Source organism: Caloramator sp. mosi_1 (genome assembly GCF_028622835.1).
Classification (GTDB): domain Bacteria; phylum Bacillota; class Clostridia; order Clostridiales; family Caloramatoraceae; genus Thermobrachium.
Genome location: NZ_CP117677.1, coordinates 227,236 through 284,906 on the forward strand (window position 1 = coordinate 227,236; position 57,671 = coordinate 284,906).

Annotated in this window: 52 protein-coding genes, 22 pseudogenes and 2 riboswitches (1 of these 76 running past the window's edge); of the genes and pseudogenes, 6 read left to right on the plus strand and 68 right to left on the minus strand. The window is 33.1% G+C overall.

The features are described from left to right. The 14 genes and pseudogenes from PL321_RS01620 to PL321_RS01685 form a co-directional block, all read right to left on the minus strand. A protein-coding gene (locus PL321_RS01620) for an ABC transporter ATP-binding protein (RefSeq protein ID WP_273963239.1) crosses the window boundary here: on the minus strand, nt 1–484 show its beginning. It extends 494 nt beyond the left edge of the window; only the first 484 of its 978 coding nucleotides appear in the window; its start codon is at nt 482–484; its stop codon lies beyond the left edge, outside the window. A 27-nt stretch (nt 485–511) separates the two neighbouring features. After that, nucleotides 512–1,327, minus strand: coding sequence for an ABC transporter permease (locus tag PL321_RS01625; RefSeq protein WP_273963240.1), 816 nt, complete (start codon nt 1,325–1,327; stop codon nt 512–514). A 105-nt stretch (nt 1,328–1,432) separates the two neighbouring features. Continuing rightward, nucleotides 1,433–2,357 (minus strand): annotated as a pseudogene (nikB, locus tag PL321_RS01630) (nickel ABC transporter permease). 132 nt (nt 2,358–2,489) lie between these two features. After that, nucleotides 2,490–4,016, minus strand: coding sequence for a glutathione ABC transporter substrate-binding protein (locus PL321_RS01635; protein WP_273963241.1), 1,527 nt, complete (start codon nt 4,014–4,016; stop codon nt 2,490–2,492). 549 nt (nt 4,017–4,565) lie between these two features. After that, on the minus strand, nt 4,566–6,008 hold the full coding sequence (gene gatB, locus PL321_RS01640) for an Asp-tRNA(Asn)/Glu-tRNA(Gln) amidotransferase subunit GatB (protein ID WP_337960919.1): 1,443 nt from the start codon (nt 6,006–6,008) through the stop codon (nt 4,566–4,568). Next, nucleotides 6,008–7,464 (minus strand): annotated as a pseudogene (gatA, locus tag PL321_RS01645) (Asp-tRNA(Asn)/Glu-tRNA(Gln) amidotransferase subunit GatA). Before gatA ends, gatB begins: the two are co-directional and overlap by 1 nt. 5 nt (nt 7,465–7,469) lie before the next feature. Continuing rightward, entirely contained in the window at nt 7,470–7,757 is a 288-nt protein-coding gene (gatC, locus tag PL321_RS01650; protein WP_273963243.1) for an Asp-tRNA(Asn)/Glu-tRNA(Gln) amidotransferase subunit GatC, read from the minus strand. Between the two features lie 279 nt (nt 7,758–8,036). Beyond that, nucleotides 8,037–10,028 (minus strand): annotated as a pseudogene (gene ligA / locus PL321_RS01655) (NAD-dependent DNA ligase LigA). Continuing rightward, nucleotides 10,016–12,240 (minus strand): annotated as a pseudogene (gene pcrA / locus PL321_RS01660) (DNA helicase PcrA). Before pcrA ends, ligA begins: the two co-directional pseudogenes overlap by 13 nt. A 101-nt stretch (nt 12,241–12,341) precedes the next feature. Next, nucleotides 12,342–12,640: pseudogene (locus PL321_RS01665) on the minus strand (YerC/YecD family TrpR-related protein). 32 nt (nt 12,641–12,672) lie between these two features. Next, nucleotides 12,673–13,429 (minus strand): annotated as a pseudogene (locus PL321_RS01670) (pseudouridine synthase). Between the two features lies 1 nt (nt 13,430). Next, nucleotides 13,431–13,862 carry a hypothetical protein gene (locus tag PL321_RS01675; protein ID WP_273963244.1) on the minus strand — a complete coding sequence of 144 codons (432 nt, stop codon included), beginning with the start codon at nt 13,860–13,862 and terminating at the stop codon, nt 13,431–13,433. 326 nt (nt 13,863–14,188) lie between these two features. Next, the gene (locus PL321_RS01680) at nt 14,189–14,800 is read right to left on the minus strand and encodes a patatin-like phospholipase family protein (RefSeq protein WP_337961028.1); all 612 of its coding nucleotides are present in this window, start codon (nt 14,798–14,800) and stop codon (nt 14,189–14,191) included. 156 nt (nt 14,801–14,956) lie between these two features. Beyond that, complete coding sequence (locus tag PL321_RS01685; protein ID WP_273963245.1) at nt 14,957–15,388, minus strand: lytic transglycosylase domain-containing protein; 432 nt, start codon at nt 15,386–15,388, stop codon at nt 14,957–14,959. A gap of 152 nt (nt 15,389–15,540) precedes the next feature. On the opposite strand from PL321_RS01685, the gene PL321_RS01690 reads away from it, so the two are divergent. After that, a complete protein-coding gene (locus tag PL321_RS01690) occupies nt 15,541–15,726 on the plus strand; it encodes a hypothetical protein (protein ID WP_273963246.1) in 186 nt (61 codons plus the stop codon). Nucleotides 15,727–15,761: 35 nt separating this feature from the next. Here PL321_RS01690 and PL321_RS01695 read toward each other — a convergent pair. The 4 genes and pseudogenes from PL321_RS01695 to PL321_RS01710 form a co-directional block, all read right to left on the minus strand. Then, a pseudogene (locus PL321_RS01695) lies at nt 15,762–16,921 on the minus strand (CD0519/CD1768 family membrane protein). 135 nt (nt 16,922–17,056) lie between these two features. Then, nucleotides 17,057–17,353 (minus strand): hypothetical protein, encoded by a 297-nt coding sequence (locus tag PL321_RS01700; RefSeq protein WP_273963247.1) that lies wholly within the window; start codon nt 17,351–17,353, stop codon nt 17,057–17,059. A gap of 20 nt (nt 17,354–17,373) precedes the next feature. Beyond that, nucleotides 17,374–17,682 (minus strand): CPBP family intramembrane glutamic endopeptidase, encoded by a 309-nt coding sequence (locus PL321_RS01705; protein ID WP_273963248.1) that lies wholly within the window; start codon nt 17,680–17,682, stop codon nt 17,374–17,376. A 17-nt stretch (nt 17,683–17,699) separates the two neighbouring features. Then, a complete protein-coding gene (locus PL321_RS01710; RefSeq protein WP_273963249.1) occupies nt 17,700–18,005 on the minus strand; it encodes a hypothetical protein in 306 nt (101 codons plus the stop codon). A 424-nt stretch (nt 18,006–18,429) separates the two neighbouring features. Here PL321_RS01710 and PL321_RS01715 point away from each other — a divergent pair, with 424 nt between their 5' ends. Both PL321_RS01715 and PL321_RS01720 read left to right on the plus strand, forming a co-directional pair. After that, a complete protein-coding gene (locus PL321_RS01715; protein ID WP_273963250.1) occupies nt 18,430–19,236 on the plus strand; it encodes an alpha-amylase family glycosyl hydrolase in 807 nt (268 codons plus the stop codon). Then, entirely contained in the window at nt 19,233–19,562 is a 330-nt protein-coding gene (locus PL321_RS01720) for an alpha-glucosidase C-terminal domain-containing protein (RefSeq protein ID WP_443110718.1), read from the plus strand. The genes PL321_RS01715 and PL321_RS01720 overlap by 4 nt, the downstream gene beginning before the upstream one ends. Nucleotides 19,563–19,622: 60 nt before the next feature. Here PL321_RS01720 and purD read toward each other — a convergent pair. The 26 genes and pseudogenes from purD to PL321_RS01845 all read right to left on the minus strand — a co-directional run bounded on the left by purD (nt 19,623) and on the right by PL321_RS01845 (nt 37,887). Next, nucleotides 19,623–20,862: pseudogene (gene purD, locus PL321_RS01725) on the minus strand (phosphoribosylamine--glycine ligase). A gap of 9 nt (nt 20,863–20,871) precedes the next feature. After that, nucleotides 20,872–22,365 (minus strand): annotated as a pseudogene (gene purH / locus PL321_RS01730) (bifunctional phosphoribosylaminoimidazolecarboxamide formyltransferase/IMP cyclohydrolase). A 15-nt stretch (nt 22,366–22,380) separates the two neighbouring features. Further along, a pseudogene (gene purN, locus PL321_RS01735) lies at nt 22,381–22,930 on the minus strand (phosphoribosylglycinamide formyltransferase); the annotation flags it as partial. After that, nucleotides 22,918–23,386, minus strand: a pseudogene (locus PL321_RS20720) (AIR synthase-related protein). The pseudogenes PL321_RS20720 and purN, both read right to left, overlap by 13 nt. Beyond that, a pseudogene (locus PL321_RS20725) lies at nt 23,377–23,906 on the minus strand (phosphoribosylformylglycinamidine cyclo-ligase). The pseudogenes PL321_RS20720 and PL321_RS20725 overlap by 10 nt, the downstream one beginning before the upstream one ends. Nucleotide 23,907: 1 nt before the next feature. Then, nucleotides 23,908–25,328, minus strand: a pseudogene (purF, locus tag PL321_RS01745) (amidophosphoribosyltransferase). A 133-nt stretch (nt 25,329–25,461) separates the two neighbouring features. Continuing rightward, entirely contained in the window at nt 25,462–26,457 is a 996-nt protein-coding gene (locus tag PL321_RS01750; RefSeq protein ID WP_273963251.1) for an AIR synthase related protein, read from the minus strand. Between the two features lie 10 nt (nt 26,458–26,467). Then, entirely contained in the window at nt 26,468–27,265 is a 798-nt protein-coding gene (locus PL321_RS01755; protein ID WP_337961029.1) for an AIR synthase-related protein, read from the minus strand. Continuing rightward, nucleotides 27,262–27,480, minus strand: a complete 219-nt coding sequence (locus PL321_RS01760; RefSeq protein WP_273963252.1) for a hypothetical protein — start codon at nt 27,478–27,480, stop codon at nt 27,262–27,264. The genes PL321_RS01755 and PL321_RS01760 overlap by 4 nt, the downstream gene beginning before the upstream one ends. Beyond that, on the minus strand, nt 27,473–27,601 hold the full coding sequence (locus PL321_RS01765) for a hypothetical protein (RefSeq protein ID WP_273963253.1): 129 nt from the start codon (nt 27,599–27,601) through the stop codon (nt 27,473–27,475). Before PL321_RS01765 ends, PL321_RS01760 begins: the two co-directional genes overlap by 8 nt. Continuing rightward, a complete protein-coding gene (locus PL321_RS01770) occupies nt 27,592–27,822 on the minus strand; it encodes an AIR carboxylase family protein (RefSeq protein ID WP_273963254.1) in 231 nt (76 codons plus the stop codon). The genes PL321_RS01765 and PL321_RS01770 overlap by 10 nt, the downstream gene beginning before the upstream one ends. Then, nucleotides 27,794–27,964: an AIR carboxylase family protein gene (locus PL321_RS01775; protein ID WP_273963255.1), complete on the minus strand. Its 171-nt coding sequence runs from the start codon at nt 27,962–27,964 to the stop codon at nt 27,794–27,796. The genes PL321_RS01770 and PL321_RS01775 overlap by 29 nt, the downstream gene beginning before the upstream one ends. A gap of 1 nt (nt 27,965) precedes the next feature. Then, nucleotides 27,966–28,415 (minus strand): ATP-grasp domain-containing protein, encoded by a 450-nt coding sequence (locus tag PL321_RS01780; RefSeq protein WP_337961030.1) that lies wholly within the window; start codon nt 28,413–28,415, stop codon nt 27,966–27,968. A gap of 156 nt (nt 28,416–28,571) precedes the next feature. Continuing rightward, on the minus strand, nt 28,572–28,679 hold the full coding sequence (locus PL321_RS01785) for an ATP-grasp domain-containing protein (protein ID WP_273963256.1): 108 nt from the start codon (nt 28,677–28,679) through the stop codon (nt 28,572–28,574). Nucleotides 28,680–28,789: 110 nt separating this feature from the next. Continuing rightward, nucleotides 28,790–29,074: an NAD(P)-dependent oxidoreductase gene (locus tag PL321_RS01790; RefSeq protein WP_273963257.1), complete on the minus strand. Its 285-nt coding sequence runs from the start codon at nt 29,072–29,074 to the stop codon at nt 28,790–28,792. A gap of 96 nt (nt 29,075–29,170) precedes the next feature. Continuing rightward, on the minus strand, nt 29,171–29,737 hold the full coding sequence (gene purQ / locus PL321_RS01795) for a phosphoribosylformylglycinamidine synthase subunit PurQ (protein WP_337960921.1): 567 nt from the start codon (nt 29,735–29,737) through the stop codon (nt 29,171–29,173). Then, nucleotides 29,734–29,982, minus strand: a complete 249-nt coding sequence (gene purS, locus PL321_RS01800) for a phosphoribosylformylglycinamidine synthase subunit PurS (protein ID WP_273963258.1) — start codon at nt 29,980–29,982, stop codon at nt 29,734–29,736. Before purS ends, purQ begins: the two co-directional genes overlap by 4 nt. After that, a pseudogene (gene purC, locus PL321_RS01805) lies at nt 29,979–30,617 on the minus strand (phosphoribosylaminoimidazolesuccinocarboxamide synthase). Before purC ends, purS begins: the two are co-directional and overlap by 4 nt. A gap of 126 nt (nt 30,618–30,743) precedes the next feature. Continuing rightward, nucleotides 30,744–32,168: an NCS2 family permease gene (locus tag PL321_RS01810; RefSeq protein WP_273963259.1), complete on the minus strand. Its 1,425-nt coding sequence runs from the start codon at nt 32,166–32,168 to the stop codon at nt 30,744–30,746. Between the two features lie 76 nt (nt 32,169–32,244). Next, nucleotides 32,245–32,346: riboswitch (purine riboswitch) on the minus strand. 266 nt (nt 32,347–32,612) lie between these two features. Next, nucleotides 32,613–34,468: pseudogene (locus PL321_RS01815) on the minus strand (ABC transporter ATP-binding protein). Between the two features lie 194 nt (nt 34,469–34,662). Next, nucleotides 34,663–34,905 (minus strand): hypothetical protein, encoded by a 243-nt coding sequence (locus tag PL321_RS01820; protein ID WP_273963260.1) that lies wholly within the window; start codon nt 34,903–34,905, stop codon nt 34,663–34,665. Next, the gene (locus PL321_RS01825; RefSeq protein ID WP_273963261.1) at nt 34,881–35,060 is read right to left on the minus strand and encodes a hypothetical protein; all 180 of its coding nucleotides are present in this window, start codon (nt 35,058–35,060) and stop codon (nt 34,881–34,883) included. The genes PL321_RS01820 and PL321_RS01825 overlap by 25 nt, the downstream gene beginning before the upstream one ends. Next, nucleotides 35,057–35,503 (minus strand): hypothetical protein, encoded by a 447-nt coding sequence (locus tag PL321_RS01830; protein WP_273963262.1) that lies wholly within the window; start codon nt 35,501–35,503, stop codon nt 35,057–35,059. The genes PL321_RS01825 and PL321_RS01830 overlap by 4 nt, the downstream gene beginning before the upstream one ends. A gap of 17 nt (nt 35,504–35,520) precedes the next feature. Then, nucleotides 35,521–35,904 (minus strand): hypothetical protein, encoded by a 384-nt coding sequence (locus PL321_RS01835; RefSeq protein ID WP_273963263.1) that lies wholly within the window; start codon nt 35,902–35,904, stop codon nt 35,521–35,523. Beyond that, entirely contained in the window at nt 35,901–37,628 is a 1,728-nt protein-coding gene (locus PL321_RS01840; RefSeq protein WP_273963264.1) for an ABC transporter ATP-binding protein, read from the minus strand. Before PL321_RS01840 ends, PL321_RS01835 begins: the two co-directional genes overlap by 4 nt. Before the next feature lie 22 nt (nt 37,629–37,650). Next, on the minus strand, nt 37,651–37,887 hold the full coding sequence (locus PL321_RS01845) for a MarR family winged helix-turn-helix transcriptional regulator (RefSeq protein ID WP_273963265.1): 237 nt from the start codon (nt 37,885–37,887) through the stop codon (nt 37,651–37,653). Nucleotides 37,888–38,443: 556 nt separating this feature from the next. Here PL321_RS01845 and istA point away from each other — a divergent pair. From istA to PL321_RS01870, 3 genes and pseudogenes are all read left to right on the plus strand, one after another. Next, nucleotides 38,444–40,018, plus strand: a pseudogene (gene istA / locus PL321_RS20730) (IS21 family transposase). A 14-nt stretch (nt 40,019–40,032) separates the two neighbouring features. After that, nucleotides 40,033–40,302 (plus strand): hypothetical protein, encoded by a 270-nt coding sequence (locus tag PL321_RS01865; RefSeq protein WP_273962148.1) that lies wholly within the window; start codon nt 40,033–40,035, stop codon nt 40,300–40,302. 55 nt (nt 40,303–40,357) lie between these two features. Next, nucleotides 40,358–40,828 carry an ATP-binding protein gene (locus tag PL321_RS01870; RefSeq protein ID WP_273964339.1) on the plus strand — a complete coding sequence of 157 codons (471 nt, stop codon included), beginning with the start codon at nt 40,358–40,360 and terminating at the stop codon, nt 40,826–40,828. Between the two features lie 6 nt (nt 40,829–40,834). On the opposite strand, the gene PL321_RS01875 is transcribed toward PL321_RS01870, so the two are convergent. The 24 genes and pseudogenes from PL321_RS01875 to PL321_RS01980 all read right to left on the minus strand — a co-directional run bounded on the left by PL321_RS01875 (nt 40,835) and on the right by PL321_RS01980 (nt 57,652). Beyond that, nucleotides 40,835–41,269, minus strand: coding sequence for a hypothetical protein (locus PL321_RS01875; protein ID WP_273963268.1), 435 nt, complete (start codon nt 41,267–41,269; stop codon nt 40,835–40,837). A 29-nt stretch (nt 41,270–41,298) separates the two neighbouring features. Continuing rightward, entirely contained in the window at nt 41,299–41,562 is a 264-nt protein-coding gene (locus tag PL321_RS01880; protein WP_273963269.1) for a hypothetical protein, read from the minus strand. A gap of 246 nt (nt 41,563–41,808) precedes the next feature. Continuing rightward, on the minus strand, nt 41,809–42,036 hold the full coding sequence (locus tag PL321_RS19385) for a hypothetical protein (RefSeq protein WP_337961031.1): 228 nt from the start codon (nt 42,034–42,036) through the stop codon (nt 41,809–41,811). An 11-nt stretch (nt 42,037–42,047) separates the two neighbouring features. Next, nucleotides 42,048–42,266 carry a hypothetical protein gene (locus PL321_RS19390; RefSeq protein WP_337960922.1) on the minus strand — a complete coding sequence of 73 codons (219 nt, stop codon included), beginning with the start codon at nt 42,264–42,266 and terminating at the stop codon, nt 42,048–42,050. Further along, nucleotides 42,245–42,433, minus strand: coding sequence for a hypothetical protein (locus PL321_RS19395; RefSeq protein WP_337960923.1), 189 nt, complete (start codon nt 42,431–42,433; stop codon nt 42,245–42,247). The genes PL321_RS19390 and PL321_RS19395 overlap by 22 nt, the downstream gene beginning before the upstream one ends. Then, a complete protein-coding gene (locus tag PL321_RS19400; protein WP_337960924.1) occupies nt 42,396–42,878 on the minus strand; it encodes an LD-carboxypeptidase in 483 nt (160 codons plus the stop codon). The genes PL321_RS19395 and PL321_RS19400 overlap by 38 nt, the downstream gene beginning before the upstream one ends. Before the next feature lie 138 nt (nt 42,879–43,016). Further along, nucleotides 43,017–44,547 (minus strand): annotated as a pseudogene (guaA, locus tag PL321_RS01890) (glutamine-hydrolyzing GMP synthase). Nucleotides 44,548–44,556: 9 nt separating this feature from the next. Further along, nucleotides 44,557–46,009: pseudogene (gene guaB, locus PL321_RS01895) on the minus strand (IMP dehydrogenase). 88 nt (nt 46,010–46,097) lie between these two features. Then, a riboswitch (purine riboswitch) is annotated at nt 46,098–46,197 on the minus strand. A gap of 151 nt (nt 46,198–46,348) precedes the next feature. Continuing rightward, nucleotides 46,349–46,906, minus strand: a complete 558-nt coding sequence (locus PL321_RS01900; protein ID WP_273963270.1) for a Uma2 family endonuclease — start codon at nt 46,904–46,906, stop codon at nt 46,349–46,351. 292 nt (nt 46,907–47,198) lie between these two features. Next, a pseudogene (gene tnpB, locus PL321_RS01905) lies at nt 47,199–48,265 on the minus strand (IS200/IS605 family element RNA-guided endonuclease TnpB). Between the two features lie 52 nt (nt 48,266–48,317). Further along, nucleotides 48,318–48,419, minus strand: a pseudogene (locus PL321_RS01910) (IS200/IS605 family transposase); the annotation flags it as partial. Nucleotides 48,420–48,648: 229 nt separating this feature from the next. Beyond that, nucleotides 48,649–48,876, minus strand: a complete 228-nt coding sequence (locus tag PL321_RS01915) for a hypothetical protein (RefSeq protein ID WP_273963271.1) — start codon at nt 48,874–48,876, stop codon at nt 48,649–48,651. Continuing rightward, entirely contained in the window at nt 48,822–49,082 is a 261-nt protein-coding gene (locus PL321_RS01920) for a hypothetical protein (RefSeq protein ID WP_273963272.1), read from the minus strand. Before PL321_RS01920 ends, PL321_RS01915 begins: the two co-directional genes overlap by 55 nt. 2 nt (nt 49,083–49,084) lie before the next feature. Beyond that, on the minus strand, nt 49,085–49,411 hold the full coding sequence (locus PL321_RS01925; RefSeq protein ID WP_273963273.1) for a hypothetical protein: 327 nt from the start codon (nt 49,409–49,411) through the stop codon (nt 49,085–49,087). After that, nucleotides 49,390–49,818, minus strand: coding sequence for a hypothetical protein (locus PL321_RS01930; protein ID WP_273963274.1), 429 nt, complete (start codon nt 49,816–49,818; stop codon nt 49,390–49,392). The genes PL321_RS01925 and PL321_RS01930 overlap by 22 nt, the downstream gene beginning before the upstream one ends. A 155-nt stretch (nt 49,819–49,973) precedes the next feature. Then, a pseudogene (locus PL321_RS01935) lies at nt 49,974–50,596 on the minus strand (DUF975 family protein). A 548-nt stretch (nt 50,597–51,144) separates the two neighbouring features. Continuing rightward, nucleotides 51,145–52,566, minus strand: a complete 1,422-nt coding sequence (locus PL321_RS01940; RefSeq protein WP_273963275.1) for a cell division FtsA domain-containing protein — start codon at nt 52,564–52,566, stop codon at nt 51,145–51,147. A 148-nt stretch (nt 52,567–52,714) separates the two neighbouring features. Beyond that, nucleotides 52,715–52,840: a hypothetical protein gene (locus PL321_RS01945; RefSeq protein ID WP_273963277.1), complete on the minus strand. Its 126-nt coding sequence runs from the start codon at nt 52,838–52,840 to the stop codon at nt 52,715–52,717. Between the two features lie 379 nt (nt 52,841–53,219). Further along, nucleotides 53,220–53,885 carry a hypothetical protein gene (locus tag PL321_RS01950; protein WP_273963278.1) on the minus strand — a complete coding sequence of 222 codons (666 nt, stop codon included), beginning with the start codon at nt 53,883–53,885 and terminating at the stop codon, nt 53,220–53,222. Nucleotides 53,886–54,302: 417 nt separating this feature from the next. Next, nucleotides 54,303–54,821 carry a type II secretion system F family protein gene (locus PL321_RS01960; RefSeq protein ID WP_273963279.1) on the minus strand — a complete coding sequence of 173 codons (519 nt, stop codon included), beginning with the start codon at nt 54,819–54,821 and terminating at the stop codon, nt 54,303–54,305. Nucleotides 54,822–55,227: 406 nt separating this feature from the next. Continuing rightward, nucleotides 55,228–55,683, minus strand: a complete 456-nt coding sequence (locus PL321_RS01965) for a type II secretion system F family protein (RefSeq protein WP_337961032.1) — start codon at nt 55,681–55,683, stop codon at nt 55,228–55,230. Continuing rightward, nucleotides 55,656–56,162 carry a type II secretion system F family protein gene (locus PL321_RS01970; protein WP_273963280.1) on the minus strand — a complete coding sequence of 169 codons (507 nt, stop codon included), beginning with the start codon at nt 56,160–56,162 and terminating at the stop codon, nt 55,656–55,658. The genes PL321_RS01965 and PL321_RS01970 overlap by 28 nt, the downstream gene beginning before the upstream one ends. Before the next feature lie 16 nt (nt 56,163–56,178). Beyond that, nucleotides 56,179–57,502 (minus strand): annotated as a pseudogene (locus tag PL321_RS01975) (CpaF family protein). A gap of 15 nt (nt 57,503–57,517) precedes the next feature. Then, complete coding sequence (locus PL321_RS01980) at nt 57,518–57,652, minus strand: hypothetical protein (protein WP_273963281.1); 135 nt, start codon at nt 57,650–57,652, stop codon at nt 57,518–57,520. Nucleotides 57,653–57,671 lie beyond the last annotated feature (19 nt).

Below are 57,671 nucleotides of genomic sequence, written 5' to 3' on the forward strand. Positions count from 1 at the left end.
TTTGCTTCATACCACCTGAAAATTGATGTGGATAATCTGTATGTCTTGCACCAGGAATACCAACCAATTCTAACATCTTCTTAGCCTTTTCAATTGCCTCTTCATTACTTAATCCTTCGTGTATTTGTATAACTTCTGCAAGCTGTTCTCCTACTGTCATTACTGGATTTAGTGAAGTCATTGGGTCTTGGAAAATCATTGATATTTTATTTCCTCTAATCTTTCTCATTTCACCCTCAGGTAGCTTTAATAAATCATTACCTTCAAAATTTATTTCACCACTTAATATTTTACCTGGAGGATTTGGAACTAATCTCATAATTCCAAGTGCAGTAGTTGTTTTGCCTGCTCCCGTTTCTCCAACTAATCCTAAGGTCTCTCCCTTATTAAGCTCAATATCTATACCATTAACCGCCTTAACAACTCCATCATCAGTTATATAGTGAATTGTTAAATTTTTTATATCAAGAAGTTTTTCCTTCATATCTTACACTCCCTTCAGGTCCAATTTTTATTGCTTAAGCTTTGGATCAAGTGCATCTCTTAAACCATCCCCAAGTAGGTTTAGTGCTAAAATAGTTATCATAATAACAAGTCCAGGGAATGTTGTAACGTGCCAAGCATCTCTAAGGTAAGCTCTTCCACCTGCAAGCATTGATCCCCACTCTGGTGCTGGTGGTTGTATACCTAATCCTATAAAGCTAAGACCAGCCGTTGATAAAATTGCACCTGCAACCCCTAATGTGCCTTGAACTATAACAGGTGCTAAAGCATTTGGAATGATATGTCTTGTAATTATTATAAAATCATTAGCACCAATTGCTCTTGCAGCCTCAATAAACTCTTGATCTTTTATTGAAAGTACTGATGCTATAACTATTCTTGCATAGGATGGAACAGATGCAATCCCAATTGCAAGCATCAAGTTAAATAAGCTTGAACCTAAAGCTGAAACTATTGCTATTGCAAGTAATATACTTGGAACAGCAAGAAGTATATCCATAAATCTCATTATAAAGTTGTCCACTTTTCCCCCATAGTAAGCCGCTACTGCACCAAGTGAACCACCAATTAATATAGAAATACCAACTGCGACAATACCAACCTTTAGTGATACTCTTGCACCGTGTATTATTCTTGCAAAAATATCTCTACCAAATTCATCAGTTCCTAACCAGTGCTCTGCACTTGGTCCCTTCAATCTCATAGCAAGGTTTTGTTTAATCGCAACTTCTTCATAAGGTGCTATTACATCAGCAAATATAGCAAGTAAAATTAAAATAAGTAAAATACCTAATCCAGCCATAGCCATTTTATTTTTAGCCATTCTTCTTGCCACTTCTGCCCAAATACTTCTCTTTTTGTTTTCTTTACTTCAGCTGTTTGCATCTCAACTACGTTTGCCATTTTTAAGCCTCCTTTCACAAGTAGCTTACTTGTATTGTGATTTTATTCTTGGATCAACATATGCATAGAGTATATCAACTGCTAAATTTACAATACTAAATGTAACAGCAATAAAAACTACTGTAGCTTGAACCATTGGAGTATCCTTTTGCTTTATAGCATCAACAAGTAAACGTCCTATTCCCGGCCAAGAAAAAACTGTTTCTGTTAATACAGCACCACCTAAAAGAGCACCAAATTGTAAACCAACAACAGTTATAATTGGAATAAGTGCATTTTTAATGCGTGTTGTAAAATAACCTTCTTTTCTTCAACACCTTTTGCTCTTGCTGTTCTTATATAATCTTGTCTAATAACTTCAAGCATTGATGAACGAGTCATTCTTGCAATAACTGCAGCGGTACTTGTCCCAAGTGTTAATGCTGGTAGGACAAAGTGCTTGAAGCTGCCGTATCCCCTGATGGAAGCCATCCTAAAGTAACTGAGAATAAAAGTATAAACATTAAACCTTGCCAGAAGTTTGGCATAGAAACACCAAGAAGTGCCAAAATCATACTTACGCTATCAAATAGAGAGTATTGCTTAGTAGCAGAAATTATACCTACAGGAATACCTATTAATACTGCAAGCAAAACACCTACTGAAGCTAATTGCAATGTAGCTGGAAATCTTGCAAAAATTTCAGTAAACACTTCTCTTTTAGTTGTATATGATCTACCAAAATTACCCATTGCAGCATTTTTTATAAACCTACCATATTGAACTAAAAATGGATCATTTAATCCCATTTGTTCTCTTAGAGCTTTTACTGCAGATTCTGGAGCACTTTCACCTAATATCATTTGTGCTGGATCGCCAGGGGTCATATACATAATTGAGAATACAATAAAGGTTACCCCTAATATTACAGGGATAAGCATTAACAATCTACGTGTTATATATTTTCGCATATTTATCCTCCTTTGCTATAAAGTTAAGGTGCCAAAAAGGTTTTTATTTCTCAATAATAGAATATTTTTACTTATTGTTTAACAAACTAAAGTGAGACCAGATGGTCCCACTTTATAACTATATTATTTTAATTAATAGCTGATGTTATATAGCCTGTGGTGTCCAGCTGGATGTAGTCTGAAACCTTTTATAGCCTTTTGCATACCAACGTTTTGAGTTTGATAGTATAGATTTGCAACCGGTGCTTCATCTACAACTATTTCTTGTATTTCGTGATATAATTTTTCTCTTTCATTGCTATCGCTTGTAGCCTTTGCCTTATCTAATAGTTCATCAACCTTTGCATTTGCAAAGAAGGATCTATTTCCAGCACCACCCTTTTGTGAGCTGTGATATAGTGCATATAAACCATAGTCAGCGTCACCAGTTACAGTAACCCAACCTAAAATGAACATATCGTGTTCTCCTCTTCCTGTTCTATCAAGATAGCTACCCCATTCTAATGTTTCAATCTTTACATCAATACCAATTTCTTTTAATTGTGCTTGAACTATTTGTGCTATTTGTACTCTAACTGGGTTATCATTTGTCCAAATTGTTGTCTTAAATCCATTTTCTAATCCTGCTTGCTTTAAAAGTTCCTTTGCCTTTTCTTTATTATATTCATATGGCTTTATATTTGGATTGTGTCCAAATACCTTTGGCCCTATTGGTGCACCAGCCTTTTGTGCAGCACCATTTAGAACAGCTGTTATTATATCATCTCTATTTATTGCATAGTTAATAGCTTGTCTAACTTCTTTCTTGTTAAATGGTTCTTTGTTTGTGTTAAATCCAATGTATGCAACTGATAGTGATGGTTCTTCTACTAATGTTAGTTTATCATTATTCTTTACTCTTTCTTTATCTACTGGTTCAATATCGTATGCTATATCTATTTCACCAGTTTCAAGTCCTATTGTTCTTGTTGAACCTTCTGCAACGTTTCTGAATGTAATTTTCTTTATCTTTGGAGCTCCTTCAAAATATTCATTGAAGGCCTCAAGTTCAATCTTGTCACCTGACTGCCAAGCAACAAACTTAAATGGACCTGTTCCTACAGGTTTTTGACCATAATTTTCACCTGCTTCTTTAACCGCCTTTTCATTTAAGATTGATGCTGCAGTATGTGATAAATGAGCAAGAATTGGTGCAAATGGTTCCTTAAGAGTTATAACAACCTTATAATCTTCAGGAGCATCTACAGAAGCTATTGCTTCAACAATATGATTAACCTTGTCAGAAGCTAACATTCTTTCTAAAGTAAACTTAACATCACTGGCCTTTAATTCTTCACCATTATGGAACTTAACCCCTTTTCTTAAATTAAACACCCAAGTTTTTTCATCCTTTTGTTCCCAAGATTCAGCAAGTCCTGGTTGGATTTGCATATCTTCATTCATTACAACAAGTGTGTTATAAATTTGTTTCATTACTCTTGATGATGGCTGGTCATTTGTTGCGTGTGGATCTAACGATTTTGCATCAGCACCTTGTGCAACAATAATTGAATCTTTTCCGCCTTCTGCTGTATTTCCTCCTTTGCCACATCCAGTTAGGACAAAAACAAAGGAAAGCATTAGGGCTAAAACAGTTAAAAGTTTCTTGTTCTTTAACATTTTTTCTCCTCCCTTTAATATAGATTATTTAAATTTGGCCAGTGAATATTTTTTCTTACCTTATGTAATTAACTAAATTTTTAATTTAAATTTAAAATTCAGTTAATTCTGTATATTCTTATGATAAATAAAAGGTTATGAAATATCAATACTTTTTTATGTCAAATATTAAGTTGATGCATAATTCCTTGCAGATACTTGTTTTTGTGATTAGTTATTTTTTTAACTTGTTTTAATTAATTTGTAAATTTTACATTTTTGTAAATTTAATATAATTTTTTAATTAATATTCTTAAATTTAATTAATTATTAAACATTTCGTTACATTTTCTTGAATTATTCTTATCATTTTTACTTGATTTTTGCATTTTTTATTCTTTCTACTTCATTTTTTATACAATTAATGAATAATTTTATTTATTTCATATGTCATATATTGTAATATATTGAATAATTGTATCTAAATGTTAACTTAACAAATTGTCGAATATTAATACAAATAATAACCTGATTTTTTATAAAAAGGAGCACACAATGTGTGCTCTTAAATTATCTTTTCTTTAATTCTTCCTCAACCAACTTATTAACAAGCTGTGGATTTGCCTTACCCTTTGATGCCTTCATTACCTGACCTACAACAAATCCCATAGCCTTTGTCTTACCATTCTTATAATCCTCAACAGATTGAGGATTTTCATCAAGAACCTTATTTACTATCTCCCTTATTGCATTTTCATCGGAAATTTGAACCATTCCCTTTTCCTTAACTATCTTTTCAGGATCATCCCCTGTTTCAAACATATCCTTAAATACCTTCTTTGCTATTGTTCCTGTTATAGTTCCATTGTTAATTAGCTCAATAAGCTTTGCAAGATGCTTAGGTTCAACTTTTATTTCTTCAATACTCATTTCTCTATCATTTAATGTTCTTAATACTTCACCCATAATCCAATTACTTGCATCCTTCGGTGAAGCACCTTCTTTAACTGTCAGTTCAAAGAAGGCTGCCAGTGCCTTTGATGATGTAAGTATTGATGCGTCATATTCTGGTAACCCATATTCATTTATATACCTTGCTCTCTTTTTATCAGGAAGCTCTGGAAGTGTATCTTTAACCTTTTGTATCCATTCATCATCAACAACTAAATAAACCATATCTGGTTCTGGGAAGTATCTATAGTCGTGGGCCTCCTCTTTACTCCTCATAACTATAGTTTCTCCCTTTGCCTCATCCCACCTTCTTGTTTCCTGTACTATTTTTTCTCCTCTTTCTATTGCCTCTATCTGTCTTTTTATTTCATACTCTATAGCCTTTTCAACCGCCTTAAAGGAATTCATATTCTTAATTTCTGTCTTTACTCCAAATTCAGTAGAACCCTTAGGTCTTACTGAAACATTAGCATCACATCTTAGGGAGCCTTCCTCCATCTTACAGTCAGATACTTCTGTATATTGCAATATTGCCTTTAAATTTTCTAAGTACATCTTTGCCTCTTGAGCACTTCTCATATCTGGCTTTGAAACAATCTCAATAAGTGGTACTCCAGATCGGTTAAAATCAACGTAGGTTCCGTCTTCTCTATGTAATGCTTTTCCTGCATCCTCTTCTATATGTATTCTTTGAATTCCAATTCTCTTTACACCTTCGTCTGTTACTATTTCAACATATCCATTTTTACAAAGAGGAGTCTCATCCTGCGTTATTTGATAATTCTTAGGGCAGTCTGGATAAAAATAATTTTTTCTTGCCATATATGTTTCCTTGTTAATTTCACAATTTAAAGCAAGACCTGCCTTCATTGCATAAGTTACAACCTCTTTATTTAAAACAGGTAGGGCACCTGGAAGTCCCATACATACAGGACAACAGTGGGTATTTTGTTCTCCTCCAAATTCTGTTGTACAGCCACAGTAAATCTTTGTTTTTGTTGAAAGTTCGGCGTGAACTTCAAGTCCGATTATTGCTTCAAACTCCATTTTTACACCTCCCATTAAATGTTAGGTCTAACCTTTGAAAATTCTGTTTCTCTTTCAAAGGCGTGGCCTACCTTTATTAATGTTCCCTCATCAAAATAATTTCCAATAAGCTGCATACCAACTGGTAGACCTCCAACAAAACCTGCTGGAATTGAAATTGCTGGAACTCCTGCAATATTTATTGGAACTGTGTATATATCTGATAAATACATTTCAAGTGGATTGTTGGACTTCTCCCCTATCTTGAAGGCAACAGTTGGTGATGTTGGAGTAAGTATTACATCAACATCTTCAAAGGCCTTTTTATATTCATTTATAATTAATGTTCTAACCTTTAGTGCCTTTTTATAATATGCATCATAATAACCAGCAGAAAGTGCATATGTACCAAGCATAATTCTTCTTTTACTTCATCTCCAAATCCTTGGCTTCTTGATTTAACATAAAGATCTACAACATCTTCAAACTCATCTGCCCTATATCCATATCTTATACCGTCAAATCTTGCAAGGTTTGAACTTGCCTCTGAACTTGCAAGAATGTAGTAAACTGCAAGAGCGTATTTTGACATTGGAAGGCTTATTTCTTTAATTTCAGCTCCAAGCTTTTTATAAACTTCTATTGCGTTTTCTATTTGTTTTCTTACATTTTCATTTAACCCTTCTGCAAAGTATTCCTTTGGAATACCTATCTTTAGTCCCTTTATATCTTGATTTAAGTATTTTGTATAGTCTTCTGCCTCTCTTTTTGCACTTGTTGAATCCATTTCATCATAACCTGCAATTGCCTTAAGAACGTGAGCACAATCCTCAACATCCTTTGTAAAAGGTCCTATTTGATCAAGGGATGATGCAAAGGCAACAAGACCATATCTTGATATTCTTCCGTAGGTTGGTTTTAAACCTACAACTCCACATAAGGATGCAGGCTGTCTTATAGAACCACCTGTATCAGAACCTAATGTATAATAGGCTTCGCCTGCTGCAACTGCTGCTGCAGAACCACCCGATGAACCACCAGGAACCCTTTCTAAATCATAAGGATTTCTTACCTTTTTAAAGGCTGAGTTTTCTGAAGAAGAACCCATAGCAAACTCATCCATATTAAGCTTTCCTAATATAACAGCGTCATTTCGCTTTAAAAGCTTTGTAACGTGAGCATCATAGGGTGCTATGAAATTTTCAAGCATCCTTGAAGCACAGGTAGTCTTAAGTCCTTCAACACAGATATTATCCTTTATAGCCATTGGGATACCTGCAAGGAAAGATACATCTTCTCCCCTCTTTATCTTTTCATCTACTTCCTTGGCTTTATTTACTGCACCTTCTTCATCAACTTGAAGAAAGGCACCAACTTTATCATCTACCTTGCTGATTCTATCTAAAGCATTCTTTGTAAGCTCAACACAGCTTACCTCTCCTTTATTAATAAGTTCTCTTATCTCGTGAAGTGTTTTAGTATGCACCTTTATCCCTCCTATTCAATAACCTTTGGAACTTTAACAAATCCATCTTGAGAATCTGGTGCGTTCTTAAGTAGAGAATCTCTATTAAAGGAATCCTTAACTACATCCTCCCTTAATGCATTTTCTACTCTGTAGGCACCAATGCTGATTTCAACATCGTCTGTATCAACCTCTTTTAGCATTTCAACATAGTTTAAAATACCATTTAAATCCTCTGTAAACTTTTGTTTTTGTTCTTCTGTAAATTCAAGTCTTGCAAGCTTTGCAACATACTCTACATCACGAACAGTAACTGACATATAAACACCTTCCCTTCTTAATAAATTCCTAAAATCAAGAAAATTAATAGTATAAAAGCTAATACAAAGCTTATACAAAAATTATTTTTGTATAGCATACATCCCTGTTAAACTTACAATTTATTCCCCATAAAACAAGAGACAAAGTTAGGGAAATCTCAAGGGGTACAAAAGTTGAAAACTCACTTATATACACTATACCAAAGGAAACAATAATGGTAAATATTGAAATTATACTGGTAACAATAAAACTGACCCACATTATATAATCTAAAAATTTCATATCAATTCACCTTCATTTAACATTCTTTCAAAATCGTCCTCAGATATTATCTTTACTCCCAATTCCTTTGCTTTTTTAGCTTACTTCCTGCATCTTCCCCACATAATAAATAATTTGTCTTTTTAGATACACTCGAGGATACCTTACCTCCAAACTTTTCAATTAGTTCACTTGCCTCATTTCTTGTATATTTTGAAAGTGTTCCTGTTAAAACAAAGGTAAGACCATTAAATAAGTCGGACTTTTGTCCCTCGTCCTTTGAAGTAAAGTTTACATTTGCTGCTCTTAGCTTTTCTATAAGAGCTCTATTATGCTCTTCCCTAAAGAAGGCCTCTATACTTTTTGCCATTTTGTCTCCAACCTCTTCAACTTGAACTAATTGCTCATAGGTTGCCTTAATTAGTGCATCTATACTCTTAAACTCTTTTGCAAGATTCTTTGCAGTTTTACTTCCTACGTATCGTATTCCAAGTGCAAATATCAATTTGTCTATATCATTTTGCTTTGAGTTCTCTATTGCCTTAAGTAGATTTTCAGTTGACTTTTTACCCATTCTTTCAAGCTTAACAACATCATCAAACTGCAAATAATAAAGGTCTGCTGCATCTTTTATAAGTCCATTATCTATTAGCAGTGCAACAATCTGAGGCCCAAGTCCTTCAATGTTCATCGCATCCCTTGAAGCAAAATGAATAATACTTCTTTTATTTGTGCAGGACAAGACATATTTGTACACCTAAGTGCAACTTCTCCTTCTTCCCTAACAACATCTCCACCACATTCTGGGCATTTTGATGGCATTTTAAACTCTACTTCGTCTCCATCTCTATCCTCAAAAACAACCTCTACAACCTCAGGTATTATATCTCCTGCCTTTTGAATTATTACACTGTCCCCAATCTTAATATCCTTTTGTCTAATATAGTCTTCATTATGTAAAGTAGCCCTTGATACTGTTGAACCCGCTATTCTAACTGGCTCTAAAATTGCAGTTGGAGTTATCGCACCTGTTCTACCTACTTGAACAATTATATCAACAAGCTTTGTTTTCTTTTTCTCTGCAGGATACTTGTATGCAACTGCCCATCTTGGTGCCTTTGCTGTCTGACCTAATTTCTCTCTATCCTTTAAGTCATTTACTTTTATAACAATTCCATCAATGTCAAAGGGCAGTTCACCTCTTGTTTCTCCAAGCTCCTTTATAACTTCTATTACCTCATCAACATTTTTACAAATAATTCTTTTGGACTTACCTTGAACCCTAACTCCTTTAAAAATTCAAGAGCTTCTGAGTGTTTTTCAAATTCTTTTCCTTCTATTCTCTGTATGTTAAATATAAATATATCCAGTTTTCTTTCTGCTGTGACCTTTGAATCAAGCTGTCTTATTGAACCTGCAGCTGCATTTCTTGGATTTGCAAACAATGGTTCCTCCAACTCTTCCCTCTGTGCATTGAGTTTTAAAAATGCATCCCTCGGCATATAAATTTCTCCTCTTACCTCAAGTACATTTGGGTAATCTATCTTTAGAGGAACACTCTTTATTGTTCTAACATTCGCCGTAACATCCTCACCAACAACACCATCACCACGAGTTGCAGCAGTTTTTAGTTGACCATTTTCATAGCTTAAACAGACAGATAGTCCATCTATTTTAAGTTCAACTACATACTCTACCTCAGAAATCTCACTTCTTACCCTTCTATCCCAGTCCTTTAATTCTTCAAAACTAAAAACATCCTGAAGGCTAAGCATAGGTACACTGTGTCTTACCTCCTTAAACTCCTTTAAAGGAGCTCCACCAACCCTTTGGGTTGGGGAATTTTCATCAAAGTATTCAGGATGCTGTTTTTCTAACTTCTCCAATTCCTTCATAAGCTTATCATATTCTGCATCAGAAATCTCAGGGTCATCTAAAACATAGTATCTGTGATTATGATATTCAATTAACCTTCTTAATTCCTCTATTCTTTTCTTTACATCCTCCATAAAATCACCTCATTATATTTTTCAAGGGGTGCAGTAGATGCAAGTAAGCTTTTAACTCCAGCTTTATCAAATTCAACAGTAATCATTTTATCAGCCGCTATTTCCTTAACTGCTACAACCTTTCCAACACCAAATATTTTATGTTTAACAAGCATTCCAACATCATAGTTTGAAGGCTTATTTAAAGTAGGCTTTTGAATAACTGGTGTTGTATTTATTTTGTTTACTGTAGATATTGTCTTGCTTGGTGTCCTGTAATCATCATAGCTGTAAACTCTATTAAAACTCATTCGCTTTGGAGATATATCATCTATTAAGTGCTCTGGTATCTCCTCAATAAAACTTGATACACTATTAAACATTGTCCTTCCATACATCATCCTTTGCTGTGCACAGGTTAAATAAAGCTTCTTTTTAGCTCTTGTTATTCCAACGTAGCATAGTCTTCTTTCCTCTTCAAGCTCATCCTCATCTTCCTTTGCTGAAAAGTGTGGGAATATTCCCTCCTCCATTGCAGCTATAAATACAACATTAAATTCAAGTCCCTTTGCAGTATGAAGAGTCATTAACGTTACAGCATCTGCATTTTCAATTTGGTCTTGGTCTGATACCAGTGCAATTCTTTCTAAAAACGCTGCTAAGCTTTTATCTTCATTTTGTTCTTCAAATTCCACAGCTGCTGATTTAAATTCGTTTAAGTTTTCTATCCTATCTTGACTCTCCTTTGTATTATCCTCTATAAGTTCCTTTATATAACCTGTTGTATCAAGTATTTCTGATATAAGATTAGATACTGTCATTCTTTCTTTACTTATCATAAAGTAATTCATCTGGCTTATAAACTTCTCTATTGCATTGGCAGCACGTTTAGTAATTCCATCTATTCTATCTATCTCAAGAAGGGCTGAATATAAGCTTATATCCCTGCTATTTGCGTATTCCTTTACCTTATCAATAGTTGCCTGTCCTATACCCCTTCTTGGCACATTTATGATTCTCTCAAGGCTTATATTATCTAAAGGATTGTTTATAACTCTAAGGTATGCTAATATATCCCTTATTTCTTTTCTGTCATAGAACTTCAGTCCTCCTACAACCCTATAGGGTATAGATGACGTAACAAAGGCTTCTTCTAAAATACGTGACATTGCGTTTGTTCTGTATAATATAGCAAAATCTGATAGGCTATGCCCCTCTGCAATTAGCCTTTTTATTTCTTTTACAATAAATAAAGCTTCATCTTCACCATTTTCTGCTTTATAAAATCTTATGTTTTCACCTAATTCATTTTGAGTCCAAAGCCTTTTTGCTTTCTTTTTCATTGTTTTGAATTACATAGTTTGCAGCATCCAGTATCTTTTTGTGCATCTGTAGTTTTGCTCAAGTTTAATTATTTTTACATCAGGATAATCCTTTTCAAAATCTAATATGTTTCTTATATCAGCTCGCCTCCAACTGTAAATGCACTGGTCATCATCCCCTACGACGCAAAGGTTTCTGTGCTCTTTTGCAAGTATGTTTACAAATTCATATTGAGCCCTATTTGTATCCTGATATTCATCAACTAAAATATATCTAAACTTCCTTCTATAATAACTTAAAACGTCTTGATTCTCCTTAAACAGTTTAACTGTAAGCATTATTATATCATCAAAATCAAGGGCATTACTCTTTTTAGCTTTCTTTGATACATTCTATATATGTTTGCAAGGTTTCTGGTTTTAAAATCCATACCATATCTACCATAGTAGGTTTCTGCATCCATAAGTTCATCCTTTAAAGAACCTATTTTAGATAAAACATCCTTTGGAGGCATCACCTTTTCATCTATATTAAGCTCACTTAAGCATTCCTTTATTACCTTTTCTTGATCCTGTGTATCATATATAACAAAGTCCCTGTTATATCCTAACTTTTCTATATCCTGTCTTAAGATTCTAACACAGGCTGAATGGAAGGTACTTATCCATATATTCCTTGCCTCATCGCCTACAATTTGAATTATTCTCTCCTTCATCTCCTGTGCAGCCTTATTTGTAAATGTTATTGCCAATATGTTGCCTGGATATACTCCCTTCTCAATTAAATTTGCTATCCTATATGTTAAAACCCTCGTTTTACCACTACCTGCACCTGCAAGTATTAAAAGAGGTCCCTCTAAAGTTTCAACAGCCTCTCTCTGCTCCTTGTTTAAAACACTTAAATCCAACATACCTCTTTATTCCTCCTAATAAGACTTCAATATTATAGATTATACCATTATTTTTAAATTGCTTCCACTTAACATAAATAAAGGGCAGCATTTGCTACCCTCTATTTTTGCTTCATCTTTTCAAACACAATTTTATAGCCATCTTGTCCATAATTTAAGCTTCTGTTTACCCTACTTATAGTTGCTGTGCTTGCCCCAGTTGTCTCTGCTATATCTATATATGTTTTTCTTTCAAGAAGCATTTTAGCAACCTGAAGCCTTTGTGCCATTGCCTGAAGCTCATTTATTGTACAAAGGTCTTCAAAAATCTATAACACTCCTCAAGGGTCTCAAGGTTTAAAATTGCACTAAATAGATAGTCCATCTCTTCACTTTTTAATTTTGATGTATATTCCCTCACACATATCACCTCGTATACTTTATTAAACTAAATTATACCATAAAAAAGAGGGAAAATCTCCCTCTACTTTTTACTGCATTATACAAAAGTTCAACCTCAGCCTCTGTAAGTTCTCTGCTTTCACCAAGTTCTAAGCTTTCATCTAATTTAAGGGGACCCATTTCAATTCTTTTTAAATATATTACCTTTTTCCAACCGCTTCAAACATTCTTTTTACTTGATGATATTTCCCTCATATATAACAAGTTCTATTTCTGATATTTCATCGGATTTTAATATTGTAAGTTCAGCTGGCATAGTTTTATAGCCATCATCTAAAACTACACCTTTTTTAAACTTTTCAACATCATCATCTGTAACTACACCCTGAACCCTTGCGTAATATTTTTAGGAACGTGTCGTTTTGGTGATAGCAGTAGATGATTTAATTCGCCGTCATTTGTTAATATCAAAAGTCCCTCCGTATCTTTGTCTAACCTCCCAACTGGACTTGGCATAAATATTCTAAACTCATCTGGAAGTATATCTACAACAGTTCTCATCATAATCATCCTCTGTTGCACTAATTACCCCTTGAGGCTTGTTTAACATAACATAGATATATTTTTTATACTGAAGAATTTCTCCATCCACCTCAATTACGTCCTTCTCAGGGTCAATATGCATTGAAAAATCCTTAACTAATTTTCCATTTACTGATACGACTCCAGACCTAACTAATAATTTAACCTCTTTTCTTGTTCCATAACCCATATTTGCAAGAATCTTATCCAATCTCTCTTTAGACATTTTAAACCTCCACGCCTTTTCTTTGAAGTATTAGTGATATAAAGAGGTTTGCCACAACAACCTTAGGCATAAAAACAGAGAGCAGCCTTCTAAATCTTTTTATATCGTCATTTTGCTTCATACCTGGATAGAAGGAAAGTAAAAACTTTGCCTCCATAAAAACCTTCTTCATTTCTCTGTCAAATTCTATTTCATTTCTACTTAATATTAACTTTTTAAGCCCTGAAATATACTCATTAAAATCACTGCTTGTCTTTATTTCATTATAGGTATTATATATTGTGTCTATAAGTTCATCTAACTCATATATTCTTTTTCTATTAATTCCAAGCTGTTCTGCTGTTATTTCCGCCATAGCTAATATTACACTATCTGCTGTAAAATTGGAAGGGGTATATTGCTGAATAACCCTTAAAATTTTGTCTATTATCATTTTATTGTTTTTATTTGTCCTTCCCCATTCAAGTCCTAAAAATCTATACAGGTTTTTAAAATCTTCAGTATCTAGTTTTCCAATATAGCTACTTCCTATTCCTTCATTATTATTATTTTTTATATAATATTTATAACCTACAACCTTTTTAAAGGCCTTTAGTGTATCTAAATATCCAATCTCTATGTTACTTTTTGATTTTTCGCTATCAAAATTAAGAGTCCTGCCTAAATCCTCTGAATTTTTAATTTTAATTATATTGCAATCCTTATATTTAACTCTTTGTGTTATCCCTATTCCCGAAACATCAACTACAATTATATCCTTTATACCTTTTTTCTCATCATAGAAACAGGAATATTGTTGTATACTCCTCCATCGATGAACTTTTTATTATCTATTTCGTGGGGTTTAAAAGCTGGAAAACAGGCACTGGCAAGTAAATAATCCTTTAACTTCCCATAGGGTATTTCATCTTTAAATACTTCAACAGGTTTTAAATCAGACAAAGAAAAAGTAACAAGCCCAAAGTCAACATCTGAACTTCTTATTTTATCTTCATCAACAACCTCATCTATTAACATTTTAAGGGGTGTTACGTCTAATCCTCCTGACTTTATCGCTGCCTTAATGTTTTTTATTTTATTTGTTATTTTATTTTCACCCTCTTGGGACGTTGCTATCTCTCCTTCTAATCTAATAACCGTATCCATAGTAATACTTGTCCATATTTCAAGTGCCCTTTCAAACTCATTCTGCACAATCAATGCTCCATTTAAAGCCCCAACCGAAGTTCCACAAACAGCACATATCGGAATATTAAGCTCCCTTAGTGCCTTCCAAACTCCAATTTCATATCCCCTTTGGCACCTCCACCACCTAAAACCAAACCATAAGCCATATAACCACCCCTTATAGTTTCTTGTATTGTTCGTAATTTTTTAGCACCTTATTTACATAGTTTCTTGTTTCTGCTGGCATCTTGCTTATCTCTTCTACTGTATCTACTTCTAACCTTTTCATTCTACCTATTCCACCATTATAGGCAGCAAGGGCTAATGCCTTATTTCCTGAAAAGCTATTTAAAAGGTTTCTTAGATATCTTGTTCCCCTTCAAGATTTTCTAATGCATCATAAGGATTAACCCCTAAAGATTTTGCAGTGCTTGGCATAAGCTGCATAAGTCCTATTGCTCCTGCCCTTGAAACTGCATTTTGATTAAATCCCGACTCCTGCTTTATAACTGCCTTTATAAGTTCTTCTTCTACTCCATATTTTCTTGATACTTCCTTTATAGCCTCCTCTAAATCCTTTGGAGCATCCTTAATTGTATTTTTTATACTATTTAAAACATCAGTTGAATTTCCATTGTTATTTTTATAAGGTTGTCCATTTAAAAGACTTTGAGAATCTATCATTTTATCTAATATAGCACCAAACAACATTCCTGTCTGTTCATTATTTGAAGCATACGCATTTTGCAATAAATATACAGCCAGCATTTGTACTATTTGTTCGGTCTTCAATGCTATCACTCCTTTGTAAATATTATATCATATTATTTTGAGTTAATATAAAAATATTTTTACATTTTTATGTATATTTTTCCTTTTTCTTAATGCATAGATTAATGATATTATCCTAATAATAATATAAAAATACATTTAGAGGTGATATAATGAAGATCGAATCAAACGGTAAATATCCTATAATTGAACATACAAATAATGCACTACTTTGGCCTGAAACAATAAAGGGAGGAATTGATTTAGTTGACACATATGAAATATCCTCTGTTCCAAAGGACCCAGACACTCCTATGGAAAACATTGACGTTTTAAGAAATAAGGGTATATTACCATAAAAAATAACCACTTGGATTAATCCAAGTGGTTATTTTTACACAAATATCATAACAAGTAAATGTGCCACTATACCTGCAACAAGACCACCTATTGTATGGGAAAGAATAGCTTTATTTGTAAGCTGTCTACTTTCTAATGCATCCATCATAGCAACGTGAGTTGAAAGATATCCACTCCAGCACATCCCCATAGCAGTAAATACGGCTATTTCATTAGCTCCAATAAGTCCCTGTTGTAAAAACTTTGGAACAAGACCTATTGCAGCACCAACAGCACCAAGTGCTGTTATTGGAAAGGCTATTGCCTCTGGAGACTTAAATCCTAAAAGTGGCTTTAATATGAAATTTATTTTACTTCCAAGCCAAGGAAGTACAGGCACACCTTCATAGGCAGCACCGGTATAAACTCCTACCTTTGGTGCATTGGTTAGCATCATTACAAGAGTACATATAACAATAACACCAGGTATAATAGATAATCCCATTTCAACACCAGTTTTACCACCATCTAATATTGCCTCAAGACCTCTTTGAAATAAACTTCCACTTCTTATCTCCCTATATTGGGTTAAATCTACTCCCTCTTCTCCTTCATATGCCATCTTTTCAGTTCCATACTCCTTTTAGTAAAATACATCATTATTCTAACGCTTACAATACTTCCAACTACAGCACCTATGTTTCCTATTAATGCTGGTAAAAGAAACTTTCACCCTTTGGTGCTTGGGCTATCATAAAGGTTGTAACTATAAGCCCCATTCCAAAGGCTGTACCTAAATTAGTTAAGGCAGGTATTTGATATTTTTTAAAATATCTTGTAAACCCCTTATCCTTAGCTAAAGTAATTATCGCTGGGTTATCTGAAAGATAAGTAGTTATAACTCCAATGCTTGCAGCCCCTGGCATATCATAAAGAGGCTTCATTAAAGGCGACAAAATCTTGTTAATTAACGCTACAACTCCAAACTCAGTTAAAAGTGCTCCAAAGGCACCAGCTAATACTGCTATTGCCATAATAAAAAGACTGTGTTGAGCAATAGGTCGTGAGCTGTTTTCATCATCGTACTAAACATATTAGCAAGTCCCATTACTCTTGCTAAAAAGTAAAACAAACTGCTAAAATTCCAAGAAAGATAAAAGCTTCTGCATTGATTGCTTTAACATACTTCTTTTGCACAATATCACTCCTTGCCATCAGTATTTTGTTACCCCCTAAGTTTACAGAATTATTTTAACATATACCTTAGTGTTTTAGTAGTAGTATTTTATATATTACAAACTCTTCATAATTCTACATTTTACATAAAAAGGTGCTTAAACTTAAGCACCTTTAATTTTCATTAACCTCAATATTGACTGCAGATATATTTTCACCTACATTAGTAGCTTCTCCCTTTACAAACCTATACACAAACAAAAACCCTAATATAATTACAATTGTACTAAGTATCCCTGCCTCTGGTCCAAAGGCTCCACCTGTTATAAAATTATCCTTCAAATTAGAAACTTTGATTATTCCATTTGGACTTTGGCCACTTACTGGAAGCCCAAAAACATTATCTTGAAAATAGTTCCAAGTTAGATGGTACCCTATTGCCATCATAAGATTATTTGTTTTTAAAGTCATATACGCAAATAATGCTCCTACTAAAAAATATTAAAAATACCAAACCAACGTAAATTTGGATTAAATACGTGAAGAAGTGCAAATATTAGTGATGACACAACAACAGCAAACTTTTCTGAATTAAACTCCTTAAGTGCGTATAGGCAATAGCCTCTGCTAAACAATTCTTCATTAAGTGCAACAAAAGTAAATATAATAAGTCCTGTAAAGGTGTAGGTTGAGAAGTTTAAACCCTTTTCTATAGTAACATTCCCTGTTATGCTAAATACAGCAAATATAAAGGTCATTGAAACAGCACCTAATAATAATCCTATTAACAAGTCCTTCATACTACGTCTATTAAACTTTAATCCAATATCCCTAAATTTCTTTTATCAATAGCATTAACTATAATAAATACTGCTAAAATTACTGCAATCATCGAAGATACTTTAATAATAAAGCTCATTACAGGGTTTTCTGTTATGAATAAAACAACTTGATCCCTTACTAATTCTCTCCCTTCAAGTGCAGTTTTAAAACCTAATACAGCTCCTCCTATCATTCCTAAAAAGGCACTAAAAATAGTTTGAAAAATTAAACTTAATAAAAGGACTAATGCAATCCTCCATCCAGATCTTATTTTTCCCGTATCATTCTTAAATACTCTCATATATACACTCTCCTTTTTGTTATTTATTGCTAATTCTATATTATTTTCTTATTTTAGTCAAAAAAATTAGTTTAATAAATTTTAAAAATTAGTTTAATTAAAAATCTTAATAAATTTAATTAATAAATTATTGCCCTGTCTTGTTACTCTATGGTAAACTATTTTAAGAAAATTATGTAAAAGGGGAACAAAATGAAAAAGTATATCGCAATAATATTAATCATCATAATAGCTGTTTTAAATCTTGTTGGATGTAATTTTAAATCCAGTAAAACAGAAACAAAAAAGAACTTATAAGGAGACCGGAATGGGTTGAAAATTCAGTAATTTATGAAGTAAATGTTAGACAATATACAAAGGAAGGAAACTTTAAAGCCTTTAGAGAACATCTTCCAAGACTTAAGGAAATGGGTGTTGACGTTTTATGGTTTATGCCTATATATCCTATTTCAGAAAAAATAGAAAGGGTACCTTAGGCTCCTACTACTCAATAAAGGATTATAAGGCAGTAAACCCTGAGTTTGGTACAATTGAAGAGTTCAAAGAATTAGTTGATGAGTGCCACAAAATGGGATTTAAAGTTATATTAGACTGGGTAGCAAACCATACAGGTTGGGATCACGTTTGGATTAAAAACAAAGATTGGTATTTAACTGATAGTAATGGAAACATTGTTCATCCGCCTGGAACAGACTGGACAGATGTTGCACAGCTAAATTATAAAAATCAAGATATGAGAAATGCAATGATTGATGCAATGGTATTTTGGGTAAAAGAGGTTGGTGTTGATGGATATAGATGCGACGTTGCAGGAAGAGTTCCTGTTGATTTTTGGGAAAAAGCAAGGGAAGAACTTGAAAAGATAAAGCCTGTATATATGCTTGCAGAGGATGAAGGAAACAGAGAATACTTAAGTAAAGCCTTCAACAGCAACTACAACTGGAGGCTTATGCACCTTATGGAGAGTATTGCAAATGGAAAATCTGATGCCTTTGGGATAAAAAGATATTATGAAAACTTTGATAGACTTTATCCAAATTCAAGTTACCCAATGAACTTTATCACAAATCACGATGAAAACTCTTGGAGTGGAACTGAATTTGAAAGATTAAAGGATGCTGTTGATGTAATGTCAGTATTAACCTTTACACTTCCTGGAATACCACTTATATATTCGGGACAAGAGGCTGCGTTAAATAAGCGACTTGAGTTTTTGAGAAGGACGAAATAGATTGGGGAAACTTTCCTAAACAGGACTTTTACAAAGGCTTAATAAGGTTAAAGAAGGAAAACAAAGCCCTATTCAATGGTGAGCACGGAGGAAATATTAAATTTATTAATGTAAAAAATGATAATGTTCTTGTCTTCTTGCGTGAAAAGGAAGATAATAGAGTCTTAGTTTTTGCAAACCTTTCAGATAAGGAGGTTAATTTAGAAGTACCTCTTGACGGATATGCAGGAAAATACAAAGACTTCTATAGTAATGAGACAGTAAAGTTAATGAAAAATCAAACAGTTAAGCTTTCTGCTTGGGGTTATGTGATATATGTAAAATAGGGGTAAAAATCGAAACGTCCTAAGAAGAATTGAAAACAATTCTTCTTAGGGCATTTTATGTTATATATCTCTTCTATAATGAATTCCATCAAATCTTATCTTTTTATTTCTCTATATACCTTATCCCTTGCTGCTTCAAGGGTATCTCCAACGGCTGTGAGCGATAAAACTCTTCCGCCATTTGTGTAAAACTTTCCATTACTAAGTTTAACACCTGAAATATATAAATCAACATCTTTTAAACCTTCAAGCCCAGATATTTCATCACCTAATACAGGTGATAGGGGATATCCTTTGCTTGCTAAGACAACATTACAAGAAGCACCATCTATCCACTCTAGCTTACATTCATCTAATCTGCCCTCAAGCGTCTTTAACATAATATCAACCAAATCACTCCTTAAAAGAGGCAAAATTGCCTGTGCTTCGGGATCCCCAAACCTTACATTATATTCAAGAAGGTATGGGCCCTCCTTTGTAATCATTATCCCAAAATATATGAAACCTTTATAATCTAAGTTTTCTTGCTGAATACCCCATAGTGTTTTATCCATTATCTCAACTTTAAATTTTTCAAAGACATCTTCAGTTACAAATCTATTTGGTGCAATAACGCCCATTCCACCTGTATTTGGGCCTTCATCATTATCCATTAACCTTTTGTGGTCCTTTGCTGAAACAAAGGGTTTTATGCTTTTTCCATCAGTTATACAAATAATAGAAGCCTCAACTCCCTCAAGATATTCCTCTATTAATACTTTTTACCAGAACCCTTAAAGATATCATCAACCATAAAACTGTATAATGTATCCTCTGCCTCTTTATTATTTTTACAAATTACAACGCCCTTTCCCTGTGCAAGCCCATCTGCCTTTATTACAATAGGATATTTAGCATTACTTAAATATTCCTTAGCTTCTTTAAAATCATCAAAGGTTTCATAAAAGGCAGTTTTTACTCCATATCTTTTCATAAAGTCCTTTGCATAGGCCTTACTTCCTTCTAATAGTGCCGCCTTTTTTGAAGGGCCAAATATTTTTATTCCATTTTCTCTAAATCTATCAACAGCTCCAAGCATAAGGTACTTTTCAGGTCCGACTACAACCAAATCGACACTCTCACCCTTTGCAAAGTTTATTATTTCGTCTAATTCCTCTATCTCAACATTTTGACACTTCTTTTCCATCTGCGTTCCCACATTGCCAGGACACACATACACTCTGCTGCACAGTGGACTTTTTGCTATCTTTTTAGCTAACACGTGCTCTCTTCCACCTGAACCTAAAACCATAACCTTCATAAAATCACCTCAGTGTTTAAAATGTCTAACGCCAGTAAAGACCATAGAGATACCAAACCTGTTGCAGGCATCTATGGATTCTTTATCTCTAATTGAACCTCCTGGTTGCATAATTGCCTTTATACCATATTCATTGGACTTTTCTACAACATCTTCAAAGGGGAAGAAGGCATCTGATACAAGACATATAGCCCCTTTACCTCTTTCTAATGCCTGACAGGCTGCCCATATTCTATTTACCTGTCCACCTGCAATACCTATTGCCATCTTATCCTTAACAACTACAATAGCATTAGATTTTACATACTTTACAACCTTCATACCAAACAGCATATCCTCCATCTCTTTATCAGAAGGCTTTTGTTCTGTTACATATCTAAATTCGCTAATCAACTTTTTATCTACGTCCTGAACTAAAATTCCACCATCTACACTTATATATTCTAAATTATCACTTGGTTTTGAAAGGGCCTTTATAACCCTTAGATTCTTCCTTTGCTTTAAAATCAAAAGTGCATCCTCATCATAATCTGGTGCTATTACTATTCTCAAGAAATATGTCAATAAGTCCTTCAGCAGTTCTTTTATCTACCCTTCTGTTAAATGCGACAATGCCTCCAAATATAGATATCTTGTCACATTCGTATGCCTTAGTGTAAGAATCATATACATTTTCTCCTACTGCAACTCCGCAGGGGCTGTTGTGCTTTACTGCACAGCAGCAGGGTTCTTCAAACTCACAAACAACCTTCCAGGCTATATCCATATCCTTTAGATTGTTGTAGGAAAGTTCCTTTCCATTTAACTGTATAAAATCTTTTATTGCTCCACTTCCTACTGTCTTTGTATAGTATGCCGCCCTTTGATGAGGGTTTTCTCCATATCTTAAATCCATCTCTTTCTTATATGACAATGTTAAATATTTTGGGAAATCCTCTTCTAAAAGATAATTGGAAATAGCCGCATCATAGGCAGATGTTAGATTAAATACCTTTCCTGCAAGATATTTTCTCTTCTCTAACCTTACATCACCGTAGTTTATAATCTCATCCATAACCATAGTGTAATCCTCAGGGTCGCATATCGGCACAACATATTTATGATTTTTAGCTGCAGACCTTAACATCGAAGGACCGCCTATATCTATAAACTCTATCTTTTCATCATCAGATAAATCCTCTTTAACCTTTTCAAAGAAGGGATATAAATTTACAACAACAAAGTCAATATACTCGATAGCCCTTTCCTTTAACTGTTTTATATGTTCTTCATTATCTCTTACTGCCAAAAGTCCTGCGTGAACGACAGGATGAAGTGTCTTTACTCTACCATCTAATATTTCATCAAAATTAGTAATAGAGCTTATCTCAACTACATCTATTCCTTTTCCTTTAAATATTTAAAGGTTCCACCAGTTGAAATTATCTCAACACCTCTATCTGATAGAAACTTTGCAAACTCATAAATCCCTTCTTTATTAAATACACTAATTAATGCCCTCATAAGACACCTCCAATTTTTTATAGCCTCAATTATAGCTCTATGTTCTTCCCTTTGAACCTTGTTTTTTATATCTTCAATACTATCCCCATCATCCACAGAAACAAACCTTTGAAGAATTATCCTTCCTGTATCTACACCCTCATCAACAAAATGAACTGTACATCCTGTTATTTTTTCTTTATTCTCTAAAACAGCTCTATGCACATTATCCCCATACATTCCAACACCTCCAAACTTAGGAAGAAGGGATGGATGAAGGTTTATTATTTTATCTCTATATTCCTTTAGTAAGTCTCCCTTTAATATAGAAAGATAACCTGCTAATACTATAAAATCTGCCTTGTCCTTAACCAACTCGTATATTTTACTTGAAAGTTCTTCCCCATATCTTTTTCTATCTAAAACATAAGTTTCAATTCCTCTTTTTGGCCCTTTTGATAGCAAAGCACTCTCTATCTGATATTACCAAGACAACTTTTGATTTTATCTCATTATTATCTGCCGCATTTAATATCGCCTCAAGGTTAGTTCCACTTCCTGATACAAGAACGGCTATCTTAAACATACACTTCCACCGCCCTTTATAACTTCTCCTATTATATATGCCCTTTTACCACCTTCTTGGATATTTCTAACTACTAACTCTGCATCCTCTTTATCCACACAAATAACAAAACCTATTCCCATATTGAAGGTTCTATACATTTCATTTTCAGCTACTCCTTTTTGCTGTATCAGCCTAAATATTTCAGGGACATTGTAGCTGTCTTTGTATACTACTGCATCAAAATTCCCCTTAAACATCCTTGGGATGTTTTCTACAAATCCTCCTCCTGTTATATGGGACATACCTTTTATTTGGTACTTATCAAGAAGTGGTAAAACATCCTTTACATAGATATTAGTTGGAGTTAGCAAAACTTCTCCTATTTTTGTCATTAAAGGGTTCCTCTAAGTTTGTAAAAATTCTTCTAATTAGAGAATACCCATTGCTATGAAAGCCTGATGATTCTATACCAATAAGTAAATCTCCTCTTTAATTTTACTTCCATCAACTATCCTGTCCTTTTCTACTATACCAACACAAAATCCTGCTATATCAAATTCTCCATCCTTATAAAACCCTGGCATTTCAGCAGTTTCACCACCAATTAAACTACAGCCTGCCATTTTGCATCCTTCTTTAATGCCCTTTATTACATTAAAGGCATCCTCTGCACTAAGTTTGCCACAGGCAAAGTAGTCAAGGAAAAGAGAGGTTTTGCACCGTGGCATAAGATGTCATTTACACACATTGCAACACAGTCTATCCCGATTGTATCTAACCTTTTCATATCTATTGCAATTTTTAATTTTGTACCAACACCATCACATCCGGACACTAAAACAGGATTTTTGTAGTTTTTTATTTCAAACAGGGCACCAAATCCTCCAACACCCTCAAGCACACCCTCTGTATAGGTTTCCTTAACCATTCCCTTAAGCATTGAAACAAGTCTGTTTCCTTCATCTATATTTACACCAGCATCACTATATCTCATATCACTCTTTCCTTTCAAACATAAATTTATCTGCCTCGAAGGGGGCTGAAACAGGGTATATGCCGTTAAAACAGCCTAAGCAAAAACTTTTTGCCTCAAGGGCATCCAAAAGTCCATCCATACTTAAAAATCCTATACTGTCTGCACCAAGTTCCCTTCCTATCTCCTCTTCACTTAAGTTTGAACCTATAAGTTGACTTCTTCTTGGGGTATCTATACCAAAATAGCAGGGATATTTTACTATAGGAGATGCAATTCTAACGTGAACTTCCTTTGCACCATTTTTTCTTAAAAGCTCTATTAGCCTTTTCATTGTTGTTCCACGTACTATTGAATCATCCACCAATACTATTCTTTTCCCTTCGATATTTACTTTAAGTGGATTTAGTTTCATAGAAACAGAAGTTTCTCTAAGCTCTTGAGTAGGTATTATAAAGGTTCTTCCTACATATTTATTTTTAACAAATCCTATGCCGTAAGGAATTGATGATGCCTTAGCATAGCCTACTGCAGAATGGGTACCTGAATCTGGTACTCCAACTACAATATCCGCATCAACAGGCTTTTCTTTAAAAGATTTTCACCAGCCTTAACCCTGGATAGATAAACATTAATTCCATCTATTGTACTGTCCGGTCTTGCAAAGTAGATATATTCAAAGGAGCAGGTTTTAAGAGAAGTTCTTTCTATCATTTTGTAGCTCCTAAGCCCTTCTTTATCTATAACAACTATTTCGCCTGGTTCTACATCCCTGTAAAATTCTACACCTACCGCATCTATGCCACAGCTCTCTGAGGATAAAATATAATCATCTCCAAGCTTTCCAATACAAAGAGGCCTTATACCATTTGGATCTCTTACTGCAATTAACCTGTCCTCTGTAAGAAGAAGTATTGCATAGGAACCCTTAACTGCTTGTATTGCATCAAAGCAGGCTCTTTCTATTCCTTTTTGTACCCCTTGCTATCAGGTTTAGTACAACCTCAGAATCAATTGAAGTTTGGAAAATACATCCAGCCTCCTCTAATAGTTCCCTTATAATGTCTGCATTTACTAAGTTTCCATTATGGGCAATTGAAATGCTTCCAAGCTTATATTTACTTAAAAGAGGCTGTGCATTTTGAAGATTTGAATCTCCTGTTGTTGAGTATCTTACGTGGCCTATTGCAGAATACCCTACCATTTTATCTAAGTCTTCCTTCTTAAGTGCATCACCAACAAGCCCCATTCCCTTTTTCAGGTTTACTTCCTGACCATCTGAAAAGGCAATTCCTGCACTCTCCTGTCCCCTATGCTGAAGAGCATAAAGCCCATAATAAACTATCTCCCCAACCTTCTTTTTTGTTTTGAATATACTCCAAATACACCACACTCTTCTTTAAACTTATCTAGTCCATAACACACGGAAGTTCCTCCTCCCACACTCTTTTAACTCCTTAACATTTTTATCTATAACTCTTCTGCCGTTTATATTAACTTCGATATTTTCACCTATTGTCTCTCCAATTACCTAGTGCAAACACTCCATACCTTTTAAATTCTGTTATTATGTCATCTACCGCCTCTTTTTAGCGGATAATATAAACCTTCCTTGGCTTTCTGAAAATAAAAATATATCATCTCTTAAATCTGTTTCTATACTTATTTTTGTGCCTATTTCATTTTTAAAGGAACACTCACAAAGTGCTACAATCATTCCACCTTCAGAAATATCGTGGGCACTTTTTATCAGTCCCTTATTTATAAGCCCAACTAAACATTCTATTGTATTTTTTTCAACCTCAGGATAGCATCTTGGAGATCTGCCTATAACCTTACCGTAAATAACCTTTAAATATTCACTTCCACCAATTTCATTTAAAGTCTCACCAACCAAGATTACTGCATCTCCCATATCCTTAAAGTAAGCTGTACAAGCTTTGTTTTTATCCTCTAAAAGTCCTACCATTCCTATTGTTGGGGTAGGATATATTCTTGTTTTATTTGATTCATTGTAAAAACTAACATTACCACTTACAACTGGTGTGTTTAATACCCTTGTTGCCTCTGTTATTCCTAAAATTGATTGTCTGAAGGCATAGTAAACCTCTTCATCCTCAGGATTTGCAAAGTTTAGGCAGTCTGTTACTGCAATTGGTTTTGCACCTGTTGCTGCTATGTTTCTTGCTGCCTCACATACTGCTATCTTTGCTCCTTCATAAGGGTCTAAATAGCAGTACCTTGAATTGCAGTCAACTGTTAAGGCAAGTGCCTTATCTGTTCCTTCAACTACAACTAAAGCAGCATCTCCACCAGGCTTTACTATTGTGTTTGTTCTGACCATATAATCATATTGGCTATATACCCATTCCTTTGAAGCTATATTCTCTGATTTTAAAATTCTAATTAATACTTCGTTTAAATCCTCAATTTCATCTAAGCTATTTATATCTAAATTTAACTCATCTAAATACTTAGGCCTTCTATATGGTCTTAGATTTGCCTTTGCACCATCACCTAAAAGTTCAACTGGAACACATCCTACTATTCTATCTCCTATAGTTACCGTCAAATTATTATCATCAGTAATCTCTCCTATTACCGATGCATTTAGATTCCATTTTTAAATACCTTAAGTATTTCTTCTTCGCATCCCTTTTTACTACAAAGAGCATTCTCTCTTGAGATTCTGAAATCATAATCTCCTCTGGAATCATATTTTCTTCCCTTGTTACAACCCTTGAAACATCTATCTTAATTCCACATCCACCTCTTAGTGCCATCTCACAGCTTGAGGAGGTTAAACCAGCCGCTCCTAAATCCTGTACAGCAACTACATAGTCTTTATCCATAAGTTCAAGACAAGCTTCAAGTAGGAGTTTTTCCATAAAGGGGTCTCCAACTTGAACAGCAGAACGCATAGCTTCAGATTCTTCTGTTAAATTGCAGGAGGCAAAACTTGCACCACCTATTCCGTCACGTCCTGTTGTATGGCCAACTAAAATAACACTGTTACCAACCCCTTGTGCTATTGCCCTCTTTAGCTTATCCTTCTTTATAATCCCTACACTCATTGCGTTAACAAGAGGATTGTCGCTATAGCATTCCTCAAATACTGTCTCACCTGCAACTGTTGGAATTCCAACTGAGTTACCATAATTACCAATTCCGTTAACTACACCCTTTAAAAGCCTTTTATTTTTTTCATCCTTTAAATGTCCAAACCTTATGGAGTTTAAGTTAGCTATTGGTCTTGCACCCATTGTAAATATATCCCTTAATATACCTCCAACTCCTGTTGCCGCCCCCTGATATGGTTCAAGGGCAGAGGGGTGATTGTGACTTTCAATTTTAAAAACAACTGCTAAGTCATCACCTATATCAACAGCACCAGCATTTTCCCTGGCCCCTGAAGTACCCTTTCACCCTTTGTATTAAACAATCTAAGTAGTGCCCTTGAGTTTTTATAGCTGCAGTGTTCTGACCACAATACTCCAAACATTGAAAGTTCTAAATCATTTGGTTCTCTATTTAAGCCTTCAACTATCCTTTTGTATTCTTCCTGTGTTAGCCCCACCTTTTCATATCTATTCATTTTCTTTAACCTCCTTAAGTTTTTGGCTCATACCATAAACTTCCTTTTCCAATCCTTGTTTGTATCTTAATAGTCCTTCTGCTATCTTTTCATCATACACAGAAAGCATCCTTAAGGCCAAAAGGGCTGCATTTTCAGCTCCCCTACTGCAACGGTTGCAACAGGTATTCCCTTTGGCATTTGAACTATTGAAAGAAGAGAATCTATACCCTTAAGTTTTGATACAACAGGAACACCAATTACAGGAAGCGTAGTTAGGGATGCAACCATCCCTGGAAGATGTGCCGCTCCCCTGCCCCTGCTATTATTACCTTTATTCCTCTTTCTCTTGCCCCTTTGCAAACTCATACATCTTATCTGAGTCCTGTGGGCAGAAACTACATCTATTTCTATAGTCAACATTAAATTCCTTTAAGATCTTTTCTGCTCCCTTCATAGTCTCATAATCTGAAATACTTCCCATTATTATTGCAACAGATGCCATATTAACATCCTCCTAAAAACTCAAACTTCATATTAGAAACTCTTTTTATACCTTCATCTAAGTCACTGCAAATATATGTGATATGTCCCATTTTCCTTCCCTTTTTAACTTCTGCTTTGCCGTATAAATGAAGATAAAGTCCCTCAAGCCTTAAAAGTTCTTCTATGTCTTTAAGCCTATAGACTCCCTCTATATCTTTATCTCCTAATATATTTCTCATAACCGCCTTTGAAATTTGCTTTGTACTTCCAAGTGGAAGATCTAAAATACTTCTTATGTGCTGTTCAAATTGACTTGTAATGCAGGACTCGATTGTATGATGCCCTGAATTGTGGGGACGAGGTGCTATTTCATTTATATATATGTTGCCTTCTTTATCTAAAAACATCTCTATGCAGTATATTCCAAAGTCACCTACTACCTCTATAAACTTATCTGCAATTTCATATATCTTATCCTCTACTTTTTATCTATCCTTGCGGGCGATATGCTTAAATGAAGTATGCTGTCTTTGTGGATATTTTCAACTGGTGAGAAGTGCTTAATTTCACCGCTTTTATTTTTGCAACAAGAACTGATACTTCCTTTTCAAAGTCAATAAGTTCTTCTATAAAAATTCATCCTCAAGGTTTGAAACTACTTCCCTAAGATGAGAAGAACTATTAATTAATATGTTCCCCTTTCCGTCATATCCTCCCTTTGAAAATTTAAGCATACAGGGAAAACAATCTATTTTGTCCATATCATCCCTTATATAAATTTTGGGTATATTAAAACCCTTTTCCTTTAAATAAAGTTTCTGTCTAAGTTTATTTTGAATAATCTCTAATGTATTAGAAGAAGGTATGACCTCTCTACCCCTTTTTCTATCTCCCTTAAGAACTCTACTGAAATATGTTCAAATTCATAGGTTACAACATCGCATAAATTAATAAATTGATCTATCTTATCTAAGTCATCATAATCTGCAACAATTTGGACATCCGATACCTGTCCTGCTGGTGAATTTGGATTTGGATCTAATATAATTACCTCAAACCCCATCCTTTTTGCCTCAAAGGACAACATCCTTCCAAGCTGTCCACCACCTACTATTCCAATCCTTTTCATACTATGCCTCCTTAAAGTAGGCAATTATTGAATTAAAAAACTTAAGACCATCTTCACAACCAAGTAGTTTATCCTGTGCCCTTTCTGGATGAGGCATCATACCAAGTACATTTCCTTTTTGTTTACAATACCTGCAATATCATAAACTGAACCATTTGGATTGTTTTGATATCTAAATACTATTTGATTATTTTTTATAAGTTCATCTAATCCCTCTTCATCTATATAATAGTTGCCTTCTCCGTGGGCTATAGGGAAATTTACAACCTCACCCTTTGTAAAAAGATTTGTAAAAGGAGTTGAATTATTTTCTACTATTAAATTACAGTCACTACATATGAAGTTAAGATTTTTATTTCTAAGAAGTGCTCCTGGAAGTGCCTTAAGTTCTGTTAAAATTTGAAATCCGTTGCATATTCCTAAAACAAGCTTTCCCTTTTCAATGTGGTCATTTATATTCTCAAGTGCCTTTGCAAATCTTGCAATCGCACCACACCTTAAATAATCGCCATAGGAAAAACCACCTGGAAGAAGTATCAAATCTACATTTTCTATTTTTTCATCGTGCCATATATATTCTACCTCTACATCAAGTTTTTCTAAAACCTTATAGGCGTCTATATCACAGTTTGAACCTGGAAAAACAATAACCCCTGCCTTCATTCTATCACCTCAAACCTTACAGAATAGGTCTCAACTTCAAAGTTTACAAGAAGTCTTCTGCACATTTCATCTATCTTCTCACGAGCTGCCTCTATTTTATCCTCCTTTAATAAAACCTCAATATGCTTGCCTATTCTAACATCCTCTGCATAAAACCCAAGCTTTTCAAGTCCCTTTTTAACTGCTGTACCTTGAGGGTCAAGTATACTCTTTTTAAGTGTTACATCTATATAGGCCTTAATCATATTGATTCCTCCAATCTTTTTAAAATTTCTCTATACCCTTCTACTACATTTCCCAAATCCTGTCTAAATCTATCCTTATCGTATTTATATAATGTTTCTTTATCCCAAAGTCTGCAGGTGTCTGGAGATATCTCGTCTGCAAGTAAAATCTCTCCATTATACCTTCCAAACTCAAGCTTAAAATCAACTAATATTATTCCTATTTCATTAAACAACTTAGTTAATACACTGTTAATTTTAAGTGCTGTATCGTATATATAGCTAAGCTCCTTTTTTCAACTAAACCTAATGCGTATGCGTGAAAATCATTTATAAGTGGGTCTCCTAAAGAATCGTTTTTATATGAGATTTCAAGAACTGGCTCTTTAAATTTTTGTCCTTCAGTTAAACCTAATCTTTTTACAATACTTCCTGCTGCATAGTTTCTCACAATAACTTCAAGGGGAACTATATTAACTTTTTGACAAGCTGTTCTCTTTGGGATATTTTTTCAATGAAGTGGGTCTTTATATTATTCTTTTCAAGTTTTTCAAAGATAATTGAAGATATGCTATTATTCAATATGCCTTTATCTATTATTACATCCTTTTTAACCCATTAAAGGCTGTTGCATCATCTTTATAGTAGACAATCAATTTATCAAACTCATTAGTTTCAAAAACTTTTTTGCCTTTCCTTCATAGAGCATATTTAACTTTTCCATATTAACACCCCTTATATTTGAAATTGAAGTCCAGAGCATTTTGCTCTGGACTTATTAATTAATGAGGGAGAAGTGCAAATCTTATTATGAAGAGAACTGCAAGTACATAAACGGCAGGATTTACTTCTTTAGACTTGCCTGTAACTATTTTAACGATTGGATAGAATATCATACCTGCTGCTATACCATTTGCTATACTGTAGCTAAATGGCATAATAGCTATTGTAAAGAATGCTGGGAGTGCTTCTGTAAAGTCGTCAAAATTTATCTTAGTTATGGCACCCATCATTAAGGCACCAACAATAACAAGTGCTGGAGCTGTTGCCTCTGCTGGAACTATTCCAACAAGACCTGTAAAGAACATAGCAAGTAGGAACATTACTCCTGTTGTAAAGGCTGTTAAACCTGTTTTTCCACCTTCTGAGATACCTGCAGTTGATTCTACGTATGTTGTAACTGTACTTGTACCAAGCATTGCACCACAAGTTGTTGCAATTGCATCTGCAAGAAGTGCTCTGTTCATATTCTTCATCTTTCCATTTTCATCAAGAAGATTTGCCTTTTGTGCAGTACCAACAAGTGTTCCAATTGTATCAAACATATCAACTAAACTGAAGGATATAACAACCATAATAACGCTCATTAAGGCACCAACTACTCCTGCTTGACCTAAGCCTAAAAGTCCCTTAAAATCCATCTTCATAAATGTTGGTGCAACTGAAGGAGGAGCAGAAATTAACTTAACACCTTCTATGTTTGTTATTCCCATAGGAATTCCAATGATAGTTGTAGCTATAATTCCAATTAGTATTGAACCTTTAACATTTCTTGACATTAATATTCCTGTAATTATAATACCTATTAAAGTTAAAAGTGCTCTCTTATCTGTAAAACTTCCAAAGCCAACAAGTGTTGCTGGATTATCTACTATTATACTTCCACTTTTTAAACCAATTAGTGCTATAAAAAGTCCTATACCACCTGAAATTGCAAGCTTTAAGTTTTGTGGAATTGCATCAACAATCTTTTCTCTTAGAGAAGTAACTGTCATTAATATGAATAAAAGACCTGATATAAAAACTGCTGCAAGGGCTTGTTGCCAAGTATAGCCTAATGTTAAACAAACGCTGAAGGTAAAGAATGCATTAAGTCCCATACCTGGTGCTTGAGCAAAGGGAACATTTGCATAAAGAGCCATTATGAAGGTACCTATTGCTGCTGATATACAAGTTGCTGCAAAAACTGAAGCAACAACAGGATCGTTTATTGCATTAAGGCTTGCTGCTGCGTCGCCTAATGCGTTTTGGCTGTTCATACCTGCAAACTTTAATATACTTGGATTTACAAATATAATGTAGGCCATTGTAATAAATGTTGTAATACCAGCTATGATTTCTGTTTTAACTGTTGTGTTGTTTTCTGAAAGCTTAAAAAGCCTTTCAAGTAAAGATACATTTTCTTCTCTTCTTTGTGTTATATCCATAATCAAAACCTCCCTTAAAAATTATCACCCTGACTTACCATGAGTAAGTCAGGGTGATATAAATGCTAATAAACATAGCAATGCCCGACTCACTCATAGTCGGGGAATTTACGGTCCCCCGGTAGAGACTTCCGAACCATATTATCGGAATTATATGAGTGACTTATTTAATTTACACTATTATATTAACACCATTATTCGGTACAGTCAATATATTTTTGTTTTATTTACTTAATTATTCGCTATAAAATAAGTTAATTATGTTATTTTAAATTTATTATTCGTTATAATACGAACAATACTAACTGCAATTGAAGACAATTTTCTTATAAGAAACTTTTATATAGCTTACCTAAAAAATTATTTTTATGATTTTAGCACAAAACAGTTACAAAATCAACAAAAATTTAAAGGCAGCTATGCAAAGTACATAGCTGCCTTAATTTATACTGCATCCTCTTGATTTTCATTTGCAAATTGGCTGTTGTAAAGGTCTGCGTAGAAACCACCCTTTGCAAGCAGCTCCTTATGGTTCCCCATTTCGATAATTCTTCCTTTATTCATAACAATTATAAGCTCAGCATCACGTATTGTTGAAAGTCTGTGGGCTATTACAAAGCTTGTTCTCCCCTTCATAAGATTTGACATTGCCCTTTGAATTAATACTTCAGTTCTTGTATCTACGCTGCTTGTTGCCTCATCAAGAATCAGAATCTTTGGATCGTGAAGTATTGCACGTGCTATTGTTAAAAGCTGTTTTTGTCCCTGCGAAATATTGGTTGCTTCTTCATTTATTACTGTATCATATCCCTGTGGAAGAGTCCTTATAAAATGGTCTGCGTGGGCTGCCTTTGCTGCGTTTATTATCTCTTCCATTGTTGCTCCTTCTTTTCCATAGGCTATATTATCCTTTATTGTTCCATTAAACAACCAAGTATCCTGAAGAACCATACCAAACATTTTTCTTAATTCACTACGTTTAATGTCCCTTATATCAACTCCGTCTATTGTTATTTTACCTGAATTAATTTCATAGAATCTCATAAGTAAGTTAACTAATGTAGTTTTTCCTGCACCTGTTGGACCAACTATTGCAATAGTATGACCAGGCTTTACCTCTAAATTCAAATCTTCTATTAGAGGCACATCTTCTTTATATCTAAAGCTTACATTTTCAAACTTAACTTCACCCTTAGGTTCATCTATTACTACAGCATCCTTGCTATCTGGTATTTCCTCTTCTTCATCCAATATTTGGAATACACGTTCAGCACAGGCAATTGTTGATTGTATAACATTTGCTATATTTGCAGTTTGAACAATAGGCATTGTAAAGGATCTTGAATACTGTATAAAGGCTATAATATCACCTATACCAAGACGGCTCTTAGTAATCCAAATTCCACCTACTATACTTATTCCCACATAACCTAAGTTGCTTATAAAGTTCATAAGTGGGAACATAATACCAGATATAAATTGGGCTCTCCATCCTGCCTCTCTTAGTCTGTTATTTACAGCCTCAAAGTGTTCTATTGCATCCTTTTCACGTCCAAAGGCCTTTACTATTTTGTGGCCTGTATACATCTCCTCAACGTGTCCACTTAAATCTCCAAGCTCCTTTTGTTGCATTGCAAAATACTTTTGAGACTTCTTTGCAATAAGGGTAGTTGCTATAACATAAAGAGGCATAGTAGCTAAAACTATCAGTGTCAGTGTTGGGCTTATCGTAAGCATCATAATAATGTAGCCAATTATAGTTATAACTGACGTAATCATCTGAGTTAAGCTCTGTTGTAGTGTTGTTGCAATTGTATCAACGTCATTGGTAATACGGCTTAGTATATCCCCGTGTAAATGTGTATCAAAATACTTAAGGGGTAGTCTTGCAAGCTTATCATCAACTTCTCTTCTTAAATCTCTTACTGTTTTTGTGCAACACCTGACATAACAAGACCCATAGTTAAGCTAAATAGGGCACTTATTATATATAGTGCTATAAGAATTAATGCTATTTTACCAATGTATTTAAAGTCGTACTCTCCATTTGTTTCCCTTATTGCAGTTATTACTGCATTTATTTGTTCATCTGTAAACTGAATATTTTCCTTGGGATTCTTCGGTGCATTGTCCATTGTACCTTGCATTTGTTTGCTTAAATCTAAAATCTTCTTTGCTACATCAGCCTTTTCATCCGCATTTGTAAGGGAACCTAATTTTGGTAAAGCTAAAAACTCCTGAACAGCCTTTAGACTCTTTGTGTCAAACTTATTATTGGAGTCTGTGCCTTCTTTATTCATATCTGGCATTTTGCCAAATATGTCAAGCATTTTGTTTAAAACTCTTTCCTTTTCATTTTGGTTTTCTATTGTATTAAGCATAGGCAATTCAAGTAATTCTTTTACATTTTTTAGCTGTTCAGCATCCATCATCTCATTTGACTTTTGATTTTGAGCATCACTATTCATATTTGGCATCTTTGTAAATATGTCAATTAGCTTAATAGTAATTTCCTTTTACTTTGAGAATCTTCTATACTACTTATATCAGGCAAATTTAGTAGTTCCTTTATAGTATTAAAATCTAAAACACTGATATTTCCCTGAGCACTTGCCCCAGATGCATTAGGCATACTTTGGAATATATCAATTAGTTCTATTAAAGTCTTTTTCTTCTCTACAGGATCCTTTATATCTTTTATAAGTGGGAGTTTTAGCAGTTTTTGAGCTGCATCCATTGCCTTTTGTCCATCTTATTTGATGCTGTAGTGCTTGTATTTGTATTTAAATTCTTAATCTCAGGAATTTTTGATAATGCTTTATTTAATGTCTTTTCATCAAGCTGCATTGACATTCCTTGTCCATTTGATGGCATACTCTTTGAAAGACTCATAAACTTTTTATAATATTTATCTTCTCGTATGGATTCTTAACAGTATCAAGTAATGGAAGAGTCAATATTTCCTTTGTTTGAGCAAGAGTTTTAGCATCCATTCCATTGCTTGATGGCATATTTTCAAGTATGTCTATAAATTCAATTGTTATCTCAATCTTCTTTTGTCTGTCAGCTATTGAATCAATCATTGGAAGCTTCATAAGTTTTTGCATAGCCTCAAGCATTTTAGGATCCATTGGCGGCATCTGTCCACCCTGCGGAATTTGCTGCATACCGCTCATTTGCTGCTGCATATTTAAAACTAAATTCCTTTGAACCTTTGCCATTTGTGAAGTTATATTATCAACAGCACCCTTTTGTCCATTTAAAACTCCTTGGTATAGTTGAAGGGCAATCCCCTTATACATTTCATCTACTGCCTTTTCCTGTGCAGTTGCCATATTATTAGTTATCTCTTCTACTGCCTTTTTTGACCTTCTGCCATTTGGTCAACAATTTTATCTACAACCTCTCCTTGAACGTCCCCCATCCTTTGATTCAATTGGTTTACAGCTTCGTTTTGACCTTTTGCCATTTCACTCAGCATCTTTCGGGCCATATATGCATCCTGTAATTTATTTAATGCCTTACTTGATATTTTAGGAGTAACAATTGTAAAGGTTGTGCTTGCAATGGCAAATATAAGAACTATTATTAAATTCAATCTATGGGGTTTTAAGTAGCCCAAGAGCCTTTTAAAGGTTCCCTTAAAATCCTTTGGTTTTTCTACAGGCCTTCCAAGTCCACCCATTGGGCCACCGCCTCTTCCCATAGGTCTATTCATTCTTCTATCTTGACTCATACTATTTCCTCCTCTGAAAGCTGTGATGAAACAATTTCTCTATATACATCACACTTTTCTAAAAGTTCTCTATGGGTTCCCATTCCTACAATTCTACCTTCATCTAAAACAATTATTCTATCTGCATCCATTATAGTTGCAACTCTTTGAGCAACTATAATTACAGTTGAATCCTTTGTTTCCTTTTTAAGTGCTGCTCTTAACTTTGCATCTGTCTTAAAGTCAAGTGCTGAAAAGCTGTCATCAAAGATGTATATCTCAGGTTTTCTAACAAGTGCACGTGCAATTGAAAGACGCTGTTTTTGGCCACCTGAAACATTTGTACCACCCTGTGAAATTTCGTGATCAAATCCACCATCCATATTTTCTATAAACTCAAGTGCCTGTGCAACCTCAGCAGCGTGCCTTATTTCTTCATCCGTTGCATCCTCTTTACCGAATCTTATGTTATCTGCAATTGTTCCTGAGAACAAAATTGCCTTTTGTGGAACTAATCCTATTTTCTTTCTTAATGTCTCCTGGCTCATCTCTCTTATATCTACACCATCTATTAGAATACTTCCACTATCTACATCGTAAAATCTTGGTATAAGATTTACTAATGTGGATTTACCAGCACCTGTACTTCCTATTATTGCTGTTACTTCGCCTGGTTTTGCTGAAAAAGAAATATTCTTAATTGCTGGTTCCTCAGCACCTTCATAGCTGAAGGTTACATCTTTAAACTCTAAATATCCCCTGCTTGTGAAGGCATCTACTGTTTTTGGTGCATCCTTTATCTGAGGCATTGTATCTAAAACTTCATTAATACGGGTTGCTGCTGCTTGTGCACGTGGAACCATTATAAACATCATTGCAAGCATAAGCATTGAAAACATAATTTGCATTGCATATTGAGTAAAGGCTGCAAGGGCACCTAAGTCCATACTTCCTTTACTTATACGTATTCCACCAAACCAAAGTATCGCAAGGGATGTAAAGTTCATTACAAGCATAATGGATGGCATCATAAAGGCCATTATTCTGTTTACTTTAATATAGGTTTCTGTAAGGTCTACATTTGCATCATCAAATCTTTTTCTTTCAAGCTCAACTGTATTAAAGGCCCTTATTACCCTTATACCTGTAAGCTTTTCACGAAGTACAAGATTTATTTTATCTATCTTTAATTGAACAAGTTTAAATAGCGGTATAACCTTCGATGCTATAATTGCAACAACCAATGCTAATATTGGAATTGCAACTGCAAGAACAAGTGTAAGGGGTCTGTCTTTTCTTAAGGCTAAAATAAGACCTCCTACCGCCATAATAGGTGCACTAATCATCATACGCATTATCATTATAGTAACTGTTTGAATTTGTGTAATATCATTTGTTGTTCTTGTAATTAAAGTAGCTGTTCCAAATTTATCAAATTCATTTAGCGAGTAACTTTCTACTCTTTTGAAAATTTTACTTCTTAATATCGTACCTAAATTTGCAGCAACCTTTGCAGATAAAAAGCTTGCTATTACTGAGCAAATAACTCCAATACCTGCAACTAAAAGCATTAATGCTCCAATTTCAAGAATTCTTTTTGTATCTCCCTTCATAACTCCCTCGTTTATTATGTTTGACATTAGGGTTGGAAGATACAAGTCCCCTAAGGATTGTAAGGTAACAAAGAAAAATACGCCTAAAATCATTAAGGTATATGGTTTTAAGAACTTATATAGTCTTAGCACAGCCTATCATCTCCTAACATTATTATTTATTCTTTGCTTTTTCTATGTTCTCTGCCATCTTTTCTAAAAGGATTTTAAAGACTTCCTTTTCTTCCTCTGTAAAATTGCCAAAACATTTATCATTTAAGTCGGCCATAACCTTCTTTAACTCTTCACACATTTGACTTCCCTTTTCTGTTAAATATACCCTTGATATTCTCTGATCTATTTCATCCTGTCTTCTTGTAACTAAACCTGCCTTTTCCATTCTATTTAACATTACAGTAATAGTTGCAGGCTTTATGTGAAGTTTGTCGGCAATTTCCTTTGGCTCTGCCCATCATTTTTGTACAAAGTAAAAAGTAATGGAGGTTGCCCAGGATACAAATCCAGCTTTTCTAATATAAGATGTAAATACTGGTGATGTACCTTAATGACCTTTATAAAGGATTGATATAATCCTTCAATATTACAAAAGTCCATTTTAATTCCCCTTTCACCTTTGTATTTAAAATTAATTTAGACGTCTAACTATTTTTATAATAATACTTAGACGTCTAACTGTCAAGAAAAATATAACTGGCAGTCATAAAGAATTAGACTGCCAGTAAATTATTTGTATTTATCTTTAACATATTGTACCCAGTTATTATATAATTCTTCTTCAGATACTCCAAATATCTCTCTATAACCTGAAGGATTTTTAATTAAATCTATAACTTTGTTTAGTATAAACTAATACTAGGCCAAAAATATAATTGAAAATTAGGCCACCTAGAATAGATACTTTCTCTTATGGAAAGGATAACATAATAACATAAGAGGAAGTGTTGAAGGTGATAAAGTTGAAGGATAAACAAGAAATTATTCTAGAATATATTAGAAATGGTAAGTCCCAAAGACAGATAAGTAGAGAGACAGGTATTTCAAGGGAAACTATCAGAAAATATATTAATGAATATGAGAAAAACCTCGTAGAACTAGGAAGTATTAAAGAAGGTGATGAATTAATTAAGGTTGATTTGATTGATGAAATTGTTAAGACTCCTAAGTATAAAACAGGGAAGAGACAGAAAAGAGTATTAACCGATGAAGTTATCGACAGAATAAAATTTTACTTAAAAGAAAATGAAAACAAACGATTAAATGGCTTATCGAAACAGCAAAAAAGAAAAAGGATATACATGAAGCTTTGATAAATGAAGGGTTTAATATAAGTTATCCCAGCGTAGCACAAGCAGTTTCTAAAATAGAAAGAAAGGAAAAGGAGGCATATATAAGACAGGAATATACTTTAGGAGATGTGGTTGAATTTGATTGGGGAACAGTTAAAATTTATACAGAAGGAGATGTTTTAAGAGAATATCAAATGGCTGTATTTACATCTGCTTATGGTAATTTTAGATGGGCACGACTATTTCCTAAGCAAGATACACATTGTTTTCTTGAAGCACATGCTCTGTTCTTTGAAAGTATAAAAGGAGTATATAAAACAGTAGTATATGATAATACAAGAGTTGTAATTAAAAGATTTATCGGTAGATATGAAAAAGAACCTACTGAGGCACTTTTAAAGTTATCTCTTTACTACAAGTTTAATTTTAGATTTTGCAATATATATTCTGGTAATGAAAAAGGGCATGTAGAAAGAAGTATAGAATTCGTAAGGCGAAAAGCCTTTGCTAATAAAGATCATTTTAGTTCAATGAACGAAGCAAATGATTATCTTCAACAAGTTTGTACAAACTTAAATAGCTTACCACAAGCATCCCATAATAATAGAACTGCATTACAAATGCTTGAAGAAGAGAGGGCATATTTATTACCTAAAATGCCTATATATGAAACAGCAAGGATTGAAGATTTAAGAGTAGACAAATATTCTACAATATCAATTGATTCATGCCATTATTCAGTACCAGATGCTTATGTGGATTGCATTGTAAGATGTAAAATATATTCAAGTAAAATTGTAGTATTTTATGAAAAGAAAAAATAACAGAACACATAAAAAGACAAGGGAACAATCAATGGGAAATAAAAATAGAACATTATCTAAAGACATTGTTTAGAAAGCCTGCGGCTTTAATTAACAGCACTGCTTTAAAACAAGCAGATAATAGTCTTAAAGAAATATATGATAATTATTATAAATCAAGAGAAAAAGACTTTATAGAACTAATACAACTTGTTGGAGAAATAGGAATAGATGAAGTAAAAGAGGTATTGAAATATTAAGAAACATCTGTCCTACAGATATATCTACAAATAAAATAAAATATATTTGCAACAGAAGTAATGACATTGAATTTTATAGAGAATATTTTAAACAAAAGCAAAATGACATAATAGACTACTCAAAAGATATGCTTAATATATATTCTAAAATGTTGTCAGAATATAATAGTTAAAAATAAGGATATAAATGGAGGTAATAAATATAAATAATATGGACAAAAATAAGAAACTATTAATGAATGGAATTTTAGAATATACTAACTATCTCAAATTAACATTTGTAAAAAGTAAAATTAATGAACTTTTAAAAGAAGCTACTTTAAATGATATGAGTTATGAAGAATTTTTATATAAGCTTTTACAAGGTGAATATGATAGGAGGCTTGATAATCTTAAAAGAATAGAATTAGAATGGTTGAATTTCCATATAAAAATATCTCGAAGATTTAGTTGTTGAAGAGCTACCAGAAGATGCACAAAAGAAACTAAAACTATTAGAGAGCCTAGAATTCATAAAAGAAGGGCAAAATGTTATACTATCAGGTAATCCTGGTACAGGTAAAACACATTTGGCGATTAGCCTTGGAATAAAAGCATGCATGGAGGGATACAAAGTACTTTTTAACACGGTTCCCATTTTCATAAACAAATTAAAAGAATGTAAGTCTAATAGGACATTAAGAGCGTATCAAAATAAGTTTGAAAAATATGACCTTGTAATACTTGATGAATTTGGTTACATATCTTCAGATAAGGAAGGAGCAGAACTATTGTTTACAAATCTGTCCTTACGGACAGGAAGAAAATCTACAATAGTTACAACTAATCTTTCTTTTGATAGATGGGGCGAAGTATTTATTGACCCTGTAATGACAGCAGCTATGACCGATAGATTGGCACATAAATCATATTTAGTTAATATGAATGGTAATTCATATAGATTAAAAGAAACTCAAGAATGGCTTAAAGAAAAGATAAAATAGTGCAAATTACATACCATATAATGGAAAGAAATGGCCTGCTTTTCGTTTATAATTTGGCTTTAAAATAATGTATAAAATACAAACTTTATTCATACCATAATTTTTATCAAGATATTCTATGTAAGTATAAGAAACAGCATAAAGCCCTTTATTCCCAAACTTAATCAGGTTACTGATTTTTAAATCTTTAATATCTGGTACATATCTTATGGGATAATTGGGTTTAGTGTTTCCTGATAAATATCCAGCCAATCCTTCATTTAAAAATTTTGGAGTTTTTCTATTTATCTGATAAACTAATGTATGAACATATTCGTGTACAACAATCTCAACAATACTTTCATAATTATGGGCTGTTCCAGGATTTAAAGGTGAAACAATAATAACCTTATCCTTTATATTATCTCCAACATACCACTTGGGAGCTAAAATTCTGCCCAAATAACCATATTTTTTCGTATGAAATACGTTTAAATTAGGATAGACATATACTTCTGTTTTTTTGTAGAACTAAATTTAGTAGCAGAATTAATTGTTTCATACTTTTTCTCCAAAATTTCTGCCATATCTAATACTGCCTTTTCATCTTGCTTTTCATAATAAAAAATAAATTTATCAGTTTGTTTAGATATCATTTTAGTTGTTTTTAGATTAAATGTAGGAAGAAATAGAATTATACCCACATATATTAGTGATATAATAGCTATAAATAAAATTTTTAGCTTTTTCGGCATTAAAACTCCCCTATATTACATAACACAACACTCATTTAATAGTTATACAAATTAAGTTTTGTACTTTTTAGTGTTCAAAATAACAGAGTAAAAATGTAAACTTATATAATATTTTCAACTATCATATATATATTGTAATTCTTAGATTATATTCATATTTCTAAATTTAATTTTTGGTTAATCCAAATTTTAAACCAAAATACATCATATTATTAAAAAAATATAAATTTGAGACTTAATATACTCTTATACTAACATTGCTTCCTTTATAGTTATAGTTTTATTATCTAAGTCTATCTCTGCCTCTATTCCATAAGGTATTATACATCTTGGATATGCGTGACCAAAGTTTACATTAAACAAAATAGGCAAATTGTTATTATCAATCACTCTGCAAAGAATCTCTTTGTATTCCTCATAATACGCTTCGTCCTGAGGTTTTCCAACAATAATACCACTAATGACTTCAAAGATGCCTGTACTTTTTAAAGTAAGTAGCTCCTTTTCAAATTCCTGTGGAGAGGGTTTTCCTCACAGGTTTCAATGAAAAGTATCTTACCCTTCCATTCATCAAGGGAAGGGAATATTCCATATCTTTCGCATATCTCCTTTTCATCATCAAAGATATGACCAGTTAGTATGTCGCATAGGCTTTCAAGACAACCTCCTAAGAATTTGCCTCTTACTTTTCCTTTTCCCTGCAAAACTTCATATCCTCTTTTTCGGTATGTTTAACTCTACCTGTTCCTAATGAATTTTTAGAAAAGTCCTTTCTTTCTTCATACCAAACATCACTTGACTCTATTTTATACTCATTTTTACTTTCAAAAACTTTAGAAATTCCTTTTAGTATATGGAAGCATATCATCATCTAATTCAGCTATATCCGTAAGAAAACTTGGTCCATAGAAGGTTACCAAACCAAGCTTGTAAAACATCATATGGTTAATTGTTGTATCTGAGAATCCTGTAAATATTTTAGGATTATTTTTAACAGCATCTATAAATTCTTTATCTTCTAAAAGATAAGGCAATGTTTTATAGGTATCATCTCCTCCTATTGCACATATAATCCCCTTTATTGATTCATCACAAAAGGCACTCTTTAGGTCCTTTGCTCTATCTTCTGGATGATTTTTAATATACTCTATTCCTTTTAGAGAATTTGGCATAAAAACAGGTTCTAAACCAAACTCCTTTAATCTTTTTGTTCCTAACTCAAGTTGATGTTTTGAAAAATCTTCCCCTAATATACCACTTGATAGACTTACAATTGCTACTTTATCGCCTTTTTTAAATGGTTTTGGTTTTAGCATACTGATTCCCCCTAATTATTAAAAAATTCTTTTAATGCTTAAATTTACATTAACATATAAACCATATTTTGGCAAGAGATATTCTATAAATGTATTTTAAAAGCCATATCACATTTTATACGTGATATGGCTTTTAAATTATTCCCATTCAATTGTTGCTGGTGGTTTACTTGTTATATCATATACAATCCTATTTACACCCTTTACTTCATTTACAATCCTTCGAGAAATTTTATCTAATACTTCATAAGGAACCTTAAACCAATCGGATGTCATTCCATCCACACTTTCCACAGCTCTTATGGCAATTAAATGTGAATATGTTCTTTCATCCCCCATCACACCAACACTTTTTACATCAGGAAGAACAGCAAAATATTGCCATATTTCCTTATCAAGACCTGCCTTTTTAATTTCGTCCCTTACAATATAATCTGCCTCTTTTAAAATATTAAGCTTATCCTCTGTAACCTCACCTAAAACCCTTATTGCAAAACCTGGACCTGGGAATGGCTGTCTTGAAACTAATTCCTCAGCAAGTCCAAGCTTTCTTCCAACTTCACGAACTTCATCTTTAAATAGTTCTCTTAAGGGTTCTACTAATTTAAATGTAATATCCTCTGGAAGCCCACCTACATTATGATGGCTCTTTATTACCGCTGATGTACCTGTACCACTTTCAACAACATCAGGATAGATTGTACCCTGAACTAAAAACTCTGCTCCCTCAATCTTTTTGCTTCATCCTCAAACACCCTTATAAACTCCTCGCCTATTATCTTTCTTTTTTCTCAGGATCACTAACTCCTTTAAGCTTTCCTAAAAATCTATCTTTAGCATCAACCATAATTAAGTTCATATCAAACTTTTCTTTAAAGGTTGAATAGACTTCCTCTGCCTCGCCCTTTCTTAAAAGGCCGTGGTCAACAAATATACAAGTTAAATTTTTCCCTATTGCTCTATGAACCAAGAGTGCCGCAACCGAAGAATCAACTCCACCAGATAAGGCACATATTGCCTTATTATCTCCCACTGTCCTTTTTATTTCCTCTATCTTATCATCTATAAAGGAGGACATTGTCCAATCTCCCTTTAGGTTACACACGTTGAATAAAAAGTTTTTAATAACCTCAAAACCATATTGGGAATGTTTAACCTCTGGATGAAACTGAACTCCATATATCTTCTTTTCAACATTTGCCATTGCTGCATTTATACAGGATTCTGTATAGGCTATATTTACAAAACCTTCTGGAAGTTCTGCCACATAGTCTGTATGGCTCATCCACATTATACTTTCCTTTGGAACATTTAAAAACAAATTATTTTTATTATCTACAACGACATTTGTATTACCATATTCCCTTTTATCTGCCCTTTTAACTTCTCCACCAAGTATATAAGCTGTAAGCTGCATACCATAGCATATTCCTAAGATAGGTATATTAAGTTCAAATATTTCTTTGTGAAGTCTTGGTGCACCTTCTTCGTAGACGCTGTTTGGTCCACCTGTAAAAATTATTGCACTTGGGCGTTTTTCCTTTATATCTTCAATTGATATTGAATATGGAACTATTTCGCAATAAACTCCACATTCTCTAACACGTCTTGCAATTAGCTGATTGTACTGCCCTCCAAAATCTATTATAAGAACAAGCTCTCTATTCATAAAATCCTCCTATCTTGCATCTGTTGTGTAATTTGGTGCTTCCTTTGTAATGTATATATCGTGTGGGTGACTTTCCCTTAACCCTGCTGATGTTTGAACAACAAATACAGCCTTTTCCTTTAGCTCATTAAGATTTCTTGCTCCACAATATCCCATACCAGCTCTTAATCCTCCAACTAACTGATAAAGGGTGTCTGAAACAGGACCTTTATAGGCTACTCTTCCTTCTACTCCCTCTGGAACAAGCTTTTATTGCCATCTTGGAAATATCTATCCTTACTTCCTTTTGCATTGCGGCAATAGAACCCATACCTCTATACACCTTAAACCTTCTTCCCTGATAAATTTCCTCTTCTCCTGGACTCTCTTCACATCCTGCAAGAAGTGAACCCATCATAACAACAGATGCACCTGCTGCAAGAGCCTTTACTACATCTCCTGAATACTTTATACCACCATCTGCAATAATTGGAATTCCATACTTATCTGCCTCTTCTGCACAATCCATTACTGCTGTAAGTTGTGGTACACCAACCCCTGCAACAACTCTTGTTGTACAGATTGAACCTGGACCTATTCCAACCTTTACACAATCTGCACCGGCAAGTATTAAATCCCTCGTTGCTTCTTGAGTTGCAACGTTACCTCCTATTACCTGTAAAGAAGGATAAGTCTCCTTTATTTTATATACTGTATCTAATACTCCCTTGGAATGACCGTGGGCAGTATCTACAACTATTACATCAACTCCTGCCTCATAAAGGGCCTTTACTCTGTCCATTGTATCTAAAGTTACTCCAACTGCTGCACCAACTAAAAGTCTTCCCTTTTCATCCTTTGCTGAGTTTGGGAATTTTACTGCCTTTTCAATGTCTTTTATAGTTATTAGTCCCTTTAGGGCATAGTTTTCATCAACAAGTGGCAGCTTTTCTATTTTGTGGCGTCTTAGTATTTCCTCTGCTTCCTTTAAACTTGTTCCAACAGGTGCTGTTATTAGGTTATCCTTTGTCATAACTTCTGCAATTCTTCTTGAATAGTCCTTTTCAAATCTTATGTCTCTGTTTGTAATTATTCCAACTAATTTTCCACCTTCAACTATTGGAACACCTGATATCCTATATCTTCCCATTAGTCTATCTGCATCTTCTATTGTATGTTCTGGAGATAAATAGAAGGGATCTGTTATTACTCCGTGTTCTGACCTTTTTACCTTATCTACCTCTAAGGCTTGTTCTTCTATAGGCATGTTTTTGTGTATTATACCTATTCCACCCTCACTGTGCCATTGCTATTGCCATTTTAGATTCTGTAACTGTATCCATACCAGCACTCATAAGAGGAATGTTTAATTTTATTTTTTAGTAAGATATGTTGAAACCTCTACATCTTTAGGTAATACATCTGACTTTTGTGGAACCAATAAAACATCATCAAATGTGTAGGCTTGTTTTAAAATTTTCATTAAGAATCCTCCTCCCCTTCAACATGCCCTTAGGGGAAACAAAAAGCATATTGCTCCCCAAAAAGAATGAGTGAAGTGCAATATGCATACGCAAAGCAACCTCACTCATAGTCGGAGGTTTACGGCCCCCGGTAGAGACTCCCGAACCATATTATCGGGATTATATGAGTAGGCATGTATTCTTTATTTATTTTAGAGTATTATATAGGTTTTAAAGTGGTTTGTCAAGTTAAAAAGTGCCATACAGATAAATTATGGAATTTTATGTTAAATAAAGTTACGCAAAGCATTTTAAAAATCAGAATTATCTGCTTTATACCTATTATAAACCACAACTTTTTATTTAAATAAACTGTCTAATTCGATTGATAACCCCTCAAAAATACTTGATTTTATATTATTTGCAAAATAAATAACTGGTTCTCCATAAACCCCTTCACTTGTTAATGAGAAAATTTCTACTGTTTTATTAGAAGGTGATACAATCCAATATTCCTCTACTCCAAATCTTGAGTATAAATCCATTTTCTTAACATAATCATAACTGGAATTAGATGGAGACAAAACCTCAACAACAAGTGCCGGAACGCCTTTAAAGCTGTTTTTATTCATAGGTTTTTCACCACATAATACAAAAATATCTGGTTGAACTTTATTAGTTTCATTTTCATTTTCAAAGATTATATCAAAAGGTGCAATAAAAGGCATACACCCATTTTGAGTTTTATCAAAATATTCAAGGAATTTTGCATACAATCTTCCTACAACGTGTTGATGTATTAATGTAGGTGTAGCGTGTAAAAATATCTCCCCATTTATAAATTCTGCGTACTTTTCATCTTTGGTTATTTCTAAAAACTCTTCATATGTATACTTTTTCCTTTGTGGTAACCCCATAAAACCACCTCATAACCATTATAATAATTAAGTATAACATATATAATACTTATATAAAAGAAAAATAAAAATTAGATATATTGTATATAGAAAATTATAGAATTTATATTATAACTTTTTTCGATTATTACTTAATATAAATAGAAACTACTACTTTATCAACCAAATCCATCTCATTATCAAATTCACGTGAACTACCCCCACCTATAGAGGTGGTGGCTTCGTGGTCAAGATAGCTTCTGCTACCAGATTACCCACACTCAAAGGGCTGTTCCATCCCCAATTTTACCATCTACATAGCTAATTTTAGCAAGTTTTTGACGCATTTATATCTCTATCGTGATTAGCACCACAAATTGGACATTTCCATTCTCTTAATGCTAAATTCTTTACATCAGAATTTTTATATCCACACTCTGAACATATTTGACTTGATGCATAGTTTTGCGGTGCTATTATTACTTCTCTTCCATACCATTTTGCTTTATATTCTAATATTCTTCTGAATTCTGACCAACTAACTTCTAAAATTGCTTTTGCTAACTTATGATTTTGTTGCATATTCTTTACTTTTAAGTCCTCTAAAACTATAACTTGGTTTTCGTTTATAATTTTAGAAGATACCTTATGAAGAAAGTCTTTTCTTTGATTTGCTATTTTTTCATATAGTTTTGCAAGGTGTAACCTTGTTTTTTCATAGTTTTTGCTATATTTTTGTTTCCTGCATAAATCTCTTTGGAGTTTCTTTATTCTCTTTTCTGTTCTTCTTAACCATTTTGGATTTTCTATCTTTGTTCCATTTGATAATACTAAAAATCCTTTAAGCCTAAATCTATTCCTACTTTGTTATCTACTTTAGGCAGTTTCTTTATCTCTGTTTCTACAAGTATTGAAACATAGTATTTACCTGTTGGTGTCTTTGATATTGTTACTGATTTTATTTCACCTTCAAATAATCTATGCTGTTTTACTTTTATCATAGTCTTTAACTTTGGTATTTTTAGATACCCATCTATAAGTGCTACTGTGCCTTTTTGGTTGTTTGTTGTAAAAGATTGATATCCTCTTTTCTTCTTGAATTTTGGGAAACCTACATTTTTGTCTCTAAAAAGTTTTTATATGCCTTCTCTAAATTTATCTGTGCATTAGCAAGAGCAAGACTATCTACTTCTTTTAGAAAAGGATATTCTTTTTATATTGTGCAGGAGTTGTTTTAAGCATTTTTCCAGTTTGTTTGTAATGTTCTATCTTATCGTTAAGCATTTTGTTGTATATAAATCTCACACAACCAAATACTTTAGATAAATATTCCTTTTGTTCTTTTGTTGGATATATTCTATATTTATAGGCTTTTAACAAAGCTACACCTCCTTCCCTTAGGTATATATATTTTTTGACTACTTCATTAGTTATCTACTATATTATCATCAATAACTTTTCTTCTATATCTCATTACTAAAACAAGATGATAATATAGCAAGAACACTGAATGATCATTATTATCTAAATCTATGTATCTATATAACCTCATTTTTCTAATGCTTATTTTACATCTGAACGATGAATTTGTTAACTGACATTCATCACCCACTTATAGAAGTGGGCGACTTTTGTCATTAATTAGGTTAAAATAGCTTATCTTACCATTAAGGTCTGTGTAAGATAAGCTATTTATTATTTGTCATTCAATTCATAAAACCATTTCCTTTTATTGTTAATTTCACATTCACCTGGGTGGCACTTTAGGATGTCCACGCAAATTTCATAACTTCTATCTTTTCTTTTTCTGTTTTTGCTGTAGCTGATAACTCCTTTAGCTGTTTCTCTATCTCATCTCTATTTTTTATATAAATTTCTCTATCTTTTCTTCCTTCCTCAACCTCTTTAATTTTTTCTCTTTGTTTTTTCCAATACTCTACTGCTTTATCTGTATCTTCTTCTTTAAAAATACATTGCTTTCTACAAACCACATAGGCTTGTAGGTTGAAAGACAAGGTAATGATGAACCTGTTGCCCATATGTTTATATCACCATCTTTAAGTTCTACAACCATACTTCCTGTTGTTTCACTGGATATTAAACTTCCCTCGTGCATACATATATTTTTCATTGAACCATTTATTCTGTTACCTTCTTCCCCTTCGTGATGTCTAAGTATATTTATAAAATCATCCACTGTTAAACTCCCCTTTTACTCTTTAAGAAATTATAGGTTATATTTCTCCTAAAATCACCCTGTGCTACTCTTGAAATGATTTTATTTTCATATCTATCCTTAAAGTTAAAATTATCTCTACCTAATATCTTTCTATAAACAAAATTATCATCAACGTCACTACTTAACATATCATAGTCATTAGTTATGCTTAAGGAATTAGATATACTGTCTACATCTTCTATTTTCTTTATCGCCCATATTTTATCTGCTGTTTCGATTTTATAGGCAGAATTAAAATCAGCTACTATATAGCTGTTGTGGTATTTTAGATTTTTGTATAACCGCATTTTCCACCCTGCCCATAGGTTTTTACAAAATATACTATGTATCCAAGAGCTTCAATTGCTGTTTTACTTCTTTCAAGGGAAAGCCTTAGAATATCCATACCCAAAAGTGCTGGAGGACCTTGCTTTTCTTTTGTAAATACAGCTTCATTGCCTATAACAACTCCATATTCGTTAACCCCCATCTCTGCACCAAAAATCCAGGATGGCTTAAACAAAATGCATTCATAGGTTTCCTCTGCCTGTGGAATTTCTATATAAGTACATCTTACCGTATCACCCTTACTATGTTTTCTTCTTGGAGTTTTTATTATTATATGAGGCTCTTCCTTTTCTCTATCGCTGTTTTTACCAAATATAACAGAGCCACTTTTAGTTGAATTGCTTAATGCAATCAATGTATCACACATACTTATCCCCACCCATAAAATAATTTTAAATAATTCTTTCTGTATTTTATATTCGAAAAAAACTTTAATATTCCTTCAAAAACATCTTATCTTGTATATAATTTTTAATCATAAAAGGTGACCTTGTAATTTTAATACAAAGTCACCTTTTATCATTAATATGTTATTACGTTTTGAACCTCATATGCTTGTTTTAAATTTTCATAGAAGTGGGCTTCTGCCGTTCTCACATATGGAACTAACCATAAGAATCCAATACCAATTGTTAAAATACATAACAATCCCCATCCTATGAAACTAAGGTGAAGTAAAAATAACTTTCCTTTAAATCCTCTCATCATTTGCTTACTTCTCTTTATAGCTTCCATTGCACCTATTTCGGGATTATCTTTAAGTATATAAAAGACATTGAATAACTATATGCTGCTATAATTCCAGGTATAATCAACAATAATGACCATAAAAAACAAAATATAGTTATTAATAATTGGGCTAAAAAGGCTTTTGTAAAATTCTTAAATCCATCAAATAAATTTTCAAGTTCTAATGATTCCTTTCTTACGAGTCTTAAAAAACAGCTTGCAAAACCTAATGCAAAAGGACCACCTATAAGAATACCAATTAGCCATCCTAAGTATGGTACTGCTCCTGGAATACCTGTTAATAAGGAACCAAGGAAACATACAAGTATTGCCATACCCCAGTTACCCTTTAGGCTCTGTCTTGCGTCAAACCTTAACTCAGCATTACCTTTGATTAGTGAATAATTAACGTTCATAAAAAACCTCCTTGTTAAATATTTGTTTTACATTATAATGTATTAAATACAAATATTCAATATTTTCGACAAAACATTACAATTGTTTCTAACTATATTTTATAATGCTAACCATAAATACATAGTAATTTTATTTGCAACAAATCATTTATATCAGCTTGTTGACAAACATAAAAGGTGATCTGTTTATGAAATTGCCCCTTCAAAGGATTTCAAATTGGCATACTTCATAAGCTTAAGCAAGTGCAGTTTTAGACTTTGAAATAGTCCTAAATTCAGCACACGATGTGCCGAGCCGAGCGGCCCTCAAGGACGAGGGCATCGCGAGGGTAGGACTTTTTCAAACAAAGAAAAACTTAGACTTGCTTAGTGAAATGAAGGAATGCCAAAGAAATCCTTCAAGGGGCTAAGCATATTATAGCTTTTTCAACAGCCTCACCTATCAAACTATATGTGATAGGTATATTTTAAACCTTATCTACACTCAATCTCTATAATATCTCCATTATTTATCTTATCTGTAAAGGAGGCTTCTTTTCCATTAAGCATCAATTTAACTGATTTTGCATTTTTACATCTACATCTATATAGTTAAATATATCTACATATATATATCCTTCTTGTTTAAAAGGAAGCTTAATTGGTTCCTCATTAACTATAACTGTTATATCCTTCTCAAGGCATCCTTGTGTGTTTCCCTCTAAGATTATAACTTCATCTCCATCTTTAAGAAGATAATTCCTATCTTCATCTCTTCCATTAACCTTTGCTGTCTGATTATCCTTTAAAATATCCTTCAAATAAACCATTGCATCTCGTCCATCTGCCGCAAAATTAATTACTATTTTATCCCCATCCTCCACAGTATCAAGGAGTGTAGCAACTTCACCATTTTTAAATATCATTGCAGGCTTTGCAGTTTCTCCTAAAAATTTCTTTTCCTGTCCATTTATTTTAACTGTAATTCCCCTGCCTGATTGTCCAAACAACTGCTCTGGCTTTATACCTAAAAGAGAAAATGCATTTGCTATTTTCTGTTTACCAGAATTATATAGCTTAACTTCCTTTTCATTTACCTTAACTGTTATAAAACTGTTTGTTGTATTTATCGAATTAATTGCTATTCCAATTGGAGTCACACAGTCAGGTCCATTAAGCTTTTTACCCTCATATATTACATTTTTTATTGCCTCAATCCCCCTGACTGCAACTCTATCCTTAGGTAAGTTAAGTCTTTTGGCAACTTCTTCTGGTAAGCTGCCAACCTGACTTCCTCCTCCAACTAAAAACACAGCATTTGGTGCTCTTCCATTTAACTCAATTATTTTTTCTGAGATAAGTTCAGCAAGTTTTCCCACCATCGGACTAATTGCCTTTTTAATTTCATCTAACTTTACCGTCTTTTTATTCCCCAAAACATCGGTATATTTATATGTCTTTTTCTTAGTATCAAGAGCAATTTTTATCTCCTCTGCAGTATTAAAATCTACCACAAGATGATGACAAATAGCCTCTGTTATTTCATCTCCAGCAAAGGGAACCATACCATAGGCAACAACAGTTCCATCCTTTGTTATTGCAATATCAGATGTTCCAGCTCCAATATCAACTAAAGCTAAATTTAAAAGCCTTAATTCTTTTGGTATAACAGCATTCATTGCGGCTATAGGTTCAAGGGTTAAACCTTCTACCTCAAGTCCAATATTTTTAATTACAGAGTACAGACTATCAACAACCGATTGAGGAAGAAAAGTTGCAAGAATCTCAACCGCCACCTTCTTCCCCTTATGCCCCTCAAGAGAAGTTATAATATAATCATTTAGGTAGTAATTTATTACGCTATATCCAACACAATAAAATACTTCTTCACCATCTCCTATATCAACCATTGAATACGCATTAGACAATGCCTCCATCTCTAAAGTACTTATTATTCCACTATCTATTATTATTCCTTCCTTTAGAGACATTTCTGCTCTTGACCTTGTGGTTTTTAGTATTCTGCCCGCTGCAGCAATTGATACCTTTTTAAATTCAACCCCTTGTCGTTCTTCTATTCTTTTTTAACCTCAAGGGCAACATCAGATACTGCCTGTATATCGTGCACTTGTCCATCCATCATTGCTCTTTTTTATGCTCTATTATCTCTTCATCCACAATATTAACTTTTTCATTTTGATATGTATATGCAACACCTATTACCGTTCTTGTACCTATATCCAACGCAAACTTTATATTCTCCACGTAACCACCTCTTAGATTTTTAATAATCTTAATTTGAATATTATGGTAATTTCACCTTTCACCTGGGTGGCACTTACTATCCCCCAATTTAAATTATACATATATTATAGACAAAATACTATTATATTTTATATATTTATACATTTTACGATCACATAGAATATGTTATATTTTCAATTTTTTTAGCGACAGGCATTTTTATAGACTTGATGAGGAAGAAACTTGAGCAAAATAATATACATAACAAATAATTGGTATGATTTTGAAATTGATTTTTTATCATTAAAATTCTAAGAAATCAGTGTCGGTAACATATATGCAGTAGTGTCAAACGATCGTTCAAGAGCAGTATAAAAAATCCCCCTTAATACAAGAGGGATTATCTTATGATTTTATAAGTAAACCTAATCTCATTTGTTTCTGGATCAATTGAATAGTCAATATTATTGTTTTTAAATACATTTATTATTTCAGTTCTAATTTTCAAATTTAGATCGTTTGAATTATTAATATAGTAATTTATTAAATCATATGATTTTGATTTTAACTTTTTATTTTCCAAAAGATAGTTTACTAAGTTGGAATGGTTTAAAATATCTTGATTTATAAGCTCATCTAAATATTTCAAATCATCAACTGTTACTATATTGGATTTAGATATGGTTACCATCTCTGCTAAATTAGCTTTTATATTATTTTCATCTAATTTAATATTCCCATCAAGATATTGTTTAATTAACTCCATATTTTCTTTCTTCAATTCTATAATTTTTTTATGGTTTATAATGTAATTAGCAATTTTTTCTTGATTATATTCTCCCTTAATCATTCTATAACCCAAGTTACTAACAGGTGCTACTTTTGTAACTTTAGATACAAACAGAGGTCTTATCCATGTATAAATAGCAAATATATTCCACATTAATAGAACTACACCTAATAATGAATAATTTCTTCTACTTCCTTGTTTTCTTTTCTCTATCAACCCTTCTTTCTCAAGCTCTTTTATTTGTTTTCTAAAATTCCTTTGTCTCTCATTAAGCATTTATTTCACCCCAACTTTTGTATTCACAGAAATTATATTATAAAAACTTTTATCCAAAATAAATTATCTCTCCTACACTAATTTCTCTAAAAGTTCCCTCCTTTGCCTCTATAACAAAGAAGGCATCCTTAACATATACAACTTTTCTCCTCCCTAATGATTCTATCTTTTTATAACCTTCATATCTTTATTTAAAAATATTACATCTATATTGAACTTCATAAAAAATGTATGAATGCTATTACAGGGTTTAAATAATATTGCCTCATAATGTGATTTTTTCTAAACATATATCCAAATAGCCTATCTTTAAAGCTATCCGCTATATATACATTACATATTTTTTATTATTATAAAACAGCTTTTGCATATAATCACCTTTAAATACCGACTTTTAGATAGTTGACTTTCGTTACCTTAAAAGAAGTTATACATTTTAATAATTGCTGGTCCTAAAATTATAATAAATATAGTTGGGAAAATGAAAAATACAAGAGGAAACAACATTTTTATGGGTGCCTTCATTGCACTCTCCCTTGCTCTTTGTTTTCTCTGTTCCCTTAAGTTTGCAGACTCTATTCTCAATACTTTTCCTAAACTAACACCAAGTTCATCGGCCTGAATTAATGATGTAACAAACATAGATAACTCCTTAACATTACATCTATCACTTAAGTTCTTTAAGGCTACTTTTCTTTGAATACCCATTCTTATTTCCTTTAATGTCTTTGCAAATTCATCACTCAAATCTCCTTCTATGTTTTCAATAACCTTTGCTATAGCACCATCAAAGGATAAGCCCGCTTCAACACTTACAGTTATTAAATCTAAAACATAGGGTAAATCCCTTAATATGTTTCTTTTTCTTATGGTTATTTTTCTTGAAATACTAAAATTAAATAAAAAACTTGTTAGGATACAAAATAAAAGAGCCATTAAAATTGATTTGAACTGATTTTTTAAGCCAAAATTAAATACAATAAATGTAGAAAAAATACGATTAGTATTGTTGCTGTTTTATTAAACACCCATTTTTCTAAAGAACCTTTTGAATATCCTGCCTCCTCTAATCTTTTCCCAAGCTTATTTATTTTGTTGCTTGAGTAAATCTCATAAAAATTCAGAAACCCAATTATATATAGGTAATACAGCCCTTTCTAAAAAGGCGTATTTTCTACTTCACCTAATTCTATTTCCTCTTTTATATTTTTTAATCTATCTTGAAGGCATATTTTCGACTTGTAGATGTATAAAAGGATTGTTGAAAAAGAGAAAAAACAAATAAAAATATCATCGCTATTAGTATAATAAGCATACGTATCACCTCAAATCTCAATGCTTATTACCTTTTTATGATAAATAGTCCCGCAAGCTCACTTAATAAAGAAAATATAAGCATTCCAATCCCTATTTTTGTAGTAAGAAGAAGCATAATATATTCTTTATTAAATATATAAATTACTCCACCTAAAAACACAGGAAGCATTGAGATTATCATACCTGTCAGTCTTCCCTGTGCAGTTAGAGTCTTTAACTCATTTTTTATCTTTTGTCTTTCCCTTATAGTTTCTGATATATTATCAAGTATTTCGGAAAGATTACCTCCTATATCCTTTTGAATCAATATTGCATTAATAAGTATATTTAAGTCCTCCGATTCAATTCTGTTTTGAAGATTTTTAAAAGCTTCAACATCAGGCAATCCCAAACTCATTTCCTTTAATAGCCTTTTAAACTCCTTTCCTAAGGGATCCTTTATTTGTTCACTAACTACTGCAATTGCCTGTAAAAGGAATATCCCGCCTTAAGTGAATTTGATATTATAATAATCGCTTCTGTAAGCTGTTCATCAAATTCCTTAATCCTCTTCTTCTTTTTAGACGTAATAATGATATTAGGCATCTTATATAAAACTACTAAAACTATAAAACAAAGTACTAAATCCCTCGATATTAAATATACAAATAGAGAACCCACTAAAGATAAAATTGACTTTATTACTAAAAGTTCATTGTATGTTAATGGTATATCCGCTCTTAGCAGTTCTATTTCCTGTTTTCTCCTTATACCACTATTGAATTTGAAATTTGGTATTATCTTTGAAAAAGTCCTTAAGATATTTCTCTTTTCCTTCTTTTCAGCAGCTTGATATATTTCATATCCTTCATCAAAATACTTAAGCTTATCTACAACCTTTGGCCTTGAAAATAAAAGCATAAATATTCCTAAGAAAAATGATAAAGATATTATAAAAATCATAAAAATAATTAAAACCATACTAACCACATCCATATCACATAAATATTTCTTGCGGGATGTTTATTCCCTTTTCCCTTAGCTTTTGAATAAACTTGGGCATGACTCCTGTAAAAACAAAATCTCCCTTAACCTTTCCCTTGTTGTCTAATCCCTTTTGCTCAAATCTAAAAATATCCTGAAGTATTATTACATCCCCTCCATCCCTTGAACTTCTGTAATATGAGTTATCTTTCTACTACCGTCCATAAGCCTTGATTGTTGTATTATTAAATCTATCGCAGAAGCAATTTGATCTCTAATTGCCCTAACTGGTAGATTCATACCGGACATTAAAACCATTGTCTCAAGTCTTGAGAGCATATCCCTTGGTGAGTTGGCGTGACCTGTCGTAAGAGAACCATCGTGGCCTGTATTCATTGCCTGAAGCATATCAAGAGCTTCTCCCGATCTTACCTCACCTACAACTATTCTATCCGGTCTCATTCTTAAACTGTTTTTAACTAAATCTCTTATGGTTATTTCACCTTTTCCCTCTAAATTGGCTGGTCTTGTCTCAAGCCTTACAACGTGTTCCTGTGACAATTGTAGTTCTGCAGCATCCTCAATTGTAATTATTCTTTCTTCATTTGGAATAAAAGAAGATAAAACATTTAATGTTGTTGTTTTTCCACTACCTGTTCCTCCAGATACAACAATGTTTAGCCTTCCCTCAACACAATATCTTAAAAACTCAGCCATCTTTGATGTAAAGGTTCCAAATCTAACTAAATCCTCAACCGTAAAGGGATCCTCTGAAAACTTTCTTATAGTAATTGAAGGTCCATCTATTGCAAGAGGTGGAATAATTGCGTTAACTCTTGAACCATTAGGAAGTCTTGCATCAACCATAGGTGAACCTTCATCTATTCTTCTACCAAGAGGCGATACAATCTTCTTTATAACGTGCATAACGTGATCATCATTTTTAAATTTTGCATCTGTAAGAGTTAATTTTCCATTTCTTTCTACATATATTTTATTTGGTCCATTTACCATAATTTCTGTAACACTTGAATCCTTCAAAAACTGTGTAATAGGTCCAAACCCTATTATTTCATCCAACAATTCCTCTTTAATCTTTTTCTTTTGCTGGTTTGTAAGATTAAGAGATTCTTCCTCAATACATCTTATTAATATTGCATTAATTCTTTGTTTTAGTTCCTCATTGTCATCTGATATATCCTTAAAGTCTATATCTAATTCTTCTATAACCTTGTTTTGTATTTTTGCCTTTAAATTAATATATGGATCCACTTCTTTTCAACTTTACTCTGCCTTTTATCAACATTTTTTTCTTCTAATCTTTTAATAAGAGACATACCCTGCCCCCTTTATTATAGTTCTAACGTTTTACAAAGCGTTTCTATTGATTTTTCTAATTTATTCTTAATAAACTTTGTATTACCTATAAATGGTCTTCCTGAATTTATTGAATTTATTACTGTTTTTTCATCCTCTGGAATTAGCATAAATATACTCTCTTTAAAA

Excerpts from the sequence above, each read along its gene's own strand:
- gatC (WP_273963243.1), bottom strand. The coding sequence starts at position 7,757 with ATGTCAGTTACTGTTCGTGATGTAGAGTATGTTGCAAAGCTTGCAAGA.
- PL321_RS01825 (WP_273963261.1), bottom strand. The coding sequence starts at position 35,060 with ATGAGTCTTTCAAAGAGTATGCCATCAAATGGACAAGGAATGTCAATG.
- PL321_RS01930 (WP_273963274.1), bottom strand. The coding sequence starts at position 49,818 with ATGTGTGATACATTGATTGCATTAAGCAATTCAACTAAAAGTGGCTCT.
- PL321_RS01710 (WP_273963249.1), bottom strand. The coding sequence starts at position 18,005 with ATGAGAGTATTTAAGAATGATACGGGAAAAATAAGATCTGGATGGAGG.
- PL321_RS01760 (WP_273963252.1), bottom strand. The coding sequence starts at position 27,480 with ATGAATAGATATGAAAAGGTGGGGCTAACACAGGAAGAATACAAAAGG.
- PL321_RS01835 (WP_273963263.1), bottom strand. The coding sequence starts at position 35,904 with ATGAGTCAAGATAGAAGAATGAATAGACCTATGGGAAGAGGCGGTGGC.
- PL321_RS01845 (WP_273963265.1), bottom strand. The coding sequence starts at position 37,887 with ATGTTAAATAGAATGGAAAAGGCAGGTTTAGTTACAAGAAGACAGGAT.
- PL321_RS01785 (WP_273963256.1), bottom strand. The coding sequence starts at position 28,679 with ATGCTTAAATTTTCAAAGGGAGGATATGACGGAAAGGGGAACATATTA.
- PL321_RS19400 (WP_337960924.1), bottom strand. The coding sequence starts at position 42,878 with ATGCTAAAACCAAAACCATTTAAAAAAGGCGATAAAGTAGCAATTGTA.
- PL321_RS01880 (WP_273963269.1), bottom strand. The coding sequence starts at position 41,562 with ATGCCGAAAAAGCTAAAAATTTTATTTATAGCTATTATATCACTAATA.
- purS (WP_273963258.1), bottom strand. The coding sequence starts at position 29,982 with ATGATTAAGGCCTATATAGATGTAACACTTAAAAAGAGTATACTTGAC.
- PL321_RS01700 (WP_273963247.1), bottom strand. The coding sequence starts at position 17,353 with ATGACTTTAAAAACAAATAATCTTATGATGGCAATAGGGTACCATCTA.
- PL321_RS01705 (WP_273963248.1), bottom strand. The coding sequence starts at position 17,682 with ATGAAGGACTTGTTAATAGGATTATTATTAGGTGCTGTTTCAATGACC.
- PL321_RS01980 (WP_273963281.1), bottom strand. The coding sequence starts at position 57,652 with ATGCTAATTCCAGAGGATGAAAAAACAGTAATAAATTCAATAAATTCA.
- PL321_RS01790 (WP_273963257.1), bottom strand. The coding sequence starts at position 29,074 with ATGAAAAGGATTGGAATAGTAGGTGGTGGACAGCTTGGAAGGATGTTG.
- PL321_RS01635 (WP_273963241.1), bottom strand. The coding sequence starts at position 4,016 with ATGTTAAAGAACAAGAAACTTTTAACTGTTTTAGCCCTAATGCTTTCC.
- PL321_RS19395 (WP_337960923.1), bottom strand. The coding sequence starts at position 42,433 with ATGATGATATGCTTCCATATACTAAAAGGAATTTCTAAAGTTTTTGAA.
- PL321_RS01820 (WP_273963260.1), bottom strand. The coding sequence starts at position 34,905 with ATGGATGCAGCTCAAAAACTGCTAAAACTCCCACTTATAAAAGATATA.
- PL321_RS01675 (WP_273963244.1), bottom strand. The coding sequence starts at position 13,862 with ATGATAATAGACAAAATTTTAAGGGTTATTCAGCAATATACCCCTTCC.
- PL321_RS01865 (WP_273962148.1), top strand. The coding sequence starts at position 40,033 with ATGGAGGTAATAAATATAAATAATATGGACAAAAATAAGAAACTATTA.
- PL321_RS01810 (WP_273963259.1), bottom strand. The coding sequence starts at position 32,168 with ATGGATATAACACAAAGAAGAGAAGAAAATGTATCTTTACTTGAAAGG.
- PL321_RS01960 (WP_273963279.1), bottom strand. The coding sequence starts at position 54,821 with ATGGCTCTTTTATTTTGTATCCTAACAAGTTTTTTATTTAATTTTAGT.
- PL321_RS01970 (WP_273963280.1), bottom strand. The coding sequence starts at position 56,162 with ATGGTTTTAATTATTTTTATGATTTTTATAATATCTTTATCATTTTTC.
- PL321_RS01690 (WP_273963246.1), top strand. The coding sequence starts at position 15,541 with ATGAAGATCGAATCAAACGGTAAATATCCTATAATTGAACATACAAAT.
- PL321_RS01900 (WP_273963270.1), bottom strand. The coding sequence starts at position 46,906 with ATGGGGTTACCACAAAGGAAAAAGTATACATATGAAGAGTTTTTAGAA.
- purQ (WP_337960921.1), bottom strand. The coding sequence starts at position 29,737 with ATGAAGGCAGGGGTTATTGTTTTTCCAGGTTCAAACTGTGATATAGAC.
- PL321_RS01940 (WP_273963275.1), bottom strand. The coding sequence starts at position 52,566 with ATGTCTCTAAAGGAAGGAATAATAATAGATAGTGGAATAATAAGTACT.
- PL321_RS01625 (WP_273963240.1), bottom strand. The coding sequence starts at position 1,327 with ATGGCTAAAAATAAAATGGCTATGGCTGGATTAGGTATTTTACTTATT.
- PL321_RS01950 (WP_273963278.1), bottom strand. The coding sequence starts at position 53,885 with ATGCTTAATGAGAGACAAAGGAATTTTAGAAAACAAATAAAAGAGCTT.
- gatB (WP_337960919.1), bottom strand. The coding sequence starts at position 6,008 with ATGGGAGGTGTAAAAATGGAGTTTGAAGCAATAATCGGACTTGAAGTT.
- PL321_RS01830 (WP_273963262.1), bottom strand. The coding sequence starts at position 35,503 with ATGGCAACTGCACAGGAAAAGGCAGTAGATGAAATGTATAAGGGGATT.
- PL321_RS01775 (WP_273963255.1), bottom strand. The coding sequence starts at position 27,964 with ATGGCATCTGTTGCAATAATAATGGGAAGTATTTCAGATTATGAGACT.
- PL321_RS01925 (WP_273963273.1), bottom strand. The coding sequence starts at position 49,411 with ATGCGGTTATACAAAAATCTAAAATACCACAACAGCTATATAGTAGCT.
- PL321_RS01715 (WP_273963250.1), top strand. The coding sequence starts at position 18,430 with ATGGTTTATGCCTATATATCCTATTTCAGAAAAAATAGAAAGGGTACC.